We start from the raw sequence: 56,407 nt of genomic DNA on the forward strand, positions 1-56,407 counted from the left end.
CCCGGTGACGTCTTTGACCTCGTAGAAGCCGCGGTCGAACTCCGGCCACCGTACCTCCTCCTCGTTTCGGGTGACGACGCCGTGCATACGAACGGTGTACGGCTACGGGGCCGTAAGCCGTTCGGATCGACTACCGCTCCGGTTCGTACTCGTACTCGACGTCCGAGGAGCCGCCGAAGGCGACCTTCCAGACGAGCGCGGCGACGAACGTGGCGATCAGGATGGTGCGTACGCGGGACATAGTCACCCGAAGGGTCGAACGGCGCTCACTTATCGATTTCGGGCGTCCGGCTCGTGATCGATCAACCGTCTCGGCCGGCCTGCTATCAGTCGGTACCGACGCACCCGGGAGCCGTTCGTCGGGTGCGCCGGTAACCGGTTACAGCGGACCGTCTCAGTGTTCGATCAGGGACGCGATCCCCTCGCGGACGATCGTTCCGCAGTACGAACACCGGACGCCGTCGTCGACGACCTCGAACCGCGAGTCGACGGGCTCGTCGCCGGTCGAGATACAGCCGTCGTTCGGACAGGAGAGGACGCCCACGACGACCTCGGGGCGCTCGACCCGATGTTTCTCGACGACGTCGTACTCCCGGACGATGTTGATCGTCGCGTCGGGCGCGATCAGCGAGAGCACGTCTACCTCGTCCTGGCTCAGCTCCCGCCCCTCGACCTTAACGATGTCCTTGCGCGCGAGCCGATCGGAGGGGACGTTCATCCCGACCGAGATCTCCTCGCCCTGGCTGCCGTCGATGCCGAGGATCGCGAGGACGTTCAGCGCCTGTCCCCCGTTGATGTGGTCGATGACGGTTCCGTTGTGAATCTTGCTGACTCGCAGTTCGTGCTCGCTGCGGTCGTCGCCCTCGTCACTCATCGCTGCCACCTCCGTCCTCGCTCAACAGGAGATCGAGCAGCGCCATCCGAACCGGGACCCCGTTGTGGGCCTGCTCGAAGTAGGCCGCGTACTCCGTGTCGTCGACCTCGGGCGCGATCTCGTCGACCCGCGGCAGCGGGTGCATCACCGTCAGGTCGTCGCTCGCGGCCTCGAGCGTCTCCCTGTCGATCTGATACTCGCCCGCAACCTTCCGGTACTCCGATTCGTCGGGGAACCGCTCGCGTTGGATCCGGGTCACGTAGAGGACGTCCAGATCGCCGAGCACCGCCTCGAGGCGCTGGTGTTCGCGGATTCCCGTCCGACCGCCCTGTTGCTGGTGGAGGTCGTAGACGACCTCTCGGGGGAGCTGCAGGCTCTCCGGACTGATAAAGTGCTGGCGGGTGTCGAAGTTCGACAGCGCGTAGGCAAGCGAGTGGACGGTTCGACCGTACTTCAGATCCCCCATAATCCCGATCGTGAGGTCGTCGAGCCCGGCGTTCTCCCGAATCGTGTACAGATCGAGCAGGGTCTGTGTCGGGTGCTGTCCGGCCCCGTCGCCGGCGTTCAGCAGCGGAACGTCGACGAACTCGCTGGCCATCGTCGCGGCGCCCTCCTTGGGGTGGCGCAGGACGAGCGCGTCTGTGTAGCCTTCGATCACCCGAACGGTGTCGGCGAGGGTTTCGCCCTTCGTGACGCTCGAGGACTCGACCGAACCCATGTCGACGACGTCCCCGCCCAGACGTTTCATCGCCGTCTCGAAGCTCAGCTTCGTTCGCGTGCTCGGCTCGAAAAAGAGCAGGCCGAGCAACGCCCCGGCGTGGCGATCTGCGACGGCCGACGGATCGGCGGCGATCTCGGCCGCTCGGTCGAGAACGGTCTCGACGTCCGCCCGCGAGAGGTGTTTGCTCGTGATCACGTGGTCGTGGCGCATCTCGTTGGATACGGGGCCTGCAACCCCCTTGAATCTCCCTGTTCGCCGAAGGTGGGTTCGTCAGCGGATAAAGAGTTATGCCGTGGCTGTGACAACGTCGCCGATCGTATGGTCGATCGGCTTCGGACCGGAATCGACGCGCTGGATCGCAGACTCGAGGGCGGCCTTCCGAGGGGAGCGCTCGTCGCCTACACCGCCGAGCCGGCCAGCCAGTCCGAACGCCTGCTGTACGAACTGATGGCCGCGTGCGAGACACGGTACCTCTCCACCGAACGGTCGATCCGGGCCGTCCGGTCGTCGCTCGAGGCCGCCCCCGCAACGGTCTCCGAGACGCAGGTCGAGCGGCTCTCGGCCAAACGACTCGAGGACGCGACCCGAACCGTCGCCGACCTGTCCGAGGAGCGGCTCCTGATCGTCGACACGGCCGATCGTCTCGAGCGATCCGATCCGGACGACTACGTCGCCTTCCTGAACGAACTGAAGGAGACGCTGCTCGAGATTGACGGGGTCGCGGTTCTGCACTGCTTGCGCGGCACGGAACCCAGCAATCGAATCCGAACCCTCCACGCTGCCGACGCGGTCTTCGAGCTCCATACCGACCGCGTAGGGGGTCGTCTCGAGACCACTCTCGCGATACCGAAGTTTCGCTACGACGGCCAGCCCGTCGAGGCGATCACGCTCGAGTTGACCGACGGAGTCGCAATCGACACCAGCCGGGACATCGCCTGATCACCGTCGACGCCCACTCGCTCGCTCTCGAACCGGGGCCGTCACCGCTCTCGGTCGCGGCTCGCGGTCCTCGCCGAAAAACAGCGCGATCGGTGCGAGGCCGGACCAGTCGGTCCGGGAAACGGTCACGCGTGTACGGTTGTTCAACGAACGAACGTACCTGGAAACGTGGATTTATGACCCCTCTCGTACAGGCACGGTAACATGGACCGAAGGGTGGTGACTCGACGCGCCACACTCGCGGCGATCGGGGGAACTGCGATCGGACTGACAGCCGGCTGTCTCGGCGGAACCGACGACGAGGACGTCCTCGGGGACCCGGAGTATGTGGAGGGACGTTCGGACCCCGGCGGGGTATCGATGGAGGACCTACCCGACCTGAGCGGCGAGCTGACGGTGTACTCCGGCCGGAGCGAGCCCAGAATCGGCGAACTGATGGAGTACATCGAGTCGGAGTACGACGACTTCTCGCTCGAGGTGCGCTACGACGATACCGCCGACCTCGTCGGTGCGATCGAGGCCGAGGCCGAGACGCCGGCGGACGTCTTCTACGGGAGCGAGAGCCAGTCGATGACCGACCTCAAGAACGACGGGTACACGGTCGAACTCTCCGACGACGTCCTCGATCGCGTCGGCGACGGCTCCCGCGATTCCGACGGTCACTGGATCGGGTTCACGAGGCGGTATCGTGCGATTGCGTACAACACAGAGGCGTACGACGCCGACGACCTCCCGGACGATATCTTCGCCTACGCCGAGGACGACCGGTTCGCCGGCGACGTCATGTGGGCTCCCGATCAGGGATCGACCCAGGCGTTCCTGACGGCGATGATCGTCATCCACGGCGAGGACGAGACCCGGGAGTGGGTCGAGACGCTGACCGAGGGCCAAGACGCCGAGATCTCCCCGGGCGGGGACAGCGGGCTGGCGCAGGCGGTCACCGACGGCGAGGTTAGCGTCGGGCTGACAAACCACTACACGCTTGCCGACAGCCCCGGCGACGCTTACGACATCACGTTCACGAGCGGCGACGCCGGCGCGATGTACAACGTCACCGGCGGGGCCGTCATGGCCGACAGCGACGACCAGTCGACCGCGGAGTCGTTCGTCGAACACCTCGTCTCGGCGGAGGCCCAGGAGTACTTCGCGACGACGACCTGGGAGTATCCGACGATCGACGGCGTCGAGCCGATCGAGGAGGTGCCGGGGACCGACGAGTTCGAACCCCCGGAGTTCGACCTCAACGAGCTGGCCGACCCCGAACCGGCCCAGGAGATCCTGCGGGACGTGGGCGTGCCGTTCTGAGCACTGTCGCTTCCCATGTCCTCGCTTTCCCCCTTCGAGACCGTCGATGACTACCCGGACGAAGAGCACCGACGACACGAGGACGACCCCGACGAGGACGACGACAAGCGGACGCCGGTCGGGCTCACGCTTCTGGCCGGCGCGGTCGCCGCGACGGTCGTGGTCCCGGTGGTCTGGATCGGCGTCGTCGCCCTGAGCGTCGACCTCGATCGGGCGGCCTCCATCGTCCTTCGGCGAGGGATGCTCGACGTGTTGCTCAACACGGTCGTCCTGATCGTCGCGGTGACGACGCTGTCGGTGCTGATCGCGGTGCCGCTCGCCTTTCTCACCGTTCTCACCGACCTGCCGTTCAAGCGGTTCTGGATCGTCGCGCTCTCCCTGCCGCTCGTGGTTCCCAGCTTCGTCTCCGCGTTCTCGTTCGTCTCCGTCTGGGGACCTCAAGGCCGGCTGCAGTCGGTTCTCGCGCCCTTCGGCGTCGAATCCCTCCCCGAAATATACGGCATGCCGGGGACCGTGTTCGTCCTCACGCTGTACAACTACCCGTTCGTCTACCTCACGACGATCGCGGGGCTCCGGGCGCTCGACAAGACCTACGTCGACGCCGCCCGGAGCCTCGAGACCGGGATCCGGGGCGTGTTCGTCCGAATCGTCCTCCCGATGGTGAAACCGGCTATCGCGGCCGGTGCGTTGCTCACCGCCCTCGAGACCGCCGGCGACTTCGGCGTTCCGGCGATCCTCCGGCTCAGCGTGTTCACCCGGCAGATCTACCTCGAGTACAACGCGCTCGCTCACGACTACGCGGCGATGCTCTCCCTACATCTCGTGGCCATCACGCTCGTGATCCTCCTCGTCGAGTCCCAGGTCCGCAGCCACGAGCGGATCCACGGCAGCGCCCGCGGGAACTCGGGGCCGTACACGATCCGGCTCGGCCGCTGGCGCTGGCCCGCGCTGATCGTCCCCGCCGTGATCGTCGCGCTCGCGATTCTCGTTCCGGTCGGGTTTCTGTTCTCCTGGCTGGTCACCGGGCCCGACGCCTACGCCGGCAGCTTCGGGTTCGAGCCGGGGTACGCGATCAACTCCGTCTACGTCTCCGCGCTGGCCGCGGCCGTCGCCGCCTGCCTCGCGCTCCCGGTGGCGTACCTCGCCGCGCGACACCCCGCCCCGCTCTCGGGGACCCTCGAGCGGGCGACCTACGTCGGCTTCGCCGTCCCCGGGGTCGTCATCGGGCTCAGCCTCGTTTACTTCGCCACCCGCTATCTCCCCTCGGTTTACCAGACGGTGCCGCTCGTGGTCTTCGCCTACGTCGTGCTCTACCTGCCACTGGCCGTCGGCTCGACCCGGGCGGCGATCCTCTACGTCAACCCGCAGTTCGTCGAGGCCGCCCGATCGCTTGGCAACACGCCGTTCCAGGCGTTTCGCCGAATCACGCTCCCGCTCGTGTTTCCCGGGGTGATCGCCGGCGCGGCGCTGGTCTTCCTCCACGGGATGAAGGAGCTGCCCGCAACGCTGTTGCTCCGGCCGATCGGGTTCGACACGCTCGCGACGTTCATCTGGGCCGCGGAGCGAAACGCCTACTACGGCTACGCCGCCGTGCCGGCGCTGGTGCTCGTCTTCATCTCCGGGCTCTCGATCCTCGGTGTGGTCTCCCGGGAGTACCCCGACACGCTGGCGGCCCTCCGCAAGTGGCGCCGGAACCGCGGTGACGCCACGAACGTCGGGGAAGAACCGTTTTCCGGCCCGGACAGAACGGGTGACCGGGCCGTGATGGACGGCGGGACGACCGTCGACGCCGCGAGAACCGGCTCGAGCGCGGGCAGTGCGGACGATGAAGACGCCTCCGGGGAACGGGAGGTCGTCCTCGAGCTCGAGGGCGTTCGCAAGCGCTACGACGGCCGCCCCGCGGTCGACGGGATCTCGCTGTCGGTGCGCCGCGGCGAAATCCTCACCCTCCTCGGGCCGTCGGGCTGCGGGAAGACGACGACCCTGCGGCTGATCGACGGACTCGAGCGCCCCGGCGGCGGGACGATCCGAATCGACGGGGAGACGGTCGCGGACGAAGAGACCTACCGCCCCGCCGAGGAGCGCGACGTCGGTATCGTCTTCCAGGAGTTCGCGCTCTTTCCTCACAAGACGATCGCGGAGAACGTCGCCTTCGGACTCGAGGATGCCGGCAACGAGGAGCGGGCCGACACGGTCGCGGAGCTGCTCGAGCTGGTCGGCCTCTCGGCGTACCGCGACAGCTACCCCGACGAGCTCTCGGGCGGGCAGAAACAGCGGGTCGCGCTGGCCCGGTCGCTCGCGCCCCGCCCCGAGGTGTTGCTGCTCGACGAGCCGCTGTCGAACCTCGACGCCGGGCTCCGTGCCCGGATGCGAAACAGCGTTCAGCGAATCCTCGAGGAGGTCGACGTCACCGCGGTCTGGGTCACGCACAACCAGGAGGAGGCGCTCTCGGTCGGCGACCGGACGGCCGTGATGAACGCCGGGCGGATCGAACAGCTCGCGTCACCCCGAGCGCTGTACATGGAGCCTGACTCGCGGATGGTCGCCGACTTCCTCGGTCGGGGCGACTACCTCTCCGGGCGTCTCGCGGACGGGGTCGTCGAGACACCCCTCGGCGCGTTCGACGCCGACCGCATCTCCCTGCCCGAGACCGAACGGGCACTCGAGGTCCTCGTCCGCCCCGACGACGTCGCGATAACGCCGTCGTCGACCGGCGACGGACGGGTCGTCGGCCGCCAGTTCAACGGGGAGACGGTCCGCTACCGGATCGAGCTCGAGGGCGGCGAACGGGTCTCGAGTCGCCAGTCTCACGACGACTGGTACGACGTGGGAACGTCGGTCGACGTCTCGGTGACGGCGACTCACGCGCTGCCGGCGTTCCCCCGGGAGTAGCCGTAGTACCAGACCATTCGATCGAAGAACCGGCGATCGTATCAGTAGTTAGTAATGCGGCTTGTTTATCCGTCTGGTTTGTGAGTCTGAACCGGTCGAAGTATTACGTCAATGCCCCCTCTTTCAGCAAGTGAACTACCCCTGCCTACTCACTCACGGCTTTCGCCGTTCGTTCCTTGAGGCAGGGGCAGGGGCTTCCTGTTTCAACGACGCGACTTGCAGACACGGTAAGTGTATCCACAGCGGTCGCAGTCTCCGCAGGCGTGTCTTCGGAGTGAACCACTCCTAGCCGATTCCAACCACGTTTTTCGACGTTGAACGCAGCGTTCCAGTCACGGTCTATTTCGAATCCACACGATGGACACGAATTTTGAGGAAGTCGTGCTGAATACAGCGCGCGAATGTGGCACGGTCGACCGGTTCCTCGCTCCCCTCGTTGCGGGACTGCGCTCTCCCTGCGTTCACGGACCGAGGGAAGATCAATGCGGAGGTCGAACGTTCAGTACAGGCGAACGATCGGCTGATGACCATGACTCGCCTACGGCGGTTACAACTCGTGGGCGAAATCTCTTGTCCCCGCAAGCTAAGGCATAGACAGTATGGACGCCAGTTATTTTCTCGTCCGCCTGAAACGACCGTTGCTCTACGTGATGGCCTCGATTTATATCATCGCCGGAGTAATCCATTTCATCATCCCGGAAGCGTTCGCACAGATTGTCCCCCCAATGCTTCCCTATCCGCTTGCGATTGCGTATCTCTCGGGCGTCGCCGAGATCGCCCTTGGCGTCGGGTTGTTGTTCTCACAGACGCGAAAACTCGCTGCCTGGGGAATTATTGCCCTTCTGATTGCCATCTTCCCGGCAAACATCTATATGGCCGTCAGTGACGTGACGGTGACGGGTGTGTTTGGTCGGACGCTCGACCCATCTCCAGCCGTCCAATGGGGTCGGCTTCCGCTGCAAGGCGTCCTCATTCTGTGGTCGTGGTGGTACACGCGCCCGATGCCTGAGAAGTAAAAGCAACTGTTACGTATAGGCGGAGTATGTAGCGGGGCCTCTCTCACCGTTCTTGTAGACCTTCCATGAACAGATAATAAATCCAATAGGCTGCGACTCCGGCAACTACTATTCCAACGATGCCAAATAATAGATGTCCTCCGGTGAGGGCTTCCATGACCCCAGCAAGCCCTACAATCCCGGCTATTGCGAGTAATGCACCAAGTATTGAGCGATGGATTGAAGCAATGAACTTCCCGCCATCGGATTTGTTCTGGCTCATATGTAACAGTTCTAACCCTATCATCAATAAGTTTCCCCGTTCAGTATACTTGCGTATGGACCATCTGGCAATGAGTCTGCAGCCCTGACTGACCACCGCTGGGTGGGACTGAAAGGGGCTGGCCGGCTCGGGGAGCGAGGCGACGCAAGCACCGACCGACCGGAGCGAGGGAGGCGCGCAGCGAGCCGCAGCCCTCGAGCCGGCCAGGGGCTTTCGCGGTAATACCGACGAGGAGGAGGTCTGCTCGCACGAACACAGGGGATTGCCACGCCCTCCCCAGCCGACTCGCTCGCTGCGCTCGCTCGTCCACTGGCAGAGCAAGCTCTGCCAAGCCATTCGCTCGTGTTACTCGCGAAGACCTCGCACAGTGTCGTCGACCGTCCTCTCTAGCGTTCGGCCGGCTGACAGCGCGCGCCACCGCAGGAAGAACGGTCAAACCGAACTGATACATGACCCGCTTATACGTAACACGAGTTTCACTCCTCACTCTGGATAACGAAATCGTGTTCCTGTCTACTGGCTGTGACGGCTCGAGTCGCCCGAACCGAACGAACAGCGATGCGTCTGGACAGGGTTTACGAAAACCGCAAAAGCGGAGCCGTTACTCCTCGGCGCCTTCGAGCTCCTCGACGATCTCGTCGGCGTCGACGTCGGCCTCCTCGAGGGCCTCTTCGATGTCGGCCTCGGCGCCAGCGCCGCCGCCCATGCCGCCCATCATGCCGGGCATACCCATACCGCCCATGCCGTCGATAACCTCCTGGACGATGACGCGGTCGACGCCCAGCTTGTCGATGACGTCCTGGCCGATCTGCTGTTTGCCCATCATCCACTGCTGGTTCATCGTCATCTGGGGCGTGGCCTCGAGGTAGAGCGTCTCCTTCTCGACGACCTCGGTTTCGAACTCGGGCTCGCTGTCCTCGTCCTCGTCCTCGTCGGACTCGACGGGGACCTCCTCTTCGACCTCGTCGGTCTCGATCCAGAGGTCGGGCTCCATCCCGAGGTACATCTCGAACAGGCCGGCGGCCTGCTGTTCGATGTCGTCGACCTCCTCGACGACCTCGTACTCGTACTCGACGTCCTCACCCGCGAGCGGGTGGTTGAAGTCGACGCGGGCGCGGCCGCCGACGATCGTGCTGATGTAGCCCTGCTTGCCGTCGATCTGGACGTTCGCGCCGGGGTAGCGGTCGTCCTCGTCGATCTTCTCGGCGCTGACGGTCTGGACGTCGTCCGGATCGTACTCGCCGAAGGCGTCCTCGGCGGAGATCGTGACGGAGCCGGAGTCGCCGACCTCGCCGCCGATGATGGCGTCTTCGACCTCGTCAAAGATGTGGCCCTCGCCGAGGACGAGCGTCCGCGGCTCGAACTCCTCGGCCTGGTCGGCGACGCCCTCCTCCTCGGCGACCTCGGGGTCGGTCGTGTCGACCAGCTGGTCGTCCTCGGTGGTGTAGGCGGTGTAGGCGAGCGTTACGAAGTCGCCGGCCTGAAGCCCCTCGGCTTCGTTGGCGTCTTCGTTCTCGTCGACGTCATCGGCCTGCGCTTCGGCTTCGGCTTCCTCTTCCTCGGTCATACGTTGTACGTCCGCCCGTCCACATTTAAGTACGACGTTTTCTCCCGAGAGCGACCGATACTTAGGATCCGTTCGCCTTTTCGGACGTATGTACGAGGTCGAGGTCAAAGTGCCCGCCGATCTCGAGGCCGTCCGCGCTCGGCTGGACGGCCTCGAGGCGACGGCCACGGGCGCCGTCGTCCAGGCGGACACCTACTACGACGCGCCCCATCGTTCGTTCCCCGAGACCGACGAGGCGCTACGCATCCGCACGGAACGACTCGAGGACGACCCCGACGAGACCCGGCTCACCTACAAGGGGCCCCTCGTCGACGACGCCTCGAAGAGCCGCGAGGAGGTCGAGACCGCCGTCGGCGACGGCGAGAAGGTCGACGCCGTCCTGACGAAGCTCGGGTTCGAGCCCGCCGCGACGGTCCGCAAAGAGCGCGAGCGATTCGAACTCGAGGGGTACACGATCACCCTCGACTCGGTCGACGACGTCGGCGAGTACGTCGAGGTCGAGACGGAGGTCGACGACGAGAGCGAGCTCGAGAACGCCCGCGAGGGCGCGTTCGACGTCCTCGAGCGACTCGGGCTCGATTCCGACGACCAGCTTCGGACGTCGTATCTGGAGCTGTTGCTCGAGTCCGGATAGGCGACTCGCTGAACGTCACGTCGAAGGGGCAACCCGTCGCGACCACCAGGATCGGTCATCGGTGTACAGCATCCGACAGTATTACCCCTCAGCATTTTCTGGTCGGAATCTGTTTCCGCAAGTTATAGAACCACGCTCGGTCAACTCCCAGTAATGAGTCAGCGGAATATTCGGGTCGAGCCGATCGACCGCCAGGCAGTAGAGGACCAGGAGGTCGAAATCGTCGAGCGAAAGGGGATCGGCCACCCCGACTCGATCTGTGACGGCGTCGCCGAGAGCGTCGCGGGAGCGCTCGCCCGCGAGTACATCGACCGCGTCGGCGAAGTGTTGCACTTCAACACCGACGAAACCCAGCTGGTCGCCGGCGAGGCCGCGCCCGCCTTCGGCGGCGGCGAGGTCGTCGATCCCATCTACCTGCTGATCGTCGGCCGCGCGACCAAGCGCTACGAGGGCCAGGCGATCCCCGCCGAGACGATCGCGCTGCGGGCCGCCCGCGAGTATCTCGAGGAGACGATCCCACAGCTCACCTACGGCGAGGACATCGTCGTCGACGTCAAGCTCGGCGAGGGCAGCGGCGACCTCCAGGAAGTCTTCGGCGAGGACGAGGTGAGCGTTCCGATGGCCAACGACACCAGCTTCGGCGTCGGCCACGCGCCGCTCACGGAGACCGAGCAGATCGTCCTCGAGGCCGAGCGACGGCTCAACGGCGAGTACGCGAGCACTCACCCCGAACTCGGCCCCGACGTGAAGATTATGGGCAAACGCGAGGGCGATAAGATCGATGTCACCGTCGCCGCGGCGATGGTCGACGAGTACATCGCCGACATCGACGAGTACGCTGACGCGGTCGAGTCGGTTCGCGAGTTCGTCGGCGAGGTCGCGGACGAACACACCGACCGCGAGGTCGACGTTCACGTCAACACCGCCGACGACTACGAGGAAGGGTCGATCTATCTCACCGTCACCGGAACCTCCGCCGAGCAGGGCGACGACGGCTCCGTCGGTCGGGGCAACCGCGCGAACGGCCTCATCACGCCCAACCGGTCGATGTCGATGGAGGCGACCAGCGGGAAAAACCCCGTCAACCACATCGGGAAGATCTACAACCTGCTCTCGACGTCGATCGCCGAGTCGGTCGTCGACGACGTCGACGGCATCCGCGACCTGCGCGTGCGGCTGCTCTCCCAGATCGGTCGTCCGATCGACCAGCCCCACGTCGCCGACGTCCACGTCGTCACCGACGAGGGCGTCGCCCTCGAGGACGTCGAAGAAGACGTCGAGACGATCGTCGACGCCGAACTCGGCGACGTCACCGAGATCACCCGTCAGGTGATCAACGGCGAGCTGACCACGTTCTAGCGCTGTTTCGCTTTCGGCCGTCGTTTTCCGCCATCCGATACCGGCACGAGCACCGGGCTTCGGAATAGTCAAGAACCGGTCCGGCCTATCGAGTTACGAATCGAAACACTGGCATGTCAGAAGCGTCCTCTGACTCGAGCGAACCACTCGACGTCTCCCCCCGTTCGGTCGTCCTCGCCGTCGTCGTGAGCACCTTCTTCGTCGGCTTCGGCGGCGGCGTCATCTTCCCGATCCTGCCGAATCTCGGGGAAGTACTCGGAATTTCGGCGTTCATGGTCGGAGCGATCCTCGCGGCCAACCGCTGGACCAGGCTGGTCGCGAACGCGCCCGCAGGCGTGCTCGTTGACCGAATCGGCACGCGAACGCCGTTCATCGCGGGGCTGGCGATCGAGGGCGTCGCGACCTTCGGCTACGTCGTCGCCCTGCTCGCCGCCCATCCGTCGCTGTGGTTCCTGCCGGACGTCCCCGAAGCCTGGTTCATGGTTGCTCGAGTCATGTGGGGCGTCGGCAGCGCGCTCGTGTTTGCGACGGCGTACACGATTACGGCCGACGTTAGCGACTCCGGTTCGCGGGGGACGAGCATGGGCATCGTCCGCGCGGGGATCACGTTCGGCTTCCCCGCGGGGCTCGTGCTGGGCGGACTCGTCAGCGAGACCTATGGCAACGCCGAGGCGTTCGTTCTCGCCGCCGCCTTCGCCGGGCTGGCGAGTATCATCGCCTACTTCGTCGTCCCCGAGACTCACGTTGAGGAGCGCGACTCCTCGGTCAAGCCGTGGGACCTCGAGCTAACCGTCCCCGCGCTCACCGTCGGGCTGGTCAACTTCGGGCTCTACTTCGCGTACGTCGGCGTCCTGTTCTCGACGCTCGTGCTCTACCTGCAGATCGAGGCGCTGACTATTTCCGCGACGGCGTTCGGCTACGACCTCGAGTACGGCGCGCAGGGAACGTCGGGGATGCTGATGGCGGTTTCGGTGCTGGCCGGTGCGGTGTTTACGATCGTCGGCGGCGCGCTGAGCGACTCCGTCGGCGCACGGGTTCCGATTCTCGTCGTCTTCCTGGTTACGGCCTGTGTCGGCTTCGCGGTCCTGACGGTGGCGCCCTCGCTACCCGCCGTCGTGCTCGCCTGTGCGCTGATCGGGGCGGGGCAAGGCGGCGTCGGCGGTCCGCTGACCGCCCTGCTGGCGGATCTCACAGAAGAGGATCGGATGGGACGGGCGATGGGGACGAACAACGTTCTCGGCGACGTCGGCGGCGGACTCGGACCGATGATCGCGGTGCCGTTCGCCGAGACGATCGGGTTCGAAGTGATGTACGCGGTGAGCACCGTCGTTCCTCTACTGGCCGGCGTCGTCCTCGTCGCCGGCGTCTACAGCCACACCGGGAGCCTGAGCCCGACCGTCGAGGAGTCGGCGGCCTGATCCCCGGGGTATCGCCGCGAGGGCAACGATTTTTACGCGAGCGATACTGCCCCCTCCATGGACCTTCACGACGCACTCAGCGGGATCACCTGTCCGACCGTCACGCCGTTCGACGACGGCGAGATCGACGAAGCCGCGCTCGTCGACCTGCTCGCACACCTCCGGGAGGGTGGGATCGATAGCATCTTCGCCTGTGGTACCTCCGGCGAGTTCCCGAGTCTCGGTCCCGAGGAGCGCCGTCGCGTGATCGAGTTGACCGTCGACCACGCCGACGGCCCGGTGATCGCCTGCTCGGGTGCGACCAGCGTCGACGAGGCCGTCGCTCACGTCGACAACGCTGCCGACGCCGGCGCGGACGCGGCCGCGCTGGTCCCGCCCTATTTTACCCCGGCGAACGCCCCTCGAGGGAACGAACGGTTCTTCGAGCGGATCGGCGAGGAGACGACCATACCGATCGTGCTGTACAACATCCCCCAGTACACGGGCCAGCGGATCGAGCCCGAGACGGTCGCGGCCCTCGCCGAACGGGACGAGTTCGTCGGGATCAAGGACTCGAGCGGGGATCTGACCTACTTCCAGTCGCTCGTCCGGGAGACATCCGAGGAGTTCCTGTGTCTGATGGGCTACGACTCCCTGCTCGTGCCGTCGATCCGGCTTGGCGGCGACGGCGGGATCAACGCGCTCTCGAACGTCGTTCCGCGGACGTTCAGCGAGGCGGTCGAGACGGCCGGAACCGACCGCGGGCAGGAGCTGCAGTCGGAGGCGATCGCCCCGCTGTTCGAGACCTGCGCGACCCACGGCTTCGCCCAGGCGACGAAGACGGGACTGGTCCACCGGGACGTACTCCCCTCCGACGAGGTCCGACCCCCGCTGGTCTCGACCGACGACGCGGCCGCTGACGAGATTCGAACGGCTCTCGAGCGAGCGCTCGCGGTCGCCGAGCGCTGACGCTTCCGGCTCGTAATCCCCTTATACTCGCACCCGGCTACGATTCGGTATGCACCCGCCGGGAGCCGATACCGTCCTCGTCCGCCACGGGGACATCAACACCAAGAGCAACACCGTCAGGCGGTACATGGAGGACCTCCTCGCGGAGAACCTCGAGGCGATCCTCGACGACCGATCGGTTCCCGGGGAGGTCGAGCGCCGGTGGAGCCGACTGCTGATCCACACGACCGAGGAGGCCGTCGAAGACGCGACGGCCGCAGCGGCCGACACGTTCGGCGTCGTCTCCGCCAGTCCGTGTCTGACAGTCAGCACCGAAAAGGAGCTGATCCTCGACGCGCTTGAGGAGATCGCACGCGCCCGCTACGACGGCGGCAGCTTCGCCGTCGACGCGCGACGAGCCGACAAGGAGTTGCCCTACGACAGCGAGGACCTCGCCCGAGAGGGCGGATCGACCGTCTGGGAGACCGTCGCAGACGAGTTCGAGCCCGAAGTCGACCTCGAGGATCCCGACCTTACCTTCGGCGTCGAGGTTCGCCGGGAGGGTACCTTCCTCTCCCTCGAGAAGCGATCCGGTCCGGGCGGACTTCCGCTCGGCGCCCAGGAGCCCGTAATCGCGATGGTCAGCGGCGGGATCGACTCGCCCGTCGCGGCCTACGAGATGATGAAACGCGGGAGTCCGATCGTCCCGGTGTACGTCGATCTGGGCCCGTTCGGCGGGATCGACCACGAGGCCCGCGCGATGGAGACGGTTCGAGTGCTCTCGCGGTACGCCCCGAACTTCGACATGCAGGTCTACAAGGTTCCCGGCGGGGAGACCATCTCCGCCCTCGTCGAGGAGATGGAGGAAGGACGGATGCTCTCGATGCGACGCTTCTTCTACCGAGCCGCGGAGGTGCTGGCCGAGCGCGTCGACGCCCACGGGATCGTCACCGGCGAGGCCGCTGGCCAGAAGTCGAGCCAGACGGTCCAGAACCTCGGCGTCACGAGCCGCGCGACCCGCCTGCCGATCCATCGGCCGCTTCTGACTCGAGACAAAAACGAGATCGTCGCCCAGGCCCGCGAGATCGGCACCTTCGCCGAGTCGACGATCGATGCCGGCTGTAACCGCGTCGCGCCCGACAGGGCCGAGACCAACGCCCGGCTCGAGCCCCTGCTCGCGGCCGAACCCGACGATCTGTTCGAGCGAGCCGAGGAGGCTGCCCGAAACGCGGAACTGGTCGAGCCGTAGCGGTCTACCGAGAGCAGTTGTCTTGCTCTCATACGGTTGCTGTACCGATGTCCCGGCGCAACCGCCGCACGGGTCGCGGGTACGCCGGTACTGACGTACAGTATCAAACCGTTCGACCGCCCTGGTAGTAAATAAACAGCCCCGTTCGAAATCGATCCTGGCTCCACAACTACGGCGTCTCGAAGGCCTGCTTCAATTCTATACTATATTCAAATAATGAAATATACCAAAATAACTAATATGAAACTTTCCGATTAGAATCATGGTCATGGTAGTTAATAGGGAGGCAGTTCGGCGGCGAACGGTACTGAAAACGATCGGTGCGGTCGGTGCAATCGGAAGCGCGAGCGGCATTGCTTCGGCGAACGGGCGGGGGAATCGTAGTCCGAAGCTGGAACTCGTCGGCCACTCGACGCTCGGGGTACGAGACGGGGCGAACACCCACGCCGCGGTGAACGAGGATCTCGAGCTCGCAGCAGTGGGATCGTTCGCTTCGGTCGATCCCGAGGTTCGGATCGTCGATATCTCAGATCCGTCCGATCCCGAGATGACTGGGGTGACAGACGTCGGTCGGGGTAACGACGTTCGAAACTCCGACATCCACCCCACGGAGCCGTACGTGTTCACCGCCAACGAGGGCGGCCCGGACGCTGGCTGGGCGGTCGTCGACGCCAGCGACAGGGCGGATCCGGAACTCCTTACCCACGTCAGCGTCGAGGGCGCTGGCGCCGGCGTTCACAACGTCCAGACCTTCGGCGAGGACTATCTCATCTGTGCGCTCCACCACGGCGATCGAGGAATTGTCGTCTACGACATCTCCGAACCCGGAGCACCCGAGGAGGTTTCGGAGTTTCAGGTCGACGACCACATGGTCCACGCCGCGCACGTCCGCGACGAGTACGTTTTCCTCGCCCACTGGAACGCTGGGCTGTACATCCTCGATATGAGCGACCCCACCGATCCCGTTGAACTCGCCCGGTTTGACTACCGCGAGGAGGAGGCCGACGTCCCACTCCGGAACTGCCACCACACGGTTCCGCATCCCTCGAGAGATATCGTCTTGCTCGGCGAGGAGGTCGGCAGCAGCGAACCCGGGTACAAACACATCGTCGAGTTCAACCTCGACGACGGCGAGACCGAACTGCTCTCGTCGTTCCAGTTCCCGCAACACGCCAACCAGACCGACTCCACGACGTTCTGGTGGACCGGTCACTTCTCGGATTGGGGCGTCGACGACCAGGAGGACGTCGTCTTCAGCGGCGACTACAAGGCCGGCGTCCAGGCGTTCGACGTCTCGGATCCCGAGGACCCAGTTCGCATTTCCCAGTACATGCCGAACGAGGGCGTCGGCGAGGTCCGGCGCGAGGACCCGGTTCGCTCGGATCTGCTCGATCACGTCCCATTCACCTGGGGCGCGGAAAGTCAGCTCGCGGGAGACAGCGGATACATCTACGCGGCCGACGCCACCACCGGGTTCTACGTCCTGGAACTCGAGGGGTACTGACGGCGTTGCGCCGTCGGAACCTCAGTTTGGCACACGATTCGTCGCGCCCCGGCCTGACGGTCCGTCCGGACGTGCTGAGGACCCGCGAAACGTGGCCGATACCGACTGCGGGTCCCCCCGCTGTGCACACGCAGGAGGGATCGTTTTCCTGCTCGAGGAACACACAACGGAACGTGTACGAGCGGGTTCTCTGTCCGACCGACGGCAGCGACAACGCCGAACTGGCCGCGAAGCGAGCCCTGCGGATGGCAAAGCAGTACGACGCTGAGTTGCACGTGCTCTACGTCGTCGAGAAGTCTCGCGAGGATCCGGAGCAGAAGGGACTGGAGGAGAAGATCGCCGAGGAGCGAAAAACGGCCCGGAGCGTCATCGAACGGATCGAACGCGACGCGGCCGACGCCGGGATTGCGGTCGAGTCGACCGTGACAACTGGCGTCCCGCGAACGACGATCGAAACCTACGCCGAGGACCACGATATCGACGTGATCGTCATCGGCTCGACCGGCGCGGACGGCGTGTCGGAAAAGCTCCTCGGCACCGCCTCGAAGTACGTCGTCAACGAAGCGCCCGCTGACGTACTGGTCGTCAGACGCGACTCCAAGATCGAGTGACGGCTCCGTCGGGAGACGAAACGCCCATTATTGCGATCCGCCAACACCCCGGCAGTGACTCGCGTCTGTCTCGTCGGCGATCCCGAGGTGAACCTCCAGTACGAACTGCTCTCGAGGGAAACCTCCCGCGAGGCGCTCGCGACTTACGACCTCGAGCGGCCGTTCGAGAACGCCCTCGCCGTTCGAACCGTCAGCATCGGCGCGGCGGTCTCGTTGTTGAACGATCTCGACTGGTATCTCACCCGATTCGTCGACGAGGCGCTCGTCCAGGAGCCCTCGGTCAGCGAGACAGAGTGGCTCTCGCGGTCGCTGGCGACCGAGCTTCGAAACGGTGACCTCGAGGCCGGCGACACCGGGGAGTTCTGCAAGATCTACGGGCTCGAGCGCCCGGAGGAACCCGAGGCGAATCAGGACGACGAGACGACAGACGGCACCGAGAACACCCCGACGAGACCGCGGCTCGTCGAGCCGCTGTACGTTCGTCGCACGAACGGCGAACTCCCGGAGTACGACCTCCGGGACGTCGCGGACACGCTGGTCGTCCGACTGACCGAAGCGGAGCACTCGCCGTAGCCGACGGTCTCGAGTCCCGATCGATCGCTTACCCGTCGGCGCCGAGCTCGAACTCGTGGGCGTCGCCGCCGCGGTCGACGATCGTTGCGGATCCCTCACCGACCGGATCGCCGTCGTCGGAGACCCGAACCAGCCGACCCACCGTCACCTCCTGTTGTGCGCAGCCGCCGTCGTCGTCGCCGTCGTCAGCGACCGCCTCGAGCCGGATCGCTCCCGCCTCGAGTTCCGCCGCCTCGAGACCGAGTTCGTAACAGAGGTTCGGCCCGCGGGCCTCGAGCACAACGAGCGAGGCGTCGTCGAAGGCGGTCTCCTCGAGGAACGCCTCGGCTTCCTCGTCGACGTCTCGGTCCTCGAGCCACGCGTCGGCGTCCTCCCGGTCGGCCAGCAGCGTCGCGGCCGGCTTCGAGCGCGGCTGAGTGGTGGTAAATGGCGCGTCCTCGATCGACTTCGTCCCGGCGCCGTCCTCGTCGTCGGCTTCCTCGTCGTCGGTCTCTTCGCCGTCGGTTTCCTCACCGTCGTCCGCCCCGGTATCTTCGTTCTCGCCGTCTTCCGCATCGTCCTCGCTCTCCCCGTCGTCGGTCGAGGTCCCGTCGTCTACGGTTCCATCCTCGTCAGTCCCGTTATCAGCGTCCGACGGGTCGTCACCGATACAGCCAGCGAAAAGGGCGATTGCGCCAGCCGTCCCGGTCAACAGTCCGCGTCTCGAGTGACTTTTCATACATCGAACCGATGTGGAGTGAGATAAAGAGCGTTCGCCAAGGTGAAAGAGCGACTGTAGTCTCATACGGACCGTTGTAGTTCTTTCCCGGCGATCGCTGTCCTCGTCCGAGCGATCACCGGTAAAACGCTACAACGATCCGTATCAGTCGAAGAGACCGGTCGAGAGGTAGCGCTCGCCGCTGTCCCAGAAGACGGTGACGACCAGCGGGCAGTCATCGGGAGTTCCACCGTCGGTCTCGGGGGTCGCCTGAGGGCGTCGGTCGAAGACGTCCGGGATTTCGGGACAGCCGGCTTCGGGCTCGGCGATCTCCTCGGCGATCAGGTTCGCAACGAGGCTCGTCGCGCCGCTGGACTGGCCGACGAGGATCCCCTCCTCGCGGGCGAGGCGGCGACACTCGTCCTCGGCGTCCTCGAGGCGAACCGTCTCGACGCGGTCGATCAGGTCGACGTCGAGGTTGTCGCTGACGAAGCCGGGTCCCATCCCCTGGAAATCGTCGTTGCCGGGCTCGCCCGTCGAGAGAACGGCGTTCTCGGCCGGCTCGACGGCGACGATGTCCATTTCGGGGAACTCCTCGCGGAGCCGCCGCCCGGTTCCCGAGAGGGTACCGCCGGTGCCGACGCCGGCGACGAAGGCGTCGACCTCGCGGTCGCCGACCTGCTCGACGATCTCCTCGCCGGTCGTGCGGTAGTGGGCCTGCGGGTTGGCGGGGTTCTCGAACTGCCCGAGCTGGACCGCCCCTCGTTCCTCGAGCTCGTCGGCACGCTCGCGGGCTTCCGTCATCTCGCCCTCGACGAGTTCGAGCTCGGCGCCGTAGGCGGCCATGATCCGCCGTCGCTCCTTGGATTTCGAGGCCGGCATCACGATCGTCAGATCGTAGCCGCGGGCGGCCGCGACCAGCGCGAGGCCGATCCCGGTGTTGCCGCTGGTGGGCTCGACGAGCCAGTCGCCGGGCTCGATCAGCCCCTCCCGTTCGGCGGTTCGGATCATCTCGAGAGCCGGCCGATCCTTGGCCGACCCTCCGGGGTTGAAGGATTCGACCTTCGCGGCGACGGTCGCCCCCTCCGGCGAGTCGACCTGGACGAGCGGCGAACCGATCGTGTCCAGGATGCTTCCCTTCATTGCGAGCGCGTAGGAAGCCGAGACGTAAACCCGTACTGGCCCTCGCAGGACGTGCCGGTGTCGGCAACCGGGAGCGAGCGAACTGGCTCGACGGACTACGGCCGCGGCACCGACTGCGCCTCGCCGTCGGCGCCCGCGATCCGCTCTTTGGCGTAGGCTTCGGCCGCCTCGAGAACGGTCGTCCCCTCCTCGTCGGCGCGCTCGATCATCCCGCGCAGCCGTCCCTCGATCGCCTCGGCCTCCGCGTAGGCCTCCTCGTAGGTCCCTCCGAAGTGGTCCTTCGCCACGGTGACCAGTCCGCCGGCGTTGATCACGTAGTCGGGCGCGTACAGGATTCCGCGCTCGCGAAGCGCCTCGGCGTGGCGTCGTTCGGCCAGCACATTGTTCGCCGCACCCGCGACGATCTCACACTCCAGCGTGGGGATCGTCTCGTCGTTGAGAATCCCGCCGACCGCACACGGTGCGAAGACGTCGCAGGGCTGTTCGTACACCGCGTCGGGCTCGATGGCGTTGGCGCCGTGTTCGGCCGCGAACGCCTCCGTCGCTTCCCGGTCGACGTCCGAGACCGTCACCGCGGCGCCGGCCTCGAGAAGCTCCTCGGCCAGCGATTGCCCGACCTTGCCCAGTCCCTGAACGACGACATCGAGTCCCTCGAGGTCGTCCACGCCGTAGACGTGGTCGACGCAGGCCCGAATCCCGCAGAACACCCCGTGTGCCGTCACTCCCGACGGATTCTCCAGCCCGTCGCTCGCGCCGACGACGTGGTCGGTGTCCCGGGCGACGACGTCCATCTCCGCGGCGCTCGAGTTGATGTCAACTGACGTGATGTACCGCCCGCCCAGGCGGTCGACCGCGCGGCCGTAGGCCTCGAGGGTCGCCTCGGTTCTGACCTCGTCGGGGTCGCCGAGGATCACGGCCTTTCCGCCGCCAAGCGGGAGGTCCGCGGCCGCTGCCTTGTACGTCATCGCGTGGGAGAGTCGGAGCACGTCCTCGAGCGCGTCGGCCTCGGAGTCGTAATCGAGGATCCGCGTACCGCCCAAGGAGGGCCCGAGCGTCGTGTCGTGGATCGCGACGATCGCTCGCAGCCCCGTCTCCGTATCGGTGAAGTACGACACCTGCTCGTGGCCGCGGTTGCCGATCGAGTCGAATACCATGTCATATACGTGTTTTGCTTCCCGTAAAAATACTACCGGCTCGCAATCGTTATATGCGTGATTCCGTCTCCCACACGGTCGTGGCCGCCAGTGGCTTTTTGCGAAACGGCGACGACGCACCGGTATGGACGGAATCGTCTTCTTCGGAACCGAGCGCCGCGAGGCCGTCGTCTCGTTCTACCGCGACCTCGGTGCGACCGTCTGGCGCGAGCAGCCGGACTGTACGATCCTGCAGGCAAGCGGGTTCCGGTTTGGCTTCTGTGAGCGCGAGCCGGCCGACACCGAGGGGATCGTCACGTTCGTCTTCGACGATCGCGCCGGCGTCGACGACGCTTTCGATCGGTTCGCCAATGAGAGCGACGAGCCGCCGCGGTTGAACGAGACGTACGACATTTACCAGTTTTTCACGACGGACCCGGAGGGACGAGCCGTCGAGTTCCAGACCTTCGAGTGAGACGCCGGAAGCATGGCGGTTAAGCCGCTGACCACGTAACCCGTTCGTATGAGTCTCGAAACCATGCGACCGAACCCGACGTGGGACGCCGCCTCCTACGAGGAGAGCGTCGACACGCTCGCAGCCCACCGCAACGAACTGACCTACCTCGTTTGGGCGGGCGACTGGTGCAAGGATTGCCGAGCGCTGCTTCCCGATTTCGCCGCGGCGCTCGAGGCAGCCGAGATACCCAACGACCGAATCGAAGAGATCAGCCTCGACGAGAACAAGGAGGGGCCGAAGGTCGACGCCTACGACGTCGAGTACATTCCGACGATCGTCGTCGAGGACGACGACGGCGAGGAGATCACCCGATTCGTCGAGGAAGAGCGCATCCCGCCGGCCGTCTGGCTCGCACAACAGCTCGAGTCCGAACTCGAGACCGAAACGGTCTGAGTCCTCAGAAGGGAACGTCGTCGGTGTCGTCGCCCAGTTCTCCGCCCGTCTCCGACGCCGCGAGCCACTCGAGGGCCTCGTCGGCGTCGTGGGTCGGTGGCGAGCAGGTTCGATTTCTGCAGACGTACAGCGTCGGCTCGCCGTCGCGAGCCTCGCGACCGGCCCAGATCGGGGGTGCGTCCTCGAGTTCCAGCGCCGCGAGCCACTCCTCGAGCCCCTCGGCCGTCGGCGGACGGAGCGCGAACTGCCGATCGGGCAGGTACCGCGAGCCGAACGCCTCGCGCCACTCTTTCGGAACCTCGTCGGCCGCGACCGTGATCTCGAGCGCTCCCGACTCGAGGCGGTCGGCGGCCAGACACAGCGTGACGTGCTGGAGCGCGTTCGACTCGAGGCGGCCGGCGTGGGTCCGCAGGACCGACGCCGCGATCCCCTCGAAGTCGTCCTCTTCGCCAGCGAAGCCCTCGAGCGCGAGCAGGGTCTCGACCGCGACGCCCGCGGCGGCGGGCGTCGACTGGTCGGTCAGCTCCTGGGGCCGGGTCACGAGCGACTCGCCGCTCTCGGGCGTGAAGTACAGCGTCTCGCGCTCGGCGTCGTAGAACTCGGCTTCGATGACGCGGGCCAGCTCGAGCGCGAAGGCGAGGTGGTCGACCTCGCCGGTGGCCTCGTAGCATCCCAGTGCGCCGCGCGCGAGGAAGGCGTAGTCCTCGAGGTAGCCATCCACCGCCACGTCGCCGTCCTTAAATCGACGCGAGAGTCGTCCCTCGTCGGCGTCCCAGAGCCGATCCCGGACGAACTCGAGGGCGTCGGTCGCCATCTCCGCGTACCGATCCTCGCCCAGCGCGAGAGCGGCCTCGGCGCAGGTCGAGATCATCAGGCCGTTCCAGCCCGCGAGCACCTTTTCGTCCCTGTTGGGTCGCGGGCGCTCCTCGCGGGCCTCGAACAGCTCCTCTCGAGCGGCCTCGAGCCGCTCTTCGACCTCGCGCTCCTCGAGGTCGAAGCGGTCGGCCAGCTCGGAAGGCGAGGCCGCGATGTTGGGCTGGCTCTGTCCCTCGAAGTTGCCAGACTCCGTGACGTCGTAGCGGGCACAGAAGAGGTCAGCGTCCAGCTCGCTCTCGAGGACATCCCGGACCTCCGCGGGCGTCCAGACGAAGAAGGCGCCCTCCTCGCGCTCGCCGGTTTCGGGATCCTCGCTCTGGGCGTCGAGCGTGCTGAAGAAGCCACCCTCGTCGTGGGTCAGCTCCCTGGAGACGAACTCGAGGGTATCCCGGACGGAGTCGGCGTACCGTTCGTCACCGGTGAGCCGGTAACCCGCGAGCAGCGCCCGCGGGATCTCGGCGTTATCGTACAGCATCTTCTCGAAGTGGGGGACCGTCCAGTCGGCGTCGACGCAGTACCGGTGGAAGCCGCCGCCGACGTGGTCGTACAGCCCGCCCTCGATCATCGCGGTGAGCGACCCCTCGAGGACCTCGTGGTACTCGTCGCGCCCGGTTCGGTCGTACGCCCGGGCGAGGACCCGCAGCCTGGCGGGCTGGGGGAACTTCGGCCCGCCGGAGCCGAACCCGCCGTTCTGGCGGTCGGCGCTGCGGAGGGCGGCGTCGGCCGCCCGCTCTAAGACGTCACTCGAGGGAGGCTCGGCGGCGCCGATCGAATCGGGCGTCTCCTCGAGCTGATCGCGGGCGGCCGCGGTCCACTCGTCGGCCCGGTTCTCGATCTCCTCGCGGTCGGTCTCCCAGGAGTCCGCCAGTCCCTCGAGCAGGTCGAGAAAGCCCGGCTGGCCCCGTTTCGAGCGCTTCGGGAAGTACGTGCCGACGTAGAACGGTTTTGCCTCCGGCGTGAGCCAGGCCGACAGCGGCCAGCCGCCTCCGCCGCTGACCAGCTGACAGACGGTCATGTAGATGCTGTCGACGTCGGGGCGCTCCTCGCGATCGACCTTGATAGGGACGAACTTTTCGTTCAACACTGCAGCGACCTCCTCGTCGGCGAAGCTCTCTTCCTCCATGACGTGACACCAGTGACACGCCGAGTAGCCGATCGAGAGGAAGATCGGCTTGTCCTGTTCGCGCGCGGTCTCGAGGGCCCGCTCGTCCCAGGGCTGCCAGTTGACGGGGTTGTCCGCGTGCTGGCGCAGATAGGGACTCTCCTCCTCGTCGAGCCGATTGCGCTCGGTGGGGGTGGACATGGAGCGCCCTACGGTCGGACGCCGGAAAAGCTCGGCGTACCCGTGAACGCGACGATGGGCGTGACGACGTGTCGAGCCCCCGCTCCTCGTGACCGGAACGCGAGCCGTCGCTCAGGTCGGCTCCTCGAGTTCGAACTCGATCCGTTCGACGTCCTCGCCCTTCGAAACGTGATCGGTGACGGTTAGCCGGCCGATCTCGCCGAGCCGGGAGACGTGGGTGCCGCCGCAGGGACAGAGATCGAACGCCTCGATTTCGACCACGCGCAGCGGATCGACGGAATCGGGGATCAGATCCAGCAGCGCGCGACCCTCGTCGACCGACTCCTCGACGGCCGGCCGCGGCCGGTTCTCCTTGATAACTTGGAGGTCGCGCTCGATGACCTCGTTCGACCGTCGCTCGATGCGTTCGAGATCCTCGTCGTCGAACGACGCTGGCTCGAAGTCGATCCGTGACCGGTCCGGATAGATCTGGTTGCCAGCGGTGCCCGCCCCGTACTCCTCTAGGACGACGCGGGAGACGACGTGCTGGGCGGTGTGCATCCGGCTCAGCTTCCGGCGGCGGTCCTCGTCGATCCGCCCCTCGACCGTCGTCCCCTCGGTCGGGAGTTCCCCCGCTCGGAGCTCGACATCGTGGCGCACGTCGCCGTGGTCCTTCCGGACGTCGACCACGTCCGCATGGCCGCCGTCCCACTCGAGGACGCCGCGGTCGGCGGGCTGGCCGCCGCCCTCGGAATAGAAGTACGTCCCGTCGAGGAAGACGCTGTCCTGGCCCGTCTTCGTGATCGTCGCGGTGAACGCGGTCACGTCGTCCGCGTCGGGGAGGTATCGCAGGTCGGTCATCGATCGACGTTGTGTCCGGAACCCCAAAGACGCTAACGCTCACTCTCCGGCGGGACTACCCCGCGCTTCGCGCTCGTCAGGTTCGGCCGACGACGCCAAAAAATCGGTGTCGGTCGGGATCAGTTCGTCTCTTCTTGTAGCAGCCGCCGCAGCACGAGGTGGAGGACGCCGCCGTTCTCGACGTACTCGACCGCCATCGGCGTGTCGACCTGTGCGGTGACCGTGAACTCCGTCGTCTCGCCGTCGTCTTCGGCGGTGACGGTCAGTTCGGCGTTTGGCTCGAGCCCGTCCTCGAGCCCCTCGATCGTGTAGTGTTCGTCGCCTTCGAGGCCGAGTTCTTTCCAACCCTCGCCGTCGTCGAACTGCAGCGGAAGGACGCCCATCCCGATGAGGTTGTCGCGGTAGATTCGTTCGTAACTCTTGCCGATCGTCGCGCGGACCCCGAGCAGGTCGGTTCCCTTGGCGGCCCAGTCGCGACTCGAGCCGGTGCCGAGCTCGATCCCGGCCATGACGATCAGCGGGGTCCCCTCCTCGCGGTAGCGCTCGGAAGCCTCGAAGACCGTGGTCTCTTCGCCGGTCGGGTGGTGGATCGTGTACCCGCCCTCTTTCCCGTCGAGCATCTCGTTTTCGATGCGGACGTTGGCAAACGTCCCCCGCATCATGACCTCGTGGTTCCCGCGGCGGGAGCCGTAGGTGTTGAACTCGTACGGTTCGACCCCCTGTGCGGCGAGCCAGCGGCCCGCCGGGAGCCCCTCGCTGAACGGGCCGGCGGGGCTGATATGGTCGGTCGTGACCGTGTCGCCGAGGGTCAACAGTGCGCGAGCATCGTCGACGTTCCCGACGCCGGGTTTCTCGAGCGGGAAGTCCTGGAAGAACGGCGGTTCGCGGATGTACGTCGACTCGTCGTCCCAGTCGTAGACGTCGCCCTCGGGGGCGTCCAGGGCCTCCCAGCGCTCGTCGCCCTCGTAGACGCTGGCGTACTTCTCCGCGAACATCTCGGGGGAGACGGCGTCGTGGATCGTCTCGCGGATCTCTTCCGCGTCCGGCCAGACGTCCTCAAGGTACACCGCCTCGCCGTCGTCGTTCGTGCCGAGCGGCTCGTTCTCGAGGTCGATATCCATCTTGCCGGCGAGGCCGTAGGCGACGACCAGCGGCGGACTGGCGAGGTAGTTGGCCCTGATCTTCGGGTGGATGCGGGCCTCGAAGTTCCGGTTACCCGAGAGGACGCTCGTCGTCCAGAGGTCGTGTTCGTCGATCGCGTTCTCGATCGGCTCCGGGAGTGGCCCGGAGTTCCCGATACAGGTCGTACAGCCGTAACCGACGACGTGATAGCCCAGCTCCTCGAGGTCGTCGAGCAGATCAGCCCGCTTCAGGTACTCCGTGACGACGCGGCTGCCGGGCGCGAGGCTGGTCTTGACGTACTCGGGCACCGCGAGTCCCTGCTCGGCCGCGTTGCGGGCCAGCAGGCCGGCGGCGACCATCACCGACGGGTTCGAGGTGTTCGTACAGGACGTGATCGCGCTGACGAGGACGTCGCCGTGGCCGATCTCGACCTCGGTGCCGTCCTCGAGTTCGACGGGAACCTTCTCGTCGAGGGCGAGGCCGGGGCCGGCCTCGGTCGCATCCGCCGCGGTTGCACCGCTGCCGTCTCCGATCGCGGGCTCGCCGCCCGCACCCAGGACGCCCTCCTCCCGGAGCAGGTTCGGAAAGTGCTCGTCGAGGTCGCCCATCGGGATGCGCTGGTGGGGCTTCTTGTGGCCCGCGAGGCTCGGCTCGACGTCGCCGAGGTCGAAGTCGACGGTCTCGGTGTACTCGGGCTCCTGCTCGCCGAACAGCCCCTGAGCCTCGAGGTACTCGCGGACGAGCTCGACGTGGTCGGGATCCCGGCCCGTGAGCTCGAGGTACTCGAGGGTTTTCTCGTCGACGGGGAACATGCTGATCGTCGACCCCTGCTCGGGGGCCATGTTCGAGATGGTCGCCCGGTCCGCCACGGAAAGCTCGGCGACGCCGGGGCCGTAGAACTCGACGAACTTGTCGACGACACCGACCTCGCGTAGCTTCTCGGTGATGTGGAGCACGAGGTCGGTGGCGGTCGCGCCCTCGGGGAGTTCGCCCTCGAGGCGGACGCCGACGACCTCCGGCAGGCTCATGTTGATCGGCTGGCCGAGCAAGGCGGCCTCGGCCTCGATGCCGCCGACGCCCCAGCCGACGACGCCGATGCCGCCGATCATGGGGGTGTGGCTGTCGGTGCCGACGAGCGTGTCGGGGACGAGCCACTGCTCACCGTCGACCTCGCGCTCGTGGACGACGCGTCCGAGGTGTTCTAAGTTGACCTGGTGGACGATCCCGGTTCCCGGCGGGACGACGTTGAACCCGTCGAACGCCTGCTGAGCCCACTTGATCGCGCGATAGCGCTCCTCGTTTCGCTCGTACTCGATCTCGACGTTCTTCTCGTAGGCGTCCTCGCTGCCGAAGTGGTCGACCTGGACGCTGTGGTCGATCACGAGGTCGCAGGGCACCTCGGGTTCGACGACCGTCGGATCGACGCCCTTGCGGTCAGCGGCCGAGCGCAGCGCCGCGAGGTCCACCACTGCGGGAACGCCGGTAAGGTCCTGCAGGACGACCCGCGACACCGTAAACGGCACCTCGGCGTCCGGCACGTCCGGCTTCCACGAAGCCGCGGCGCGGATCGACTCGGCGTCGATCCCCTCGCCGTCGGCGTTTCGCAGCACCGACTCGAGCAGGATCCGGATGCTCACCGGCAGCTTCTCGAGATCGCAGAGCCCCTCCTCCTCGAGCACCGTGAGATCCGCCATCTTGTACGTCTCGCCGTCGTGTTCGAACTCCCGGATCGCCTCCGAGAACTCATCAACTACCATATTGGAGCTGCGAACCCGTGGTATTTGAATCCCTCGAGAATATTCCCTAGAGAACATATACTCCCTATATTTGGTGGCTCGGGAGAGCGTTTCAAACGCTCGAGACGTCCGACGGGAGCGGGCGAGGGCCGGGACCGCTCGAGAAGTCGCTCCTCGGGGTCGGCGTTAGTAGCCGAGCCGCTCGAGCGTCGCCTCGAGCCGCCTGCCGTACTGACCGCCGAAGAGGTGAACGTGGACGAGTAGCGGGTAGAGCCGGTAGACGTACCGCCGCCGCTCGAAGAACCCCGCCTCGATGCCGCGGCGCTCCCGGTAGCGCTCGAAGAAGGGCTCGCCGAAGGTTCCGGTCCAGTCGATATAGGCGAGTTCGATCTCGGGATGAGCGTAGTACGTCGCGGGGTCGAGAAACGCCGTCACCCCGCCGTCCCGAGAGAGGACGTTCGTGGTCCAGACGTCGCCGTGGATCAGCGCGGACGCCGCGGGCTCGGAGAGCAGCTCCTCGAGTTCCGAGGAGAGAGTCTCGAGGCGCTTCGCGAGCGAGGGCGACAGCGACCCCGACTCGAGCGCGAGTTCGGCGGCGTGTGCGAGGCGCTGGTCGCGGTAGAACGCGATCCAGGAGTCGGTCCACGGGTTCGGCTGGCGAACCGGACCGGTGAGGGTGTCCCGTTCGAACCCGAACGCCTCGGCCTCGACGCCGTGCAGCCGGGTCAGGTGGTCCGCCGCGTCCCGCGCAGCGGCCGGGCCGTGGTCGGTCGTCCCGGGAACGTACTCGAGCACCAGCAGGTCGGAATCGGTGTGGTAGACCTCCGGCACCGGGAGTTCGCTCTCGCTCGCAAGCGCCTCGAGCATGAACGCCTCGACCTCGAGGGGCGTCTCGCCCGTCTTCGCGACGACCGACGAGCCGTCTGCCAGCTCGACGCGGTGGACCGAACCGATCTGGCCGCCCTCGAGCGCAGTCGTATCGACGACGTCGGCCTCGAGTGCGCGGGCGACCGCGTCGGCGATCGACTCGGCCATCACTACTTGCGGACGTACTCGACGAACGCGAACCCGTCGCGCTCGTCGCGGTCGACCTCGGTCCACTCGTCGCGCTCCCAGTCGGGGAACTCGGTGTCGCCGTCGGGAGCATCGTGAATCTCGGTGACGATCAGCCGATCGAGGACGGGCAGGAACTGTTCGTAAACGGTCGCCCCGCCCGCGACGAAGGCGGTGTCGGCGCCGTCGTGGCGCTCCTCGGCTGCGCGCTCGGTTTCCTCGAGAGCCGTCTCGAGATCGTTCGCGACGACGGCGTTCTTGGGCGTCTCGAGCTCCCGGCTCGTCAGCACGACCGTGGTTCGGCCGGGCAGCGGCTCGCCGAGCGCCTCGAGAATCCCCTGGTAGGTCACCCGACCCATGATCACCGGGTGGTCCATCGTGGTCTGCTTGAAGTGCTGTAAGTCCGCCGGAAGGTGCCACGGCATCTCGCCGTCCCGCCCGATGACGCCGTTGTCGGCGACGGCGACGATCGCGGCGAGTTCGAGGCCGGTCTCGAGTTTTCGCTCCGTCATTCTGCCACCGCAAAGCGGAGCCCCTCGTGGGAGTCGTAGCCCCGCAGCTCGAGGTCGGCCACCGAGAACTCGTCGATCGAGGCGTCGCCGATTTCGAGGGTCGGCCGCTCGAGCGGTTCTCGGGAGCACTGCTCGAGCAGGCCCGGGACGTGATCGAGCCGTTCGTCGCCGTCGGCCTCGGCGGGGGCCTCGGACTCGAGCCACTCGCGGATCTCGAGGTACTCTTCGCGCTCGTCGGCGTCGGCGAGCCGGGACTGGAGGACCTCAAGGTTGTCGGCGTACCACTCGCCGCGCTCGCCGCGCCCGCAGTAGACGTGGGCGTCGACGACGGTGTGAGCGAACGTGCCGGGCTCGAACCCGGTCTGTCTGGCGATCACTTTCGTCAGGAGCGCGTATGCCGCGATGTTGAACGGAATCCCGAGCGCGACGTCGCCCGACCGCTGGGTCAGATGACAGTTCAGCCGATCGCCCTGAACGTTGAAGACGAACGAGTAGTGACAGGGCGGCAGCGTCGAGACGGCCGCGTTCGCGGGGTGCCAGGCGTTGACCACGAGCCGTCTCGAGTTCGGCGAATCCGAGAGCGTGTCGACGACGTACTGGAGCTGGTCGAACGTCTTTCGGCCGTCGGCCTCTTCGGAAACCCAGCGGTGGCGCTCGTCGGGCCAGGACTCGCCCTCGAGCTGGCTCTCGTCGTCGGGAACCGGGTACCGTCGCCAGAACCGGCCGTAGGCGGTGTCGAGGTGCCCCTCGTCGTCGGCCCACGCGTCCCAGATCTTCGTCTCCTCGCGCAGCTCTCGGATGTGCTCCTCGCCCGAGAGGTACCAGGCGACCTCGTGGAGCATCGAGTTCCAGCGGTAGCCGTCCATCTTCTTGGTGGTCAGTAACGGAAACCCCTCCCGGAGGTCGACCTCGTAGTGTTCGCTGAACGACGAGATCGTGTCGACCCCGGTCCGGTTGGGTTTGTAGGTCCCAGCCGAGAGTACCGAGTCGACGAGCTCGAGGTACTGGTGCATTGTGTCTGCGTTTCGGGCGCTCGGTCTTGTGGGTTCCGAGATGTCTCGGCTCAGTAGGTGTCGACATCGAGCCCGTCGATGCGCTCGAACTGGGCGACGTTTCTCGTGAGCACGGGCTCTTCGTGGACGAGCGCCGTCGCCCCGATGGTCGTATCGCCGATACCGACCGCCCGTCCCGCAGAGGCGAGTCGGCCGTCGATTCTCCCCGCCTTCTTCATCACCGCGCTGTCGGCAGGGTACACCGTCCGCGTGTCGAGAACGAGTTCGATCTGTCGGCGACGTTCGCCGGTGTTCTCGACGCGCTCGAGACTGTGGTAGAGTTCGAACTGCGACACCGCCGAGATGCGAAGCGGAACGCCCCGTTCCTCGAGGGACGCGATCTTCCGTTTCGCCACATTCCGGTCCTGCATCACGTCGATGAGGACGTCGGTGTCGACGATCACGAGTCCAGATCGTCGACGAGACGATCGAGTTCCTCCCGCGACCGGTCGTCGCGTTCGTGGATCGCCTCGCGCATCTCCTCGGCTTCGTTCTCGGTGAGGATTCCCGACAGGTCGAGCAGCGACCGCTCACCGGCGATCCGCTCGACGGTATCCGAGAACGACTCTCCCGCTCGCTTGTGGCTCTCGAGCCGTCGGTACGCCTCCTCGGTGAGCCGAACGTTTCGGTACTCGGTGTCGGCCATGTATACATGTGTGTGCAGTCGGTAGTTAACGGTTGTGGCGCCGAACGGTCGACGCCGTTCACTTCCACCGTGCTGTCCAAACCCTCTTTGTCCGCCCGCTCGTCTCCCCGGTCGATGACGAATCGCGACGGCGCCCGCCTGCTCGCCCTGCCGCCGTCAGCCGTTCTCGGGCGCCCGACCGAGACCCTCGCAGACGTCGGTGCGACCCTCGAGCCCGACGCGGTCTGGCTGCTCGGTCCCGAACGCGAGGCGCAGGCCTTCGCACGGACGCGACGGGCGTTCGACGCGCCGGCGTTTCACCCACCGCTCGAGACGAGCGGCGAACCCGTCTCCCGACAGCCGATCGAGACGGGACTCGAGATTGCGGTCGTTCGGAGTCTCCGTGCGCTTCGTGCGTCTCCCGCGGACGTCTCGAGTGCGCTGTCCGACCCGTGTTCGCGTTCGACCCCGATCGCGGTCGTCTGTGACGACGTGACGACGACGACGCGACCGATGGCGCTCGAGACGGGCCTCGAGGGGGCGGCCGAACTCGCGGCCGCACTGCCGCCCGGCCGCGTGACGACCGTCCTGACCGGCGGCGTCCCCGCCGGCTACGACGAGCTGTGGCACCTCGCAGCCGAGACGGGCGCGGTTCGGGCCGTCGAGCACGAGCCGGCGTTCGCGTGTGAACCCGCCGGGGACGACTGTGTCTCCGTTCGGGTTCGGGGCGTCGGTCCCGTCGAGGGCTACGGCGGCGCGGCGTCGCTGGCCGTCCTCGAACTCGACGAAACCGGCGTCGCGGCCGTTGACACCCACGAGCGTTCGGAGTTCGGCCTCGAGGCGGTTTCCGGAGTCGGTCCGAAAACGGCCGAGCGACTCGCCGACGCCGAGGTGACAACCAGAGCCGAACTGCTCGAGACGCCGGTCGACGAACTCACAAACTACCCCGGCGTCGGTCGGGACGGCGCGCACCGGATGCACCGCCACGCGACCGTGCTCGAGACGGGCGAACCCCGGCGGCTCACCGACGAGTCGCTCCCGGCCGAGAGCGGTCGACCGCCGCTGTGTCTCGATATCGAGACCGACGGGCTCTCGCCGACGATCCTCTGGCAGATCGGGGTCTACGATCCGGTCGACGACTCGTATCGGGCGTTCATCGAGCGCGACGACCCGGACGATCCGGCGCCGGTGCTCGAGGCCCTTTGTGACTGGCTGTTCGCCAGCCACCCTGACCGGGCGCTGCTCACCTGGAACGGCTGGCGCTTCGACTACCGCCACCTCGGGGCGTTCGTCGCGCGCCACGTGCCGTACTACGTCGACGAGTGGGAGTCGGTGCCGAAGTTCGACCTCTACGACTGGGCCGTCCGCGAGGGGCACGCGCTCCTCCCGGGGCGGACGAACAAACTCGAGGACGTCGCCGGCGCGCTCGGCTACGAGAGTGCGGAGACGGGCCTCGACGGCGCGCAGACGGCGGCGGCCTACCAGCGGTTTCTGCGAACCCGCGAGGAGCTCGACTGGGCCCGCCACGAGGCCTACTGCGAGGACGACTGTCGAGCGCTGTGGCACGTTTACGAGCGACTCCGGGACGCGCCGCGGGCGACAGACTCGAGCGACACCTCCCCGGCGGAGGCCGAGGGAGCAACCTCGACCGGAACGATGGGCGGCGAACAGACCGGACTGGGTGATTTCTGAGCATGGATACGGACGACACCGCGATCGAGGACGGAACCGAGCCAACCGACGGAAGCCGAGGGGACGTACCGATCACCGGCGACGAGCTGCTCGAGACGTTCCCCCGCTACCGCGACGAGGGAGACGTCTCCGTCCTCGAGATTTCCGGCCGCGAGGCGTCGACGGTGCCGAACGACGAGGTCCTGCGGCCCGAACTCGCCGAGCCACTCGAGCACGACCTGTACGCCCACCAGGCCGAGGCGCTCGCGGCGCTCGAGCGCGACGAGAACGTCTGCGTCGCGACGAGCACGTCCTCGGGCAAGACCCGGATCTACGCCCTCCAGATCGCCCGGAACGTCCTCGAGGCGCGCGCTCGCGGCGAGCGTTCGACCGCGTACGTCCTGTACCCGACGAAGGCGCTCTCGCGGGATCAGGAGCGGGAGCTGAACGACTTCTTCGACCGACTGGGGCTGGATATCTCCGTTCGGGTCTACGACGGCGACACGGACCCCGGCGAAACCCGACGACAGATCCGCGAGGAGGCCGACGTCATCATCTCGAACTTCGCGGGCGTGAACACGTACCTGCACGATCACGACCGCTGGGCGCGCTTTCTCTCGACCTGCGACCTCGTCGTGGTCGACGAGTCCCACACCTACACCGGCGTTCACGGCATGCACGTCGCCTGGGTGATTCGCCGGCTGAAGCGGATGCTCGAGTACTACGGGGCCGACCCACGGTTCGCGCTCACGAGCGCGACGATCGGCAACCCCGGCGAGCACTCGAGCGCGCTGATCGCCGAATCTGTTACCGTCGTCGACGAGGACGGCTCGCCCGCGGGTCCGCGGGAGCTGGTGCTCTGGAACCCGCCGGCTCGAGCGCGAGCGGACGGTGCGGACGACGATTCGACGACCGCCGCCAGGACCGATGACGAGGCTGACGACGCCGTCGTCGAGCGCGTCCCCGCAAGCGTCGAGGCGCCGAGGCTCCTCTCGCACCTGTGTTACCACGGCGCCCAGACGCTGCTGTTTACGCCCTCGAGGAAGCTCGCCGAGCTGTCGGTCAGGCGGGCGTCGACCCACCGCCGCGACCGAAGCCGGTACTACGCGAACCCCGAGCGAGGGAGCGAAATCGAACCCTACCACGCCGGCCACTCCCGAACGAAACGCCACGGAACCGAACACCGACTCAAGACGGGTGCGCTCGACGGCGTCGCCTCGACGAACGCCCTCGAGCTGGGGATCAACGTCGGCGAGATGGACGCGACGGTCCAGCTCGGCTACCCGGGCCAGCGCCAGTCGTTCTGGCAGCAGATCGGCCGCGCGGGCCGCGGGACCAGGCGGGCACTGTCGGTGCTCGTGGCGGGACATCGCACCCTCGATCAGTACGTCGCGACCAACCCCGACTATCTGCTCGAGACCGATGTGGAGGACGCGGTCGTCGACGTCGACAACGACGCGGTGTTCGCTCGGCACCTCCTGTGTGCGGCGAACGAACTCGCCCTCGAGGAGGCCGACGCGGGCGCGTTCGCCGAGCGCGACCGACTCGAGCGCGCCGTCGAGATGTGGCGCCGTGCGGGCCGGTTGGCGGGCCACCTCGAGACCGGCGTCTCCTACGTCGGTCCGCCCCGTCCCCAGGGGTCGATCTCGCTGTACGCGACGTCGGGCGAGGAGTACGCGGTCGAGCTCGCCGACGGGGTCGACGAGCGCTACGATCCCGAGATGGAGCCTCTCGCGGAGGAGCGCGTCCTGCGGGACTTCCACGAGGGCGCGATCAGGCTCCACGAGGGCCAGCAGTACGAGGTCGTCGGGGTCGATCACGACTCGCCCCGACCGACGGTGACGCTCCGGCCGACGGACGCCGACTGTTACACCCGGACCCGGACCGACGTGACCGTTCTCGACGCCGTCTCAGAGGCGTCCCGCGAGATCGGCGAGTTCACGCTGCACTTCGGGCGCGGACGGGTGTTGGTCTACCACGGCACCTACGACCGGGTCGACGTCGACAGCGGCGCTCCCAAAGAACAGGGCATCCCGACGGAGAACCCGCCGCTGTCGATCGACACCCAGCTCTGCTGGCTCGAGGTACCCGACGCCCTCGAGCGGGCGCTCGTCGAGCGCTACCGCGAGTTCTCGCTCGAGGACGAAGACGGAATCGCGGAGACGGGCCACCTCGGCTACGCGGGCGGCCTCCACGCCGCCGAACACGCGACCATCGGCGTCGCACCGCTCGAGCTGATGGTCGACAAGCGCGATCTGGGCGGGCTCGCGACGCTGTCGATCGACTCACACCTCGAGCGGGAACGGGGCGAGGACGGGAGGACGGACGAGGCTCCGCGCAACGTCGCCGCGGCCGAGGCCACCGTCAGACAGATCGCCGACGGGCTCGAGCACGAGCCGAAGAGCGGCTGGTTCATCTACGACGGGATCGACGGCGGACTCGGCTTCTCGCGGGCGATCTACGAGAACTTCGAGGCCGTCGCCGGGCGGGCGCGGGAGCTTATCGCGGACTGTGACTGCGGCCGCGTCGACGGCTGTCCGGCCTGCGTGATGGACGACCAGTGTGGCAACGACAACCAGCCGTTACACCGCGAGGCCGCCGTCGACGTGCTGGATCGGTTGCTCGGAAACGAGAGTGGAGAGGCGCTCGAGCCCGACGCCGCCGAAAGCGAGCCCGGCGGCGATCGGCGGCCCCCGCTGTTCTACTCCTGATTCGCGGCTCCGGATCGAGGGCGGCTACGGTTCGACGTACTCCATCTCGAGCTGCTCGAAGCAAAACGACCAGACGTCGAGTTGTTCCTCAACGGTCATCCAGGTCGGTTTGCCCGTCCCGTGGCCGGTGTCGCGGTTGGTCTTGCAGAGGAACGGGCCGCCCTCGCACTCGTTTTGCATTCGGGCGGCCATCTTCCAGGCGTGGACCGGGTGAACGCGCGTGTCGCTCTCGGCGGTCTCGAAGAGGACGGCGGGGTACTCAGGGCCACCCTCCTCGGACGGCTCGAGGTTGTGATACGGCGAGTACTCCTTGATCCACTCGTACGCCTCGGGATCGTCCGGCGACCCGTACTCGCTCGTCCAGGACGCGCCGAGCAGGAACGTGTGGAACCGGAGCATGTCGAGTAGGGGGACCTGACAGCAGACTGCCGTCACCAGGTCGGGTCGCTGGGTCAACACGGCGCCGACGGTCAGCCCGCCGTTCGAGCCGCCCCGGATCGCCAGTCGGTCGCTCGAGGTGTACCCCTCCTCGATCAGGTACTCGGCGGCGGCGATCATATCGTCGAACGTGTTCTGTTTGTTCTCGTGGCGAGCCGCCTCGTGCCACTCCGTGCCGAACTCGCCGCCACCTCGGAGGTTCGCCTGGGCGTAGACCCCACCCGAACGGAGGAACTCCCGGCCGAACCTCTGAAAGGTCGGCGTCAGGCTGTTCTCGAAGCCGCCGTAGCCGTACAGCAGCGTCGGACTGTCGCCGTCGCGCTCGAGGTCGGCGCGGTAGACGACGAACATCGGAACCTCGGTTCCGTCGGCAGACTCGTACCGAACCTGTTCGACGGTCACGTCGAAGTCCAGCGAGACGTCGGGGCGGTCGAGTTCCGCGACGTCGTCCGTCTCGAGATCGCACCGAAATACCGTCGGCGGCTGGTCGAACGACTGGTAGCTGAAGAACGCCTCGGGGGAGTCGCGGTTGCCGCTCAGCCCAGCGACCGTTCCCGTTCCGGACAGCTCGACGGATCGCAGATGGTCGCCGTCGAGGTCGAACACCTCGAGGTTGGAGACGGCCGCGCGCTCGTACTGGATCAGCAGGCGGTCGTCCGCGACGGTCGCGTCTTTGACGATCCCGTCGCGTTCGGGAACGACCTCCGGCAGCTCGGCGGGGTCGACCTCGCTAACGCCGTCGGAGAGCTCGAGCTCGAGGAATCGGTAGAGGGGTGCCTCGAGGTCGGTTCGCAGATAGGCCGTCTCGTCGTGAATCAGCGGCGTGTAGAAGTGGTCGGCGTCGGTGATGACGGGCGTCAGCTCCGTGTCGCCGACGGCGGCGTAAAACAGATCGCTTCGCTCCCAGCCGATCGCAAGCGCGACGAGCAGGTGACGCCCGCTCCTGTCGGTGGTGAGCAGCGGCCAGGTCGCGGGATCGTCGACCTCGCGAACGAGCCCGTCCGCGTCGAGGGCGTCGCCATGCTCGTGGTAGCGGATCTCCTTCTCGAGTTGGCGCTCGTCCTCGAGACCCGTGCGGCCGTAGTAGAATCCCTCGGGCGTCCACGCGAACATCCCCGGGTTCACCCGGCCGAGAGCGGTGAGCTCCTCGAGGACGGTTCCGCCGGATACATCGAGAACCGTCACGTCGTACAGCTCGTCACCGCCCTCGTGGACGCCGTAGGCGAGTCGCTCGCCGTCGGGAGAGACAGTCCACCAGCCCATCGACTTCGTTCCGTCGTCGCTGAACTCGTTGGGATCGACGAGGACCGCCCGGTCCGACTCGAGGGACTCCCGGAAGTACAGAATCGGCTGGTCGTCCTCCGGGCGCTCGACCTCCTGGAAGTACCCCGTCGGCGCGGCCGTCACCGTCCCGTAATCGGTCGTCCGCGCGAGCGATTCGAAGCGCGGCCGTAGCTCCTCGCGAACGTCGATCGACTCGAGGAACGCGTCGGCGTACTCGTTCTGGCGATCGACCCAGTCGTCGACCGCCTCGCCGTCGTCCTCGAGCCAGAGATAGGGATCGTCTACGAGGTCGCCGTGTCGTTCGTAGCTCGTGATCTCGCGTTTCGTCCGGGGCGGCCCACCCGAGTTCATACCGACAGTGTCCAACGCTGACACCTTGAAGCGACCGGTTGCGGAATCTCGTCTCCGGTCCGGAAGCGACTGCGACGACGCGAGCGCCGCGTCCCGACGCCACCCGGATCGGTGTGTCGTACGCAGTCCGGCGACTCCACTCGAACCGGACCAGTTTCTCTCCGGCAGAGCCGGCCCCGTTCGACCCGCTGTTTCCGACAGCTGCACCGCTCAAGGTCTCGCCGAAACCGCAACTGTCGATACCGTATTCGTCGATCGACGGCAGTTTGATAGAAAAAGATGAGTTATACGTCTGGACCGAAGTTGGGCAAGTAGCGGCCACCATAACAATGTCTGGCAAGTACGACCTCGTTATCGTCGGCGGCGGTATCAGCGGCGCCTCGTTGCTGTACACGACCGCGACGTTCACCGATATCGACTCTATCGCACTGATCGAGAAGGAAGACGAAATCGCGGCGATCAACTCCGATCACACGAACAACTCCCAAACGCTGCACTTCGGGGACATCGAGACGAACTACACCCTCGAGAAGGCGCGGGAGGTAAAAGAGGGCGCGGAGATGCTTGCGGGCTACCTCGAGAACCGCGACCCCGACCGGGAGATGCACGCCAAGCGCAGCAAGATGGTCCTCGGCGTGGGCAACGAGGAGGTCGCGGAGCTCGAGCGACGCTACGAGGGCGACGGCTTCGGCGACCTGTTCCCGAAGCTGCGCTCGATCGGTCGCGAGGAGATCGCCGAGATCGAACCAAAGGTCGTCGAAGGGCGGGATCCGGACAAAGAGCTGCGCGCGCTCCAGACGCCCGACGGCTACGTCGTCGACTACGGCGCGACGACTCAGTCGTTCGTCGAGCTCGCCCGCGAGGAGGCGGGCGTCGACGTCTACACCGGGACGAAGGTCGAGGACATCACGCCGACGCTCGACGGCTACACGATCGAGACGACCGACGGGCGCTTCGACTGCGAGGCGACCGTCGTCGCCGCCGGCTCCCACAGCCTCCAGATCGCCAAGGAGCTGGGCTACGGCGAGAACAAAGTCCTGCTCCCGGTCGCGGGTAGCTTCTTCCTCGCGGACGACCTGCTCAACGGGAAGGTCTACACTCTCCAGATGAAGAAACTCCCCTTTGCTGCGGTCCACGGCGACGCCGACGTCCACGATCCCTCGATCACGCGGTTCGGGCCGACCGCGAAGCTCGTCCCGACCCTCGAGCGGGGACGCATCTCCACCGTCACGGACTTCCTCGACGTCTTCGGACTCAACGCCGCGGCGTTTCTCAGCTACGCGAACATCCTCTCGGACCGGATCCTCCTGCCGTACGTGCTCCGAAATCTCGTCTACGACGTCCCGAACGTCGGCCCGAAGCAGTTCCTCCCCCACGTCCAGAAGGTCGTTCCCAGCGTCGAACTCGACGACATCGAGCGTGCGAAGGGGTACGGTGGCGTCCGCCCCCAGATCGTCGACACGGAGACGAAGTCCCTCGACATGGGCGAGGCCAAGATCGTCGGCGACGACATCATCTTCAACATCACGCCCTCGCCGGGTGCCTCGACCTGCCTGAAGAACGCGCGGCGTGACACCCTCGAGGTGCTCGAGTTCCTCGAGGGCGAGTACGAGTTCGACGAGGAGGCGTTCCGCGAGCGGACGATCGAGCAGTTCCCGCGTCCGGAGGGTGTCGGGGAGGGCGACACCGACGAGGACGCCGGCGCCCCCCTCGAGCCCTCGCCCGCCGACGACGACTGACGCTCGAGCGAACTATACCCGTACTCGTGCATACTTCTCGCTCGCACAAAGGGTAACGTTTACAGGTTCGTGCGTTTCGCTATCGAGCATGGCAGAGCACGTGCTCCTGATCGGCGGCGGCGGGCGCGAACACGCGATCGCGCGGGCGCTTGAGGGCGGGTCCGGCGGCGAGGTCGACCTCTACGCCTGCGCCGGCAACCGAAACCCGGGGATCGCCCGGCTCGCGACAGAGTTCGAGACGCTCGAGACGACCAACCCGAAGGCGGTCCGCGAGTACGCCGAGGACGTCGGGGCGACGCTCGCGGTCGTCGGCCCCGAGGCGCCCCTCGAGGCCGGCGTCGTCGACGAGCTCGAGGACGCGGGAATCTACGCCTTCGGCCCGAAAGCCGAGGAGGCCCGCATCGAGACGGACAAGGCGTTCCAGCGCCGGTTCATGGCCGAACACGACGTCCCCGGCTGTCCGGAGTTCGAGACGTTCGACGACATGGACGCGGCCTGTGACTTTATCGACGAGTACGACGGCGACCTCGCGATCAAGCCCGCCGGGCTCACCGGCGGAAAGGGCGTGAAGGTCATCGGCGACCAGGTCACTGCCGAGGAGGGGAAGGCGTACATCCGCGATTCGGACTACGACCGGATCGTCTTAGAGGAACGACTGGTCGGCGAGGAGTTCACCGTCCAGGCGTTCGTCGCCGACGGCGAGGTCCGGACCGCCCCCGCCGTCCAGGACCACAAGCGGGCCTACGAGGGCGACGAGGGTCCCAACACCGGAGGAATGGGCAGCTACTCGGATGCCACGTTCGAGCTTCCGTTCATGACCGACGCCGACTACGAGGAGGCCGTCTCGGTGATCGAGGCGACGGTCGACGCCCTCGAGGGCTACCGCGGGATCCTCTACGGCCAGTTTATGCTCACCAGCGAGGGGCCGAAGGTGATCGAGTTCAACGCCCGCTTCGGCGATCCCGAGGCGATGAACACCCTACCCGTGCTCGAGACGCCGTTCCTCGACGTCCTCACGGCCGCCCGCGACGGCGACGAGCTACCGGCGCTCGAGTTCGCCTCGCAGGCGACGGTCTGTAAGTACGCGGTTCCGGAGGGGTACCCGACGGATCCGAAGGCGGGTGCGAAGGTGCAGGTTGACGAGGAAAGTGCTGGCGACGCCTTACTGTACTACGCGAGTGTGGACGAACGCGACGACGGCATCTACACGACGACCTCGCGAGCCTTCGCCGTCGTCGGCGTCGCCGACTCGATAACTGAGGCGGAGGAAATCGCCGAGGACGCCCTCGAGGTCGCCGGCGAGGAGGGACTCCACGTCCGCCACGATATCGGCAAACCCGATCTGGTCCAGCAGCGGATCGACCACGTCGAGGAGCTGCGAGGGAAGTAGTAAACGGGATTCAATATTCGAACTCGGAACGGACACTGGAGCACTACTCCTCGAGGTCGGCGTAGAGCTGCGTCAATCCACAGTCGGGACAGAGGAACGCGTCGAGAGCTGTACTCTCACCGATACCGAGCCGCTCGAGTAGTCCGCTCTCCCGTTCAGTTTTGACGTAGAGGCCTCCGGTCTCCGCCGTAGTCACGGCAGTTGCCTCCATCTCGACGTTACACTTCGGGCAGTATCGGCGGGTCATAGCACGGACGAAACCGTCCACCCCCATGATAGTTTCCGCCGAGCGGGGGATTCCGTATCCGGTTCGCACGCGGACGTCGCCGTGCCGCTGCTATCCGTCGGTAGGTGGCGCCTCACCGGTCGCAAGCGACTCCCGAGTCCGGTCCCGGAACGCCGCCTCGAGCTCCGTTCGCACCGTCGTACGGATATCCCGCGAGGACCGCCCGATCTCGAGGGCGTACTCGCCCGGATCGACCGTCCACCCGTCCGCGTCGTCGTAGCGAGCGAACGCGAGCTCCTCGAGGTCGACCGCGACCGAGACGCGCTCGCCGGCCGGGATCGCGACGCTCTCGAAGCCCGCGAGTTCGCGAACGGGTCGGTCGACCCCGTCGACGGACGGCGGACGAACGTAGACCTGGACGACCTCTCGGCCGTCTCGGTCGGCCGTGTTCTTGACGACGACGCGAACCGTTCCGTCCTTGAGGTTCGGGTCGGCGTCGACGTACTCGTAGTCGGCGTAGCTGCGGCCGTGGCCGAAGGGGTAGGTCGGCTCCTGCTCGGCCGAATCGAAGTGGCGGTAGCCGACGAAGACGCCCTCGTCGTAGCGGGCCGTTCCGTCGACGCCAGGATAGCGACGGTCGTCGGCCGTCGGATAGGCGTCCTCGGGGGCGAACGTCACCGGCAGCCGCCCGCCCGGATCGGCGTCGCCGTAGAGAACCGACGCAACTGCGTCGCCGTGGCTCTGGCCGGGGTACCAGTTCTCGAGGATGGCCGCGACGTCCTCGCGCCATGGGCACTCGATCGGCCCGCTCGAGTTGACGACGACGACCGTGCGGTCGTTGGCGGCGGTGACAGCCTCGATCAGTTCCTCCTGTCGGTCGGGCAGGCGCAGATCCTCGCGGTCGATCGCCTCGCTCGCGGTATCGCGGACGAAGACGACCGCGACGTCGGCATCGCGAGCGGCCGCCGCGGCGCCCTCGAGATCGGGCTCCCGGCTCGGTTCCGCGCGGTCGTCCTCGCTGCCGCCGGTGAACTCCTCGAGCATCGACACCTCCTCGGTTCGCGGAAGGCCGTGTGCGATCGTCACGTCGCACTCGGCGCGTTCGGCGATCCCGGTTCGCGGATCGGTCTCGACGACGGGCGTCGTCTCCGAGGAGCCCCCGCCGCCGAGGACGGGCTCGTCGACGTTCGGGCCGATAACGGCGACGTCGGCGCCGTCCGAGAGCGGGAGGACGCCGTCGTTCTCGAGCAGGACCGTTCCCCGCGTCGCGACGCGAGTTGCGAGCCCGCGGTGAGCGGGTGTGTCGACCGCTCCGGCGTCGGATCCCGTCGGGTCGCCCGAGGCGCGTCGCGCCTCGCCACCCTCGAGCAGGCCGACAGTGTCCATCACTCCGAGCACTCGAGCGACCATGTCGTCGAGTCCCTCCTCCGGGACGGCGCCCGACTCGACGGCTTCGGCCAGCGAGTCGGCGAACCGCTCGCAGCTCTCGGGGTCGGGCATTCCCTCGGCGATGGCGTCCGGGAGTTCGCCTGCTTCGTCAACGTCTCCGTCCGCGGCGTCGGGCGCGTCGGCGTCGTCGCCCGCCATCGCGGACTGCATCTCCGCCATCGAGATTCCCGGCATCTCGACGTCGAGTCCGCCGTTTGCCGCGTCGGCCGTACCCTCGGTGCCGAACCAGTCCGAGACGACGTACCCCTCGAGCCCCCACTCGCCTTTCAGCACGTCCCGAACCAGCCGCTCGTGGTCGCTCATTCGCGTGCCGTTGACGTCGTTGTAAGCGGTCATAACCGAGCCCGCACCGGCCTCGGCGGCCGAGCGGAACGACGGAAGATAGAGTTCGCGCAGCGGGCGCTCGTCGATCTCGGCGTCGACGGCGGCGCGGGCGGTCTCCTGGCTGTTCGCGACGTAGTGTTTCGGCGTCGCGACGACGTCCTGTGACTGGACACCCGCGACGACCGCGCCCGCGAACGACGCCGAGAGGACGGGGTCCTCGGCGAAGTACTCGAAGTTTCGTCCGTTGTGAGGGATCCGAACGAGGTTGGCGCCGGGCGCGAGCAGAACGTCCTGACCCTTGCCTCGGGTCTCCCGTCCGAGCGCCTCTCCGTACTTGCGTGCGAGTTCCACGTCGAAGGTCGCGGCGAGCGCGATCGATGCGGGAAACGCCGTCGCCGACTCGTCCGGGATCCGCACACCGAGGGGGCCGTCGGCCATCCGAAGCGGGGGTATTCCGAGTCTGTCGACGCCCGCCACGTAGCCCGTCGCTCGTCTCTCGGGATCGTTCGCGCCGTGGGTGAGCCGAACCTTCTCCTCGAGCGAGAGCTCCTCGACGAGTCTTCGGATCCGCGGTTCCGGTGACATCTACCGGCGCTTTGCAGCGGCTGCAGGATAGTGTTGCAGTCGTCGGGGCGACCGACCGCGGTCGTTAGTTCGACGTGCTCGAGTCGTCCGGCGAGCCGTCGAGGTCGGAGCCGTCGCTTTCGTCGGTCGGACCCAGTTCGGCCTCGAGAGCCTCGTCGAGGGAGTCGGCGTTTGCACCGCCGCTCAGCGCCCGGCGAACGGCGACGTAGCCGGCCACGAAGATCGTGCCGGAGACGATCGCCCCCGGAATTCCGTAGCGTTTGTAGCCGAACAGTAGCACCTTCTTGCCGACGGTGAAAGCACCGATCATCGTACGCGTGGTAGGCGAGACGGCGGTATGAACGTGGGGCTTTCGTCTGAGCCGCGACCGCTACGCCGAGGCGGCCTCGACCGCCTCGAGCAGCAGTTCGACGCCGAGGTCGATCTCGCGTTCGGTGACGTCGAGCGGCGGGAGCAGTCGCAGCGACTTGTAGCCACAGCCGATCGTGAGCAGCCCCCGCCGGAAGGCGGCCTCGACGACGGCCTCCCGTCGCGCTTTGGTGTCGAACTCGACGGCGAGCATCAGGCCGCGTCCGCGGACGTCGATCGCACCCGGCATCTCGGCTCGCTCGAGTCGGCTGCGAAGCTGTTCGCCGCGTTCGCGGACGTTCTCGAGCAGGTTCTCCTCGTAGATTGCGTCGATCGTCAGGGCGCCCTGCATCGCGGCGAGCACGTCGCCGGCACCCCACGTCGAGGAGATCCGGCCCGTCTCCTCGGGGAAGACGTCCGACCGCGAGATCGTCGCACCGACGCGCAGCCCCTTCGCGGCGGTGATGACGTCCGGCGTCAGCTCGAGGTGGTCGACGCCCCACAGCTCGCCCGTGCGTCCGAGCCCGGTCTGTATCTCGTCGGCGACGATCTTCAGGTCGTAGCGCTCGCGCAAGCCTTCGAGGTCCCGGGCGAACTCCTGATGGGGGATGCGGTATCCTCCTTCGCCCTGGATCGGCTCGAGGATGAGGTACGCGACTTCTGCGGGATCGATCACGCCTCGGTCGGGATGGAGTTTGTCCGCAACGACGTTGCCGCCGGGGCCGTCGGTCAGCCAGTCGGTCTCGTACGCTTCTTGGCTCGAGGGATAGGGAACACTGACCACGCCAGGAATCTCGGGATACCCCGTCCGGTGGACGGCCTTCGAGCGGTTGAGCGAGAGCGCCCCCAGGGTGCGGCCGTGGAACGCGCCGTCGAAGGTGAACGCGCGGTGGCCGCCCGAGGCGTAACAGATCTTGATTGCGTTCTCGACGGCTTCGGCGCCGGAGTTCGAGAGGAACACCCGGTCCATGTCGTAGTGGTCGGTCATCGCGATCAGCCTGTCCTGAAGCTGAGTCGGACTGGGGAACTCGGGGTCCTCCGGCGGCCAGCCGCCGCTCGCGTAGAAGTCCTGGCCGGCGATCTTCAGCGGGTCGACGAGGTCGAACGCCTCGAGCTTCTCGCGGATGAGGGGGTTGTTGTATCCGAGCGGGGCGGCGGCGACGTGGCTCGTGAAATCGAGCAGGACGTTGCCGTCGACGTCGGTACAGAACGGGCCGACGGCGTCGGCTTGCGTGTCCCAGACGAACTCATAGACGTACGTACTCGGCGCGGCGTAGCGGTGGTGATACTCGGCCCAGCGTTTCGCCCGCTCGCCGGGAATCCTCCCTACCTTCGGTTCGACCGTATCGCGGTCCATGCGGGCGATTGGGATCCCGATGAGTTAAAGGGGTACCGCTTGTCTCGCGGGAGACGGAGCGATCGACGTCTCGAAGCCGGCGGCGGGCGGGAGAGCTATGCCGTAGAGCCCGATCCGATCGTGAAACGGGTGTTTGGGAACGACCTCGCGAGCAGGATTCGAGCGATGGCAGCGCCGAGCGGCTCCGGTGGGTTCCGACGCCGCGCCGTCCACGCGACGCCGCTGCGACGGGTGAACGTAAACGACCTGTCGACGGCGACCCGCCTCCGAAACGTGTCGTCTCGGCGCGACCGTCCGTTCGAGAACGGCAGCGCTCGGGCGACCGGCAGGAGCGAACCGCGATGGGAACTGGCGAAGTAATCGAGATGAAACCGTTAGAGATCGACGTACTGCGCCTCCCACTCCCGGCGAGCCTCGAGTTCCCGGCGGCCCCGGCGAGTGACCGTATAGAAGTTGGTCCGCCGATCGCGGCTCCCCTTCTCGACGAGCCCCTTGTCGACGAGGGTATCGAGGTTCGGATACAGCCGGCCGTGGTGGATCTCCTTCTCGTAGTACTCCTCGAGCTCCTCCTTGATCGCCAGTCCGTGTGGCTCCTCCTCGCCAGCGATGACGTAAAGTAGATCCCGCTGGAATCCTGTCAGGTCGTACATTGGGAAAGTACCACCGGTACTTACTGTCGAATTTTAATAAGGCTATCGGGTCGTTTCGAGTGAAACAGGCATATTACCATCGAAGATAGCTGTTTCGCCGAGTTTCAAATGATAACAGGAGCGAGGGGACGTCCGATCACCGACCGTAACTCCGCTTTCATGTCTCCGATCGTCCAGTTCGGACTGTCGGTTACGTCGGTGTTCGGCTCACCGACCGCTCACGTGGCGGTCGCTCGATGGTAGTAGTAAACAGGAAAGCGAGCCGCGCGACGGAAAACTGTCGCGCGGCCGCTTGCCGCCCTGAATTGGTCCCCGCTGACGCTTCGGCCCTCCAAGCGAAGCGTCACTCGAAAGATTCCGTTCTCCGTACTTAACTCTGTCGCAAACGGGGCGAGTGGTGACAGGTTCCGATTCGTGAGACTCCTCAGATGTGTTCTTCCTCGAGCACCCAGCCGAGCGCGCGCTTGTAGTAGGTGAACATCTCCCTGACGCCGTCGTGGCGCATCTCCTCGCTCTCGAGGTGTTCCTCGAGGAACTCGTACTGCTCCCGGATTTCTTCCTCGTCTCGCATACCCACAGTTAGCGAAGCGGGCGCAAAAAAGGTCGCGTGGCGATGCTAATTCGCTATTGGCGCCTTCCGAGACCGGCGACACGTCGCGGAGACGGTCCGTTTCACGAGTAAGCGGCGGTTTTCCGGCCATCAACCACCTCCCACGGCTGCAGTCGAGGTCTTCACGCTGTACCCGTGTAACGGTGTGTTCACACCGTGGCGGGCGCTGATCCGTGTTTACTCGTCCCCGTCGTCCTCGTCGTCCTCAACCGCGTCTTCGTCGTCCTGCAGCTCGTTGTCGTCCTCGTCCATCCGCGCGTCGCCCTCGTCGGATATCTCGCTGTCCTCGGTGAAGTCCAGCGTGATCTCCTCGTCGTCGCCGTCGATTTCGACCTCGTCTTCGGCTTCCTGGTCCTCGTACATGGCGGCAACCGTGTACTCTCCATCGTGGAGGTCCTCGAACTCGACTTCGCCGTCCTCGTCGGTCTCGTCCTCCCAGTCGTCCTCGTCGGCCGTGTCATCCTCCTCGTCGTCCATGACGTCGTCGTCATCTTCGAGGTCGTCGTCCTCGAGGTCATCATCTTCGTCGTCCATGATGTCCTCGTCGTCCTCGGCCTCGTCATCGTCCTCGAGGCCGTCGTCTTCCTCGTCATCCATGACGTCCTCGTCGTCCAGACCCTCACCCTCCTCGATGCCCTCGTCCTCGAGGAAAACGGTCGCACCCTCGACCGGTTCGCCGTCGTCCTCGACGGTGACCGTCAGCGTATACGTTTCCTCGTCGTCTTCGTCGTCTTCCGGTTCCTCGTCCGCCACGTCGTCCTCGTCGTCCATCGGATCCTCATCATCTTCGAGGTCGTCGTCCTCGTCGTCTTCGTCTCCGGGGCCGTCGTCGGCACAGCCGGCCAGGACGAGTGCGCTTGCGGTACCCGCTGCAGCGACGAACTTCCGTCGGTTGAGTCGTTCTCGAGACATACTCACCGGTAACAGCTTCGCGTTGGTGGTGGTGTGGCCTGCAGCTGCCGTACGTTAATGACCTATTAGTAATCGAACACGTTCCGATGACGGTCATCAGTTCCGGAGTATTTTCAGATTAAAACTACAGCGGCGAGAATTACTTCGACGAGGCTCAATTCCCGGGTTCGGCGGTCGAGTGGCTGCGCCTTGGATCCGGCACGAGCCGATCCACAACGTAATTGAACACCTGCTGTGATGGTATGTTTATGAAACGGCGGATTGGCGTCGGGTTCGTATTCGCCGTCTTCCTTCTGGGGATTCTGGTCTACACCGTCGGTAGCGACGACCTCATTGCGGAGCTGTTCTCGGCTAATCCCGCGATGCTCGCACTCGGCGTCCTCTCGGGACTGCTCGCGCTTGCCTTTCGTGGAGTGGTGTGGGAGCAGTTCCTCTCGCTGGTCGACGAGGGGCTCTCCCGAACCCAGATCGGTGGGCTGTTCCTGACAGCGATGTTTCTCAAGTACGTCACGCCGTACGGGCAGATTGCGACGGAGCCACTCGTCGCCTACCTCGTCTCGAAGGACGAGTCGATGGCCTACGAGGACGGCCTCGCGAGTGTCCTCTCGGCCGATCTGTTGAACTACGTCCCGTACTACACGTTCGGGTTCGTCGCCCTCGGGCTGTTGACCGTCGGCGACGCGCTCGGAGACGGGCTGATCGACCAGTTCGTCGCCTTCGGCGCCCTCTTTTTTACCCTCGTCGGAATCGTTGCCCTGATAGTCTATCGGCCCTCGGTCGTCTACACCGTCGTCGTCGGCCTCACGACTTTCATCCGACGACTCGTCGGTCGATTCAGTAGCCGACTCGACGACCCGCTCGCTCCGGAGTCGGTTCGAGATCGCCTCGACGGGTTTTACCGGACCATCGAGACGATCTCCGCCGACAGGCAGACGCTACTGATCGCCGTCGTCGCCGCCCATCTCGGGATGGTGTTTCTCATGCTCCCGGTCTACATCGGGGCGAGCGCACTCGGCTATCAGCTCCCGTTCGCGGTCGTCGCGGTGGCCGTCGCGTTCGGGAAGCTCGGAGCCGTAGTCCCCGCTCCCGGGGGCACCGGCGGCGTCGAAGCGATGGTTACCGCGACGCTGACGACCCTGGGCGGGCTCGATCCAGCGGCCGCGTTGACGATCGCGCTGATCTACCGGCTCTGTACGTACTGGCTTACGGTGACAATCGGCGGAGCTGCCGCGGGATTTCTCCTGACGGGAGAGTCGTAGTCGGTCCGGTGGATCTTTTTGCCGCTCCGATCGTAGTCGCCGCGTATGAAGATCAGGGGCGAGCGCGAGTGCACGGAGTGTGGTACCCGGTGGTCGTACTACGAGACGGGAAGCGTCGGCTGTCCGGCCTGTGGGAGTCTGCGTAGTGTCGGTCTCGACGACCGAACCGAGCACACGGATCTCTCCGTCGAGCTCGACCTCACCCCGGTCAGAAACGACATCGACGACGTCTCGATCGACGACCTGGCGAAACGCGCGCGCGACCGCGCGAGGAAACACACGAAGCGACGGGGATTTATCAACGCCGGCGACCTCCGCGACCTCGACGACCGCTACCTCGCGGCGGCCGAACTGCGCCACGTCGCCGACGTCGTCGGCCGCAGACGCGATTTCGAGGACCGCGAGGAGCTGTACTTCCTCTCGTTGCTCCGGGGGGCCGACGCGGGGGAACGACCCGGAACCGACGAGGTGCCTCCGACGCTGCGAGGGGCTCGCGGGCTCGCGTACGCGAACGCGGTTCGGGAGTACCGCCGGGACGTTCGCAACTGGACTCAGGACCGGGAGCTGACCGGTGCCGAACGGGGCGCCCTCGAGACGCTGGGCGATCACGTCAAGCGGATCCGGATGCTCGACGGCGACGTCGACCCGGAGACGGCCGAGCGTCTGCTCGAGGCGACCCGCGACCTCGCGAACGGACTCCGGGGAGACGAACTGGCGTTTACGCAGGCCCAAGACCGGCTCGAGGACCTCGAGCCGGGTGCGTACTGACCGCTATCGTCAGGGCAGGTCGACGTCCACGTCCGCCTGCAGACTCGCGGCCCTGACGGTGTTGTACAGCAACATCGCGCGGGTCATCGGGCCGACGCCGCCGGGAACGGGCGTTATCGCGCTCGCGTGTTCCTTCGCGCTCTCGAACTCGACGTCGCCGACGAGTTCGTACCCCTTCTCGGTGTCCGCATCTACTCGGTTGACGCCGACGTCGATCACGACTGTACCCTCGCCGATCATCGAGCCGTCGATCAGTTCGGGAGCACCCGCGGCCGCGACGACGATATCGGCTCGACGGGTTTTCTCCGCGAGGTTCTCGGTTCGCGAGTGACAGACCGTCACCGTAGCGTTGCCGTCGTCGGTCTTCTGGATCAGCAGGTTCGCCAGCGGCTTGCCGACGATATCCGATCGGCCGACGATGGTCACGTCCGCGCCCTCGAGGTCCACCCCCGCGTGGGCGAGCAGCTTCTGGACGCCGTGGGGGGTACACGGCCGAAAGCGGGCATCGCCGGCGACGAGTCGACCGACGTTCTCCGGGTGGAAACCGTCGACGTCCTTCGCGGGGTCGACCCGGCGGATCACCTCGCGGTAGTCGACGTGGTCGGGGACCGGCGCCTGAACGATGTAGCCGTGGATCTCGGGGTCGTCGTTGAGATCGGCGATCGCGTCGTACAGCGCCTCGGCTGGAGCGTCGCCGTCGACGTCGACGTGTGTACTCTCGATGCCGACCTCCTCGCAGTCGCGCTGTTTCATGTTCACGTAGGTCTGGCTCGCGGGATCGTCGCCCATCAACACCGTCGCCAGTCCAGGCCGCGCGTCCGCGTCGGCCAGTCGTTCGATCGCGTCCGTCAGGTCGTCGCGAATCTCGCTCGCGACGGCCTCCCCGTCGATGATCTCGGTCATACTCGAGAGGGCGGCCGCGAGGCTAATCAACGCTCGGATCCATGTCATCGTTCAGTCACGGAGATCCTCGATACCTACGATCGTGGACAGCTCGAGGATCAGCGACTCTCGGCTCGAGCCGTCTCGCCCATCGTCGCCATCCGGACGTCGTGCTCGTAGGCGTCCCGGATCCCGTTGGTGACGTACGCGAACGCGAGTCCGTCCTCGGGATCGGCCCAGGAGATGCTGCTGCCGAGCCCGGCGTGGCCGTAGGTGGCTGCGGGATCGGGGACGCCGTGGCGGTCCGGGACGGTGCCGCCGAGCTGGAACCCCAGCCCGTACCGCTGTGCGGTGCCGACGCCGCCCTCGGGTCCGACCTCGGCCTGGGGCGCGGCCGCCTCGTCGACCGTCTCCGTCTCGAGCAGCCGGGTTCCCTCGAGCTCGCCGCCGTTGACGTAGCAGGCGTAGAACCTGGCCAGATCGCTCGCAGTGCCGACCCCGGTCGCACCCGGGACGACGCTCCGCCGGACGTCCTCGCGGTTGAACTCCGCGGCGGCTTCCTCGGTGGTGTAGCCGACGATCGGCTCCGGTTCGCCGACGCGGTCGAACGGCTCGAATCCGACGAGCGTCGCGACGTCGTCGGGCTCGTCCTCGGGGAGTCCGATGTGGGTTCGGTCCATCCCCAGCGGCTCGAACACCTCCTCGCGCGCGAACCGGTCGATCCGCCGACCGTCGATTCGCCGGACGAGCCCGGCGATGATCCACCCGAAGCTGAAGACGTGGTACTGGGCCGTCTCACCCGGCTCGAAGGCGAGGGTGGCTTCCTCGACCGCGCAGTCGATCGCGGTCCGATCGTCCCACAGCTCCGGCGTCTCGTCGACGTCGACCGCCGGGATTCCGGCCTGGTGGCTCAGGACGTGTCGGATCGTCGTCTCGGCCTTCGGCGACTCCGAGTCGGCGTACTCGGGCCAGTAGTCGACCACACGGTCGTCGAAGCCGATCTCCCCGCGGTCGGCAAGCACGTGGAGACACGCCGCGGCGTACGGTTTCGTACACGAGAACAGCAGGAACCGGGAGTCGTCGGCCACCTCGTCGCCGTCGGGACCGTCGACGCCCCCTGCGAGATCGGCGACGAGTTCGCCATCCTCCCACACCGAGAGCTGCGCACCGTGGTGCAGTCCCAGCTCGAGGTGGTACTCGAAGGTCCGATCAATCCGTTCGACACCGTCGGGAACGATCGCCGGTTCGTCGCTTCCCGCTCCGGACTCGTCGCCGTGAGCCAGCGACCCGTTCGTGGCTCCGCCCTTTCCGGTAAGTCCAGCGATTCCCGCGGCTCCGACGGCCGAGAGCACTGTTCGACGACCGACAGCCGTTCGATCGAATGGCATGTGTTTCCGACCATCACGCTCGTCTATAAGTCATCTGCATGCACCGATCGAGGTGTCGTTCGACCCATCGACAAAAACCAGCAACGGTCGAACTGGGGCGTCCCTACGAGCGTCTCGAGCGGAGCTATTCGTACAGCGGGTTCTCCGTACACAGCGTCTCGACGTCCTCACGGACCTCGGCGATGACGTCCTCGTCATCGGGGGCGTCGACGACGCGAGCGATCAGGTCCGCGACCTCGCGGCAGTCGTCCTCGTCGAAGCCTCGGGTCGTCAGTCCGGCCGTGCCGGCGCGGATCCCCGAGGGGTCGAACGGCGAGCGGGTCTCGCCGGGAACCGTATTTCCGTTGAGGACGATGCCGGCGTCCTCGAGGGCCTCCTCGGCGTCGCCGCCGGAGGTATCGGGATGGCTCTCACGGAGGTCGACGAGAACGAGGTGGTTGTCGGTTCCGCCCGAGACCAGCGAGAAGCCGTGCTCCGAGAGCCCCTCGCCGAGCGCCTTCGCGTTGGCGACGGTCTGGGAGGCGTACTCCTCGAATTCGGACTCGAGGGCCTCCTTGAACCCAACGGCCTTGCCGGCGACGTTGTGCATCAGCGGGCCGCCCTGGCCGCCGGGGAAGACGGCGGCGTCGATGTCGTCGGCGTACTCCTCGTCGCACATGACGATCCCGCCCCGACCCGCTCGAATCGTCTTGTGCGTACTGCCGGTAACGAAGTCGGCGGTGCCGACGGGCGACCCGTGGACGTCGGCGGCGACCAGCCCCGTAATGTGAGCGATGTCGGCGAGGTGATAGGCACCGACGTCGTCGGCGGCCTCCTGGATGCGCTCCCACTCGACCTCCCGGGGGTACGCGGAGTAGCCCGAGACGATGATGTCAGGTTCGAACTCGGCGGCTTGCTCGGCGAGCCCCTCGTAGTCGAGGTAGCCGGTTTCGGGGTCGACCTCGTACTGCTCGACGTCGTAGAGCTGGCCGACAAAGTTCGCGGGATGACCGTGGCTCAGGTGGCCGCCGTGATTCAGATCGAGCGAGAGGATCTTATCGCCGGGCTCGAGCATCGCGAAGTAGACCGCCTGGTTGGCCTGGGTGCCCGAGTGGGGCTGGACGTTGACGTGCTCGGGGCCGAACAGTTCCGTGGCGCGGTCGATCGCCAGCTCCTCGACCTCATCGGCGTACTCGCAGCCGCCGTAGTAGCGCTCGCCGGGGTAGCCCTCGGCGTACTTGTTCGTCAGGGCGCTCCCCTGTGCGTCGATGACGGCGCGACTGACGTGGTTTTCGCTGGCGATCATCTGGAGCGACTCCCGCTGTCGATCGACCTCTCCCTCGAGTGCGTCGGCGACGGCGGGGTCGACGTCCCGAACGTGCTCGTGATCCATATCTGGTGTGCGGTTCGGTGGGCGCATAAGTGTACCCGTCTACGGCAAGTCGAGCCAGTAGCTCTCGTCCGGCGAAACGTTCCGGATCGGAGGACACGTCCGATACACCTAACTAATCGGGCGGGTATTGAGCATACCGAATGATCGAGTGGGCGACGGCCGGGGAAACGCTCCACGTGATGGACACGGATAACGCCGAACTCACCGTCGTCGGGAGCGACCTCTCCGTCGTTGGCACCGGCCGGGAGATACCGCGCCCGGTCGACGAGACGATCACCGTCACGACCGATGAGCTTCGGTTCCCGAACGCCGTCGTCTACGCGTTCGCGCTCGGATCGAGCGCGCGGTACGAGCTCGATCCGGGCGGCAAACCCCTCTCGCTGCCGCCCGACGAGTACGTGATCGACGTGGACACGGAGATCAAGAGCTACCTCCGTTTTTCCGGACGTGCGACCATTCGAAAGACCGACGACTTCGAGTCGATCGTCGTCTCCTTCCCGGAGCCGATCCGAGTCATCGTCGGCCTTCGGAGCCGCCACGAACGCCCCGCGGGGACGATCACCGTCCCCGACTCTCCGTCAGAAATCGCGACGGCTATCTCCCATCTCGCCTCCTCGTACAAGACAACCACCCCCGACCGTACGTATCCGACGCTGCGCGGTCATCCGCCGCTGATCGAGTTCGGCGACGAACTGGAGATCCCCGCGGGGATCCGATCCGAGAACCGAGAGAGCGGCATCGAGCTCGTCGTCCCGCACAACTACGAGGCGCTGTACGCTACCGCGTCGCTCGCGTACTACCTCCAGGCGACGGTGCGAACGACGAACAGCGACGACATCGTCGGAACGCGTCCGCGGCTTCGCGTTCCCGATCAGGGCGTCGAACGGGAGCTGGCACCCATGCCGGATCTCGAGCGAGACGTCGAGCGGCTCCTCCGGAAGACGTTCTTTTTGGACTGTCTGGCCCGCAACGTCGGCCCGTACGGGACCCAGCTCGCCGAGTCCAGTCTCCTCGACGTCCTCGAACTCGACGCCGAGCGGCTCTACGAGGCGCCACCCTCGACGCGGCTCGCGACCTACCTCGACGTTCCCTACGAGGCGGTCGAGCACCGCCTTCCGGAGTGGCACCTCGCGACGTACGTCGCTCCCGAGTACGAAACCCTCGAGACGCTCCCGTTCCTGCTCGATCGAATGAGCCTGCTGTACACGGCCCGTACCTCCGAGCTCGAGGGCCAGGAGCTGATCGAACGTTCGCTGACCGACTTCTATCGCGGCGGAAACGGCTCGCCGGGGGGAGCCCACTCCGGACAGGTCGCGTCGGTCGACATCGTCAAGCCCGATCTCCGGGACGCACGGGTTCACGGCTGGCTCGCTGACGGCGTCCCGATCGACGTTTTCAAATCGACGGCGGCTGCCTACCACAACCGACTGGAGTACCTCGAGCGCTCGAGCGAGTCGACCTCGATCTGCGTCGTCCTGAACGATCCCGAGATGGCTGGGGAACACGACGACGTCGCCGAGATATACCGGCGACGATCGAACGAGGTCCGGATCGACATCACCGTCGAGGAGGGGCTGACAAGGGCCGAACTCGCGACGGTGTTCGAGAGCGAGTACGACTTCGTCCACTACATCGGTCACTGCGAGACCGACGGTCTTCGCTGTACCGACGGGACGCTCTCGGCATCGAGCCTCGAGCAGTGTTCCGCACAGACGTTCTTCCTCAACGCCTGTGGCTCCTACTACGAGGGAATGGAGCTGATCGAGAAGGGAAGCGTCGCGGGCGCGGTGACGTTCCGGAAGGTGTTGAACGACCACGCCATCAAGGTCGGATCGACGTTCGCCAAGCTACTCGTCCGGGGGTTCAGTATCGAGCGCGCGCTTCGACTCGCTCGCCGCCGGATCATGATGGGCAAGGACTACGCCGTCGTCGGCGACGGAACCCACTCGCTCACCCAGAGCGACAGCCGGCTCCCGACGACGATCACCCTCGAGGAACTCGAGAGCGACCGGTATCTGGCGACGTTCGACTGTTACTCGACGCGTGCGACCGGATCGTACTACGTGCCACACACGACCGGCAGCGAGTACGCCTACCTCTGTGGCAACGAATCCAGTTTCACGCTGGACCGATCGGAACTTTTGTCACTGCTCAAGGATACGGAGTCGTCGGTCATCTACGACGGCGATATTTACTGGTCCGGAGAACTGTGGTCGCGGTTAGTCTGAACCGCTACGGACCGCTGTACGTGCTGACGCCGCTCGCTCGGAGGAGCAAGCGGTCGTCGCTGCTGGTTCCTACTCGTCGTTCGACACCCATCCGCACCGCCTCGATCAGGTTACCAAATGCACCCATGCAACCCTACAATAACAGAAGGTGAACATAAGTTTTGTCGTAATTTCAAATATAAATATAGATGTATAGGGCTACAATACTAATTTACTGTCACGAGAAACAGGCATAAATGAAGGGGTGGACGAGAACCGGACGGCCTGATTCGACGGTAGTCCCGCGATCCCCCTGTCTCGCCACAGTGGAAGCCGTCGGTTCTGCCGGGAAAAACGGCCACCAAAATTAAGTAACTGTACCTCGTTTACTTCTGTATTGGCATGACCTCGAATTTACTCAATCACCAGATTGACGATATCCTCGAATCGGTACTCGAAGACGCGAGCGGCGACGTGTACATGGTAAACCCCTCCCGGGATGCCATCGAGCAGCTCGTCTCCGTGGCGACCGCCTTCGAGGGCGACCTCCCGTCGGTGCACATGCTCGCCGACGAACGGACACTCAAAGACGTCATGGACGACTTCATCGTCGCCTCGAACGCAGCCGACCTCGTCAGCCAGGGCGCACTCTCGCTGCGCTCGCTCGAGGAGGCTCCCGAGAACTCCCTGCTCGTCACCGAGGACAGCGTCGTCGCCATCGTTCACGCCAACGACCGCGTCGGCGGACTCGTCACCGACGATGAGAGTTTCGTCGCCGACACCCACGACGCCTACGCGACCCGCTGGGAGGACGCCTCGCAGTTCAACCTCCGAACGCCGCCGATCTCGGACGTCCAGAACACGCTCTCCGAGGAGATCAGCCCCGACGCACAGGAGGACTTCAGCGCGATCCTCGACTCGCTCGAGACCGCCCGCGGCGACGGCGACGGCCTCGACGAGGTCACGATCTCGCTGCTCGTCGCCGCGAAAAACGAGGCGCTGCTGTACGACATCAGCAAGTGGGGCGAGGACGTCGGCATCGCCAGCAAGGCGACGTTCAGCCGAACGAAGACCAAGCTCGAGGACATGGGCCTGATCGACACCGAGAAGGTTCCCATCGACGTCGGCCGTCCGCGCCTGCGCCTGAAGATTGGCGACGAGCGACTCACCGAGGCCGACAACGGCCAGCTCGCAACTGTGGCGCAGTCGATTCTCAACTAAAACCTTTTATTCTACGGTCTATCGCGGTCGCGAACCGTCGCGACCGCGATGTCCCTCGATAAAAGGTTTATCAAAAGCCTCCTCCCTCCGTTCTCTCGCTCCGTAGCGGCGCTTCGCGCCGCGTCGTCGCTCGTTCACATCGGTCGTCGGCCCGCTCGCTCACCCTTCGGGTTCGCTCGCGGTCGGTTGCGGTGTGATCGCCTGTCCTTCCCCGTTGAGCGAACGCTGCGCGTTCGCGAGGTCGTCGGCGCGCCGTCGTTCGAAACGGCAAAGCCGTTTCGTGATGCCAAAAATCTCCGATTTTTGAGCACGCCGATTACTCGAGGGATCGACGCTCCCTCGCTGCTCGGAAGAGCTTGCTCTTCCGTTGAGTCGCGGGGGGGGGGGGGGGGGGGGGGCGCGGAGCCCGCCC

At 66.2% G+C, this 56,407-nt stretch carries 50 protein-coding genes and 1 pseudogene (1 of these 51 only partly in view); 22 read left to right on the plus strand and 29 right to left on the minus strand.

What is annotated here, in order from left to right; translation table 11 throughout:
* The 3 genes from QA600_RS09120 to pyrB form a co-directional block, all read right to left on the minus strand.
* Positions 1-87, minus strand: the 5' portion of a protein-coding gene (locus QA600_RS09120) for a hypothetical protein (RefSeq protein ID WP_278291632.1). 750 nt of this gene lie to the left of the window's left edge; the window shows 87 of its 837 coding nt (coding positions 1-87); the start codon lies at positions 85-87; the stop codon falls past the left edge of the window.
* A 307-nt stretch (positions 88-394) separates the two neighbouring features.
* On the minus strand, positions 395-874 hold the full coding sequence (gene pyrI / locus QA600_RS09125) for an aspartate carbamoyltransferase regulatory subunit (protein WP_278291633.1): 480 nt from the start codon (positions 872-874) through the stop codon (positions 395-397).
* Entirely contained in the window at positions 867-1,805 is a 939-nt protein-coding gene (gene pyrB / locus QA600_RS09130) for an aspartate carbamoyltransferase (protein ID WP_278291634.1), read from the minus strand. Before pyrB ends, pyrI begins: the two co-directional genes overlap by 8 nt.
* Positions 1,806-1,913: 108 nt before the next feature.
* Here pyrB and QA600_RS09135 point away from each other — a divergent pair, with 108 nt between their 5' ends.
* From QA600_RS09135 to QA600_RS09145, 3 genes are all read left to right on the plus strand, one after another.
* Positions 1,914-2,534 carry a transcriptional regulator gene (locus QA600_RS09135; protein WP_278291635.1) on the plus strand — a complete coding sequence of 207 codons (621 nt, stop codon included), beginning with the start codon at positions 1,914-1,916 and terminating at the stop codon, positions 2,532-2,534.
* A gap of 204 nt (positions 2,535-2,738) precedes the next feature.
* The gene (locus tag QA600_RS09140) at positions 2,739-3,839 is read left to right on the plus strand and encodes an extracellular solute-binding protein (RefSeq protein WP_278291636.1); all 1,101 of its coding nucleotides are present in this window, start codon (positions 2,739-2,741) and stop codon (positions 3,837-3,839) included.
* Positions 3,840-3,854: 15 nt separating this feature from the next.
* Positions 3,855-6,731, plus strand: a complete 2,877-nt coding sequence (locus QA600_RS09145; protein ID WP_278291637.1) for an ATP-binding cassette domain-containing protein — start codon at positions 3,855-3,857, stop codon at positions 6,729-6,731.
* 145 nt (positions 6,732-6,876) lie between these two features.
* On the opposite strand, the pseudogene QA600_RS09150 reads toward QA600_RS09145, so the two are convergent.
* Positions 6,877-7,110 (minus strand): annotated as a pseudogene (locus QA600_RS09150) (zinc ribbon domain-containing protein); the annotation flags it as partial.
* A 220-nt stretch (positions 7,111-7,330) separates the two neighbouring features.
* Between QA600_RS09150 and QA600_RS09155 the strand changes: the two are divergent.
* On the plus strand, positions 7,331-7,747 hold the full coding sequence (locus QA600_RS09155) for a hypothetical protein (RefSeq protein WP_278291638.1): 417 nt from the start codon (positions 7,331-7,333) through the stop codon (positions 7,745-7,747).
* Positions 7,748-7,790: 43 nt separating this feature from the next.
* On the opposite strand, the gene QA600_RS09160 is transcribed toward QA600_RS09155, so the two are convergent.
* Both QA600_RS09160 and QA600_RS09165 read right to left on the minus strand, forming a co-directional pair.
* Positions 7,791-8,009, minus strand: coding sequence for a hypothetical protein (locus tag QA600_RS09160; RefSeq protein ID WP_278291639.1), 219 nt, complete (start codon positions 8,007-8,009; stop codon positions 7,791-7,793).
* A 601-nt stretch (positions 8,010-8,610) separates the two neighbouring features.
* A complete protein-coding gene (locus tag QA600_RS09165; RefSeq protein WP_278291640.1) occupies positions 8,611-9,576 on the minus strand; it encodes an FKBP-type peptidyl-prolyl cis-trans isomerase in 966 nt (321 codons plus the stop codon).
* An 88-nt stretch (positions 9,577-9,664) separates the two neighbouring features.
* Here QA600_RS09165 and cyaB point away from each other — a divergent pair, with 88 nt between their 5' ends.
* The 8 genes from cyaB to QA600_RS09205 all read left to right on the plus strand — a co-directional run bounded on the left by cyaB (position 9,665) and on the right by QA600_RS09205 (position 17,851).
* Positions 9,665-10,210: a class IV adenylate cyclase gene (cyaB, locus tag QA600_RS09170; protein WP_278291641.1), complete on the plus strand. Its 546-nt coding sequence runs from the start codon at positions 9,665-9,667 to the stop codon at positions 10,208-10,210.
* Between the two features lie 153 nt (positions 10,211-10,363).
* Entirely contained in the window at positions 10,364-11,569 is a 1,206-nt protein-coding gene (locus QA600_RS09175) for a methionine adenosyltransferase (protein ID WP_278291642.1), read from the plus strand.
* Positions 11,570-11,682: 113 nt separating this feature from the next.
* Positions 11,683-12,987 carry an MFS transporter gene (locus QA600_RS09180; protein ID WP_278291643.1) on the plus strand — a complete coding sequence of 435 codons (1,305 nt, stop codon included), beginning with the start codon at positions 11,683-11,685 and terminating at the stop codon, positions 12,985-12,987.
* Between the two features lie 57 nt (positions 12,988-13,044).
* Positions 13,045-13,935, plus strand: coding sequence for a dihydrodipicolinate synthase family protein (locus QA600_RS09185; RefSeq protein ID WP_278291644.1), 891 nt, complete (start codon positions 13,045-13,047; stop codon positions 13,933-13,935).
* A 49-nt stretch (positions 13,936-13,984) separates the two neighbouring features.
* A complete protein-coding gene (locus QA600_RS09190) occupies positions 13,985-15,163 on the plus strand; it encodes a tRNA sulfurtransferase (RefSeq protein ID WP_278291645.1) in 1,179 nt (392 codons plus the stop codon).
* Positions 15,164-15,431: 268 nt separating this feature from the next.
* A complete protein-coding gene (locus QA600_RS09195; RefSeq protein ID WP_278291646.1) occupies positions 15,432-16,667 on the plus strand; it encodes a hypothetical protein in 1,236 nt (411 codons plus the stop codon).
* A 173-nt stretch (positions 16,668-16,840) separates the two neighbouring features.
* Positions 16,841-17,278, plus strand: coding sequence for a universal stress protein (locus QA600_RS09200; RefSeq protein WP_278291647.1), 438 nt, complete (start codon positions 16,841-16,843; stop codon positions 17,276-17,278).
* Positions 17,279-17,332: 54 nt separating this feature from the next.
* Positions 17,333-17,851, plus strand: coding sequence for a DUF5804 family protein (locus tag QA600_RS09205; protein WP_278291648.1), 519 nt, complete (start codon positions 17,333-17,335; stop codon positions 17,849-17,851).
* A gap of 28 nt (positions 17,852-17,879) precedes the next feature.
* Here QA600_RS09205 and QA600_RS09210 read toward each other — a convergent pair whose 3' ends face one another.
* The 3 genes from QA600_RS09210 to QA600_RS09220 form a co-directional block, all read right to left on the minus strand.
* The gene (locus QA600_RS09210) at positions 17,880-18,569 is read right to left on the minus strand and encodes a hypothetical protein (RefSeq protein ID WP_278291649.1); all 690 of its coding nucleotides are present in this window, start codon (positions 18,567-18,569) and stop codon (positions 17,880-17,882) included.
* A gap of 144 nt (positions 18,570-18,713) precedes the next feature.
* A complete protein-coding gene (locus QA600_RS09215) occupies positions 18,714-19,691 on the minus strand; it encodes a PLP-dependent cysteine synthase family protein (RefSeq protein ID WP_278291650.1) in 978 nt (325 codons plus the stop codon).
* A gap of 95 nt (positions 19,692-19,786) precedes the next feature.
* Entirely contained in the window at positions 19,787-20,845 is a 1,059-nt protein-coding gene (locus tag QA600_RS09220) for a Glu/Leu/Phe/Val dehydrogenase dimerization domain-containing protein (RefSeq protein WP_278291651.1), read from the minus strand.
* Positions 20,846-20,969: 124 nt separating this feature from the next.
* Here QA600_RS09220 and QA600_RS09225 point away from each other — a divergent pair, with 124 nt between their 5' ends.
* Entirely contained in the window at positions 20,970-21,299 is a 330-nt protein-coding gene (locus QA600_RS09225) for a VOC family protein (RefSeq protein WP_278291652.1), read from the plus strand.
* A gap of 48 nt (positions 21,300-21,347) precedes the next feature.
* A complete protein-coding gene (locus QA600_RS09230) occupies positions 21,348-21,734 on the plus strand; it encodes a thioredoxin family protein (protein WP_278291653.1) in 387 nt (128 codons plus the stop codon).
* Between the two features lie 4 nt (positions 21,735-21,738).
* Here QA600_RS09230 and QA600_RS09235 read toward each other — a convergent pair whose 3' ends face one another.
* The 8 genes from QA600_RS09235 to QA600_RS09270 all read right to left on the minus strand — a co-directional run bounded on the left by QA600_RS09235 (position 21,739) and on the right by QA600_RS09270 (position 30,874).
* A complete protein-coding gene (locus QA600_RS09235; RefSeq protein WP_278291654.1) occupies positions 21,739-23,913 on the minus strand; it encodes a thioredoxin domain-containing protein in 2,175 nt (724 codons plus the stop codon).
* A gap of 111 nt (positions 23,914-24,024) precedes the next feature.
* The gene (locus QA600_RS09240; RefSeq protein WP_278291655.1) at positions 24,025-24,753 is read right to left on the minus strand and encodes an alanyl-tRNA editing protein; all 729 of its coding nucleotides are present in this window, start codon (positions 24,751-24,753) and stop codon (positions 24,025-24,027) included.
* A 119-nt stretch (positions 24,754-24,872) separates the two neighbouring features.
* Positions 24,873-27,632 (minus strand): aconitate hydratase AcnA, encoded by a 2,760-nt coding sequence (acnA, locus tag QA600_RS09245; protein ID WP_278291656.1) that lies wholly within the window; start codon positions 27,630-27,632, stop codon positions 24,873-24,875.
* Between the two features lie 165 nt (positions 27,633-27,797).
* Entirely contained in the window at positions 27,798-28,646 is an 849-nt protein-coding gene (locus QA600_RS09250; protein ID WP_278291657.1) for a fructosamine kinase family protein, read from the minus strand.
* Between the two features lie 2 nt (positions 28,647-28,648).
* Positions 28,649-29,176 carry a dihydrofolate reductase gene (locus tag QA600_RS09255; protein ID WP_278291658.1) on the minus strand — a complete coding sequence of 176 codons (528 nt, stop codon included), beginning with the start codon at positions 29,174-29,176 and terminating at the stop codon, positions 28,649-28,651.
* Entirely contained in the window at positions 29,173-30,189 is a 1,017-nt protein-coding gene (gene thyA, locus QA600_RS09260; protein WP_278291659.1) for a thymidylate synthase, read from the minus strand. Before thyA ends, QA600_RS09255 begins: the two co-directional genes overlap by 4 nt.
* Positions 30,190-30,239: 50 nt before the next feature.
* The gene (locus QA600_RS09265) at positions 30,240-30,632 is read right to left on the minus strand and encodes a PIN domain-containing protein (protein ID WP_278291660.1); all 393 of its coding nucleotides are present in this window, start codon (positions 30,630-30,632) and stop codon (positions 30,240-30,242) included.
* On the minus strand, positions 30,629-30,874 hold the full coding sequence (locus tag QA600_RS09270; RefSeq protein WP_005555544.1) for an antitoxin VapB family protein: 246 nt from the start codon (positions 30,872-30,874) through the stop codon (positions 30,629-30,631). The genes QA600_RS09265 and QA600_RS09270 overlap by 4 nt, the downstream gene beginning before the upstream one ends.
* Before the next feature lie 114 nt (positions 30,875-30,988).
* On the opposite strand from QA600_RS09270, the gene QA600_RS09275 reads away from it, so the two are divergent.
* Both QA600_RS09275 and QA600_RS09280 read left to right on the plus strand, forming a co-directional pair.
* The gene (locus tag QA600_RS09275) at positions 30,989-32,545 is read left to right on the plus strand and encodes a ribonuclease H-like domain-containing protein (RefSeq protein ID WP_278291661.1); all 1,557 of its coding nucleotides are present in this window, start codon (positions 30,989-30,991) and stop codon (positions 32,543-32,545) included.
* A 2-nt stretch (positions 32,546-32,547) separates the two neighbouring features.
* Positions 32,548-35,235, plus strand: coding sequence for a DEAD/DEAH box helicase (locus tag QA600_RS09280; protein ID WP_278291662.1), 2,688 nt, complete (start codon positions 32,548-32,550; stop codon positions 35,233-35,235).
* Positions 35,236-35,259: 24 nt separating this feature from the next.
* Here the strand turns inward: QA600_RS09280 and QA600_RS09285 are convergent, their stop codons facing one another.
* Positions 35,260-37,308 carry a prolyl oligopeptidase family serine peptidase gene (locus tag QA600_RS09285; RefSeq protein ID WP_278291663.1) on the minus strand — a complete coding sequence of 683 codons (2,049 nt, stop codon included), beginning with the start codon at positions 37,306-37,308 and terminating at the stop codon, positions 35,260-35,262.
* Between the two features lie 329 nt (positions 37,309-37,637).
* Between QA600_RS09285 and QA600_RS09290 the strand changes: the two genes are divergently transcribed.
* Together QA600_RS09290 and purD are read left to right on the plus strand one after the other, a co-directional pair.
* On the plus strand, positions 37,638-39,047 hold the full coding sequence (locus QA600_RS09290) for an FAD-dependent oxidoreductase (protein WP_278291664.1): 1,410 nt from the start codon (positions 37,638-37,640) through the stop codon (positions 39,045-39,047).
* A gap of 88 nt (positions 39,048-39,135) precedes the next feature.
* Entirely contained in the window at positions 39,136-40,437 is a 1,302-nt protein-coding gene (gene purD / locus QA600_RS09295) for a phosphoribosylamine--glycine ligase (protein ID WP_278291665.1), read from the plus strand.
* Positions 40,438-40,480: 43 nt separating this feature from the next.
* Here the strand turns inward: purD and QA600_RS09300 are convergent, their stop codons facing one another.
* The 7 genes from QA600_RS09300 to QA600_RS09330 form a co-directional block, all read right to left on the minus strand.
* The gene (locus tag QA600_RS09300) at positions 40,481-40,684 is read right to left on the minus strand and encodes a hypothetical protein (protein ID WP_278291666.1); all 204 of its coding nucleotides are present in this window, start codon (positions 40,682-40,684) and stop codon (positions 40,481-40,483) included.
* Between the two features lie 90 nt (positions 40,685-40,774).
* The gene (locus QA600_RS09305; protein ID WP_278291667.1) at positions 40,775-43,021 is read right to left on the minus strand and encodes a glycoside hydrolase family 3 C-terminal domain-containing protein; all 2,247 of its coding nucleotides are present in this window, start codon (positions 43,019-43,021) and stop codon (positions 40,775-40,777) included.
* A gap of 64 nt (positions 43,022-43,085) precedes the next feature.
* Positions 43,086-43,331 carry a hypothetical protein gene (locus QA600_RS09310; protein WP_278291668.1) on the minus strand — a complete coding sequence of 82 codons (246 nt, stop codon included), beginning with the start codon at positions 43,329-43,331 and terminating at the stop codon, positions 43,086-43,088.
* Between the two features lie 60 nt (positions 43,332-43,391).
* Positions 43,392-44,726, minus strand: coding sequence for an aminotransferase class III-fold pyridoxal phosphate-dependent enzyme (locus tag QA600_RS09315; RefSeq protein WP_278291669.1), 1,335 nt, complete (start codon positions 44,724-44,726; stop codon positions 43,392-43,394).
* A gap of 374 nt (positions 44,727-45,100) precedes the next feature.
* Positions 45,101-45,376: a PadR family transcriptional regulator gene (locus QA600_RS09320; RefSeq protein ID WP_278291670.1), complete on the minus strand. Its 276-nt coding sequence runs from the start codon at positions 45,374-45,376 to the stop codon at positions 45,101-45,103.
* Positions 45,377-45,800: 424 nt separating this feature from the next.
* The gene (locus tag QA600_RS09325; protein ID WP_005555567.1) at positions 45,801-45,947 is read right to left on the minus strand and encodes a hypothetical protein; all 147 of its coding nucleotides are present in this window, start codon (positions 45,945-45,947) and stop codon (positions 45,801-45,803) included.
* A 216-nt stretch (positions 45,948-46,163) separates the two neighbouring features.
* On the minus strand, positions 46,164-46,898 hold the full coding sequence (locus tag QA600_RS09330) for a hypothetical protein (RefSeq protein ID WP_278291671.1): 735 nt from the start codon (positions 46,896-46,898) through the stop codon (positions 46,164-46,166).
* Positions 46,899-47,146: 248 nt separating this feature from the next.
* On the opposite strand from QA600_RS09330, the gene QA600_RS09335 reads away from it, so the two are divergent.
* Positions 47,147-48,157, plus strand: a complete 1,011-nt coding sequence (locus QA600_RS09335; protein WP_278291672.1) for a lysylphosphatidylglycerol synthase transmembrane domain-containing protein — start codon at positions 47,147-47,149, stop codon at positions 48,155-48,157.
* Between the two features lie 45 nt (positions 48,158-48,202).
* The gene (locus QA600_RS09340; protein WP_278291673.1) at positions 48,203-48,925 is read left to right on the plus strand and encodes a TFIIB-type zinc ribbon-containing protein; all 723 of its coding nucleotides are present in this window, start codon (positions 48,203-48,205) and stop codon (positions 48,923-48,925) included.
* Between the two features lie 9 nt (positions 48,926-48,934).
* On the opposite strand, the gene QA600_RS09345 is transcribed toward QA600_RS09340, so the two are convergent.
* From QA600_RS09345 to glyA, 3 genes are all read right to left on the minus strand, one after another.
* Positions 48,935-49,828: a bifunctional methylenetetrahydrofolate dehydrogenase/methenyltetrahydrofolate cyclohydrolase gene (locus QA600_RS09345; protein ID WP_278291674.1), complete on the minus strand. Its 894-nt coding sequence runs from the start codon at positions 49,826-49,828 to the stop codon at positions 48,935-48,937.
* A 98-nt stretch (positions 49,829-49,926) separates the two neighbouring features.
* Positions 49,927-51,195 (minus strand): serine hydrolase domain-containing protein, encoded by a 1,269-nt coding sequence (locus QA600_RS09350; RefSeq protein ID WP_278291675.1) that lies wholly within the window; start codon positions 51,193-51,195, stop codon positions 49,927-49,929.
* A gap of 124 nt (positions 51,196-51,319) precedes the next feature.
* Positions 51,320-52,567 (minus strand): serine hydroxymethyltransferase, encoded by a 1,248-nt coding sequence (glyA, locus tag QA600_RS09355; protein WP_278291676.1) that lies wholly within the window; start codon positions 52,565-52,567, stop codon positions 51,320-51,322.
* 140 nt (positions 52,568-52,707) lie between these two features.
* Between glyA and QA600_RS09360 the strand changes: the two genes are divergently transcribed.
* A complete protein-coding gene (locus QA600_RS09360; RefSeq protein WP_278291677.1) occupies positions 52,708-54,795 on the plus strand; it encodes a hypothetical protein in 2,088 nt (695 codons plus the stop codon).
* A gap of 4 nt (positions 54,796-54,799) precedes the next feature.
* Here the strand turns inward: QA600_RS09360 and QA600_RS09365 are convergent, their stop codons facing one another.
* Complete coding sequence (locus QA600_RS09365) at positions 54,800-54,922, minus strand: hypothetical protein (protein WP_278291678.1); 123 nt, start codon at positions 54,920-54,922, stop codon at positions 54,800-54,802.
* A gap of 254 nt (positions 54,923-55,176) precedes the next feature.
* Between QA600_RS09365 and QA600_RS09370 the strand changes: the two genes are divergently transcribed.
* Positions 55,177-55,995, plus strand: coding sequence for a DUF5821 family protein (locus QA600_RS09370; protein WP_278291679.1), 819 nt, complete (start codon positions 55,177-55,179; stop codon positions 55,993-55,995).
* Positions 55,996-56,407 lie beyond the last annotated feature (412 nt).

Source organism: Natronococcus sp. A-GB1 (assembly GCF_029688845.1).
In the GTDB taxonomy this organism is placed as follows: Archaea; Halobacteriota; Halobacteria; order Halobacteriales; family Natrialbaceae; genus Natronococcus.

Coding starts and splice junctions, on each gene's coding strand:
- pyrI (WP_278291633.1), bottom strand. CDS start 874: ATGAGTGACGAGGGCGACGACCGCAGCGAGCACGAACTGCGAGTCAGC.
- pyrB (WP_278291634.1), bottom strand. CDS start 1,805: ATGCGCCACGACCACGTGATCACGAGCAAACACCTCTCGCGGGCGGAC.
- QA600_RS09135 (WP_278291635.1), top strand. CDS start 1,914: ATGGTCGATCGGCTTCGGACCGGAATCGACGCGCTGGATCGCAGACTC.
- QA600_RS09140 (WP_278291636.1), top strand. CDS start 2,739: ATGGACCGAAGGGTGGTGACTCGACGCGCCACACTCGCGGCGATCGGG.
- QA600_RS09145 (WP_278291637.1), top strand. CDS start 3,855: ATGTCCTCGCTTTCCCCCTTCGAGACCGTCGATGACTACCCGGACGAA.
- QA600_RS09155 (WP_278291638.1), top strand. CDS start 7,331: ATGGACGCCAGTTATTTTCTCGTCCGCCTGAAACGACCGTTGCTCTAC.
- QA600_RS09160 (WP_278291639.1), bottom strand. CDS start 8,009: ATGAGCCAGAACAAATCCGATGGCGGGAAGTTCATTGCTTCAATCCAT.
- QA600_RS09165 (WP_278291640.1), bottom strand. CDS start 9,576: ATGACCGAGGAAGAGGAAGCCGAAGCCGAAGCGCAGGCCGATGACGTC.
- cyaB (WP_278291641.1), top strand. CDS start 9,665: ATGTACGAGGTCGAGGTCAAAGTGCCCGCCGATCTCGAGGCCGTCCGC.
- QA600_RS09175 (WP_278291642.1), top strand. CDS start 10,364: ATGAGTCAGCGGAATATTCGGGTCGAGCCGATCGACCGCCAGGCAGTA.
- QA600_RS09180 (WP_278291643.1), top strand. CDS start 11,683: ATGTCAGAAGCGTCCTCTGACTCGAGCGAACCACTCGACGTCTCCCCC.
- QA600_RS09185 (WP_278291644.1), top strand. CDS start 13,045: ATGGACCTTCACGACGCACTCAGCGGGATCACCTGTCCGACCGTCACG.
- QA600_RS09190 (WP_278291645.1), top strand. CDS start 13,985: ATGCACCCGCCGGGAGCCGATACCGTCCTCGTCCGCCACGGGGACATC.
- QA600_RS09195 (WP_278291646.1), top strand. CDS start 15,432: ATGGTAGTTAATAGGGAGGCAGTTCGGCGGCGAACGGTACTGAAAACG.
- QA600_RS09210 (WP_278291649.1), bottom strand. CDS start 18,569: ATGAAAAGTCACTCGAGACGCGGACTGTTGACCGGGACGGCTGGCGCA.
- QA600_RS09215 (WP_278291650.1), bottom strand. CDS start 19,691: ATGAAGGGAAGCATCCTGGACACGATCGGTTCGCCGCTCGTCCAGGTC.
- QA600_RS09220 (WP_278291651.1), bottom strand. CDS start 20,845: ATGGTATTCGACTCGATCGGCAACCGCGGCCACGAGCAGGTGTCGTAC.
- QA600_RS09225 (WP_278291652.1), top strand. CDS start 20,970: ATGGACGGAATCGTCTTCTTCGGAACCGAGCGCCGCGAGGCCGTCGTC.
- QA600_RS09230 (WP_278291653.1), top strand. CDS start 21,348: ATGAGTCTCGAAACCATGCGACCGAACCCGACGTGGGACGCCGCCTCC.
- QA600_RS09235 (WP_278291654.1), bottom strand. CDS start 23,913: ATGTCCACCCCCACCGAGCGCAATCGGCTCGACGAGGAGGAGAGTCCC.
- QA600_RS09240 (WP_278291655.1), bottom strand. CDS start 24,753: ATGACCGACCTGCGATACCTCCCCGACGCGGACGACGTGACCGCGTTC.
- acnA (WP_278291656.1), bottom strand. CDS start 27,632: ATGGTAGTTGATGAGTTCTCGGAGGCGATCCGGGAGTTCGAACACGAC.
- QA600_RS09250 (WP_278291657.1), bottom strand. CDS start 28,646: ATGGCCGAGTCGATCGCCGACGCGGTCGCCCGCGCACTCGAGGCCGAC.
- QA600_RS09255 (WP_278291658.1), bottom strand. CDS start 29,176: ATGACGGAGCGAAAACTCGAGACCGGCCTCGAACTCGCCGCGATCGTC.
- thyA (WP_278291659.1), bottom strand. CDS start 30,189: ATGCACCAGTACCTCGAGCTCGTCGACTCGGTACTCTCGGCTGGGACC.
- QA600_RS09270 (WP_005555544.1), bottom strand. CDS start 30,874: ATGGCCGACACCGAGTACCGAAACGTTCGGCTCACCGAGGAGGCGTAC.
- QA600_RS09275 (WP_278291661.1), top strand. CDS start 30,989: ATGACGAATCGCGACGGCGCCCGCCTGCTCGCCCTGCCGCCGTCAGCC.
- QA600_RS09280 (WP_278291662.1), top strand. CDS start 32,548: ATGGATACGGACGACACCGCGATCGAGGACGGAACCGAGCCAACCGAC.
- QA600_RS09285 (WP_278291663.1), bottom strand. CDS start 37,308: ATGAACTCGGGTGGGCCGCCCCGGACGAAACGCGAGATCACGAGCTAC.
- QA600_RS09290 (WP_278291664.1), top strand. CDS start 37,638: ATGTCTGGCAAGTACGACCTCGTTATCGTCGGCGGCGGTATCAGCGGC.
- purD (WP_278291665.1), top strand. CDS start 39,136: ATGGCAGAGCACGTGCTCCTGATCGGCGGCGGCGGGCGCGAACACGCG.
- QA600_RS09300 (WP_278291666.1), bottom strand. CDS start 40,684: ATGACCCGCCGATACTGCCCGAAGTGTAACGTCGAGATGGAGGCAACT.
- QA600_RS09305 (WP_278291667.1), bottom strand. CDS start 43,021: ATGTCACCGGAACCGCGGATCCGAAGACTCGTCGAGGAGCTCTCGCTC.
- QA600_RS09310 (WP_278291668.1), bottom strand. CDS start 43,331: ATGATCGGTGCTTTCACCGTCGGCAAGAAGGTGCTACTGTTCGGCTAC.
- QA600_RS09315 (WP_278291669.1), bottom strand. CDS start 44,726: ATGGACCGCGATACGGTCGAACCGAAGGTAGGGAGGATTCCCGGCGAG.
- QA600_RS09320 (WP_278291670.1), bottom strand. CDS start 45,376: ATGTACGACCTGACAGGATTCCAGCGGGATCTACTTTACGTCATCGCT.
- QA600_RS09325 (WP_005555567.1), bottom strand. CDS start 45,947: ATGCGAGACGAGGAAGAAATCCGGGAGCAGTACGAGTTCCTCGAGGAA.
- QA600_RS09330 (WP_278291671.1), bottom strand. CDS start 46,898: ATGTCTCGAGAACGACTCAACCGACGGAAGTTCGTCGCTGCAGCGGGT.
- QA600_RS09335 (WP_278291672.1), top strand. CDS start 47,147: ATGAAACGGCGGATTGGCGTCGGGTTCGTATTCGCCGTCTTCCTTCTG.
- QA600_RS09340 (WP_278291673.1), top strand. CDS start 48,203: ATGAAGATCAGGGGCGAGCGCGAGTGCACGGAGTGTGGTACCCGGTGG.
- QA600_RS09345 (WP_278291674.1), bottom strand. CDS start 49,828: ATGACCGAGATCATCGACGGGGAGGCCGTCGCGAGCGAGATTCGCGAC.
- QA600_RS09350 (WP_278291675.1), bottom strand. CDS start 51,195: ATGCCATTCGATCGAACGGCTGTCGGTCGTCGAACAGTGCTCTCGGCC.
- glyA (WP_278291676.1), bottom strand. CDS start 52,567: ATGGATCACGAGCACGTTCGGGACGTCGACCCCGCCGTCGCCGACGCA.
- QA600_RS09360 (WP_278291677.1), top strand. CDS start 52,708: ATGATCGAGTGGGCGACGGCCGGGGAAACGCTCCACGTGATGGACACG.
- QA600_RS09365 (WP_278291678.1), bottom strand. CDS start 54,922: ATGGGTGCATTTGGTAACCTGATCGAGGCGGTGCGGATGGGTGTCGAA.
- QA600_RS09370 (WP_278291679.1), top strand. CDS start 55,177: ATGACCTCGAATTTACTCAATCACCAGATTGACGATATCCTCGAATCG.